Annotated in this window: 47 protein-coding genes (1 of these 47 running past the window's edge); 17 read left to right on the top strand and 30 right to left on the bottom strand. The window is 61.4% G+C overall.

The window, feature by feature from the left end; translation table 11 throughout:
- Positions 1-115: 115 nt before the first annotated feature.
- The 5 genes from HU767_RS13925 to HU767_RS13905 all read right to left on the bottom strand — a co-directional run bounded on the left by HU767_RS13925 (position 116) and on the right by HU767_RS13905 (position 4837).
- The gene (locus tag HU767_RS13925) at positions 116-886 is read right to left on the bottom strand and encodes a hypothetical protein (RefSeq protein ID WP_186729767.1); all 771 of its coding nucleotides are present in this window, start codon (positions 884-886) and stop codon (positions 116-118) included.
- 419 nt (positions 887-1305) lie between these two features.
- Entirely contained in the window at positions 1306-2067 is a 762-nt protein-coding gene (tcyN, locus tag HU767_RS13920; RefSeq protein WP_186707315.1) for an L-cystine ABC transporter ATP-binding protein TcyN, read from the bottom strand.
- A 3-nt stretch (positions 2068-2070) separates the two neighbouring features.
- Positions 2071-2736 (bottom strand): cystine ABC transporter permease, encoded by a 666-nt coding sequence (tcyL, locus tag HU767_RS13915; protein ID WP_186707314.1) that lies wholly within the window; start codon positions 2734-2736, stop codon positions 2071-2073.
- The gene (gene tcyJ / locus HU767_RS13910; RefSeq protein WP_186707313.1) at positions 2736-3536 is read right to left on the bottom strand and encodes a cystine ABC transporter substrate-binding protein; all 801 of its coding nucleotides are present in this window, start codon (positions 3534-3536) and stop codon (positions 2736-2738) included. Before tcyJ ends, tcyL begins: the two co-directional genes overlap by 1 nt.
- Before the next feature lie 302 nt (positions 3537-3838).
- Positions 3839-4837: a D-cysteine desulfhydrase gene (locus HU767_RS13905; RefSeq protein WP_186707339.1), complete on the bottom strand. Its 999-nt coding sequence runs from the start codon at positions 4835-4837 to the stop codon at positions 3839-3841.
- Between the two features lie 482 nt (positions 4838-5319).
- On the opposite strand from HU767_RS13905, the gene betT reads away from it, so the two are divergent.
- A complete protein-coding gene (betT, locus tag HU767_RS13900; RefSeq protein ID WP_186729770.1) occupies positions 5320-7281 on the top strand; it encodes a choline transporter BetT in 1962 nt (653 codons plus the stop codon).
- 166 nt (positions 7282-7447) lie between these two features.
- Here betT and HU767_RS13895 read toward each other — a convergent pair whose 3' ends face one another.
- Positions 7448-8188 (bottom strand): SDR family oxidoreductase, encoded by a 741-nt coding sequence (locus HU767_RS13895; RefSeq protein WP_186729766.1) that lies wholly within the window; start codon positions 8186-8188, stop codon positions 7448-7450.
- 129 nt (positions 8189-8317) lie between these two features.
- Between HU767_RS13895 and HU767_RS13890 the strand changes: the two genes are divergently transcribed.
- On the top strand, positions 8318-9208 hold the full coding sequence (locus tag HU767_RS13890; RefSeq protein ID WP_186707311.1) for a LysR family transcriptional regulator: 891 nt from the start codon (positions 8318-8320) through the stop codon (positions 9206-9208).
- 330 nt (positions 9209-9538) lie between these two features.
- Positions 9539-10576 carry an L-glyceraldehyde 3-phosphate reductase gene (gene mgrA / locus HU767_RS13885; protein ID WP_186707310.1) on the top strand — a complete coding sequence of 346 codons (1038 nt, stop codon included), beginning with the start codon at positions 9539-9541 and terminating at the stop codon, positions 10574-10576.
- Between the two features lie 198 nt (positions 10577-10774).
- On the opposite strand, the gene tauD is transcribed toward mgrA, so the two are convergent.
- The 7 genes from tauD to HU767_RS13850 form a co-directional block, all read right to left on the bottom strand.
- Complete coding sequence (gene tauD / locus HU767_RS13880; RefSeq protein ID WP_186729765.1) at positions 10775-11617, bottom strand: taurine dioxygenase; 843 nt, start codon at positions 11615-11617, stop codon at positions 10775-10777.
- Between the two features lie 50 nt (positions 11618-11667).
- On the bottom strand, positions 11668-12507 hold the full coding sequence (gene tauC / locus HU767_RS13875; protein ID WP_186707308.1) for a taurine ABC transporter permease TauC: 840 nt from the start codon (positions 12505-12507) through the stop codon (positions 11668-11670).
- The gene (gene tauB / locus HU767_RS13870) at positions 12504-13298 is read right to left on the bottom strand and encodes a taurine ABC transporter ATP-binding subunit (RefSeq protein WP_186729764.1); all 795 of its coding nucleotides are present in this window, start codon (positions 13296-13298) and stop codon (positions 12504-12506) included. The genes tauC and tauB overlap by 4 nt, the downstream gene beginning before the upstream one ends.
- 20 nt (positions 13299-13318) lie before the next feature.
- Positions 13319-14296 carry a taurine ABC transporter substrate-binding protein gene (gene tauA, locus HU767_RS13865; RefSeq protein ID WP_186707306.1) on the bottom strand — a complete coding sequence of 326 codons (978 nt, stop codon included), beginning with the start codon at positions 14294-14296 and terminating at the stop codon, positions 13319-13321.
- Positions 14297-14543: 247 nt separating this feature from the next.
- Positions 14544-16127, bottom strand: coding sequence for a glutamate--cysteine ligase (gene gshA / locus HU767_RS13860; protein ID WP_186729763.1), 1584 nt, complete (start codon positions 16125-16127; stop codon positions 14544-14546).
- Between the two features lie 270 nt (positions 16128-16397).
- Positions 16398-16781 carry a PaaI family thioesterase gene (locus HU767_RS13855; RefSeq protein ID WP_122565189.1) on the bottom strand — a complete coding sequence of 128 codons (384 nt, stop codon included), beginning with the start codon at positions 16779-16781 and terminating at the stop codon, positions 16398-16400.
- Entirely contained in the window at positions 16781-19105 is a 2325-nt protein-coding gene (locus tag HU767_RS13850) for a Tex family protein (protein WP_186707304.1), read from the bottom strand. The genes HU767_RS13855 and HU767_RS13850 overlap by 1 nt, the downstream gene beginning before the upstream one ends.
- 358 nt (positions 19106-19463) lie before the next feature.
- On the opposite strand from HU767_RS13850, the gene ompR reads away from it, so the two are divergent.
- Complete coding sequence (gene ompR / locus HU767_RS13845) at positions 19464-20204, top strand: two-component system response regulator OmpR (protein WP_003196691.1); 741 nt, start codon at positions 19464-19466, stop codon at positions 20202-20204.
- A 114-nt stretch (positions 20205-20318) separates the two neighbouring features.
- Positions 20319-21632, top strand: a complete 1314-nt coding sequence (locus HU767_RS13840) for an ATP-binding protein (protein ID WP_186707303.1) — start codon at positions 20319-20321, stop codon at positions 21630-21632.
- Between the two features lie 89 nt (positions 21633-21721).
- Here the strand turns inward: HU767_RS13840 and rimK are convergent, their stop codons facing one another.
- Positions 21722-22627, bottom strand: a complete 906-nt coding sequence (gene rimK / locus HU767_RS13835; RefSeq protein ID WP_053117324.1) for a 30S ribosomal protein S6--L-glutamate ligase — start codon at positions 22625-22627, stop codon at positions 21722-21724.
- Positions 22624-23088, bottom strand: coding sequence for an ATP-dependent zinc protease (locus HU767_RS13830; RefSeq protein ID WP_186707337.1), 465 nt, complete (start codon positions 23086-23088; stop codon positions 22624-22626). Before HU767_RS13830 ends, rimK begins: the two co-directional genes overlap by 4 nt.
- A gap of 254 nt (positions 23089-23342) precedes the next feature.
- On the opposite strand from HU767_RS13830, the gene HU767_RS13825 reads away from it, so the two are divergent.
- The 3 genes from HU767_RS13825 (at position 23343) to HU767_RS13815 (ending at position 26617) form a co-directional block, all read left to right on the top strand.
- Positions 23343-23747 carry a S4 domain-containing protein gene (locus HU767_RS13825; protein ID WP_060739670.1) on the top strand — a complete coding sequence of 135 codons (405 nt, stop codon included), beginning with the start codon at positions 23343-23345 and terminating at the stop codon, positions 23745-23747.
- Between the two features lie 244 nt (positions 23748-23991).
- Positions 23992-24894: an Hsp33 family molecular chaperone HslO gene (gene hslO, locus HU767_RS13820; RefSeq protein ID WP_186707302.1), complete on the top strand. Its 903-nt coding sequence runs from the start codon at positions 23992-23994 to the stop codon at positions 24892-24894.
- 178 nt (positions 24895-25072) lie between these two features.
- On the top strand, positions 25073-26617 hold the full coding sequence (locus HU767_RS13815; RefSeq protein ID WP_186707301.1) for a phosphoenolpyruvate carboxykinase: 1545 nt from the start codon (positions 25073-25075) through the stop codon (positions 26615-26617).
- A 54-nt stretch (positions 26618-26671) separates the two neighbouring features.
- Here the strand turns inward: HU767_RS13815 and HU767_RS13810 are convergent, their stop codons facing one another.
- The 3 genes from HU767_RS13810 to HU767_RS13800 form a co-directional block, all read right to left on the bottom strand.
- On the bottom strand, positions 26672-27943 hold the full coding sequence (locus tag HU767_RS13810; protein ID WP_186707336.1) for a HipA domain-containing protein: 1272 nt from the start codon (positions 27941-27943) through the stop codon (positions 26672-26674).
- Entirely contained in the window at positions 27943-28434 is a 492-nt protein-coding gene (locus HU767_RS13805; protein WP_186707300.1) for a helix-turn-helix transcriptional regulator, read from the bottom strand. The genes HU767_RS13810 and HU767_RS13805 overlap by 1 nt, the downstream gene beginning before the upstream one ends.
- A 199-nt stretch (positions 28435-28633) precedes the next feature.
- The gene (locus HU767_RS13800; RefSeq protein ID WP_186707299.1) at positions 28634-28987 is read right to left on the bottom strand and encodes a DUF1493 family protein; all 354 of its coding nucleotides are present in this window, start codon (positions 28985-28987) and stop codon (positions 28634-28636) included.
- A 191-nt stretch (positions 28988-29178) separates the two neighbouring features.
- Between HU767_RS13800 and HU767_RS13795 the strand changes: the two genes are divergently transcribed.
- From HU767_RS13795 to HU767_RS13775, 5 genes are all read left to right on the top strand, one after another.
- Positions 29179-30390: a colicin E3/pyocin S6 family cytotoxin gene (locus tag HU767_RS13795; protein WP_186729762.1), complete on the top strand. Its 1212-nt coding sequence runs from the start codon at positions 29179-29181 to the stop codon at positions 30388-30390.
- On the top strand, positions 30387-30614 hold the full coding sequence (locus HU767_RS13790; protein WP_003196709.1) for a hypothetical protein: 228 nt from the start codon (positions 30387-30389) through the stop codon (positions 30612-30614). Before HU767_RS13795 ends, HU767_RS13790 begins: the two co-directional genes overlap by 4 nt.
- Positions 30615-30795: 181 nt before the next feature.
- Complete coding sequence (locus HU767_RS13785; RefSeq protein ID WP_186729761.1) at positions 30796-32724, top strand: ATP-dependent DNA helicase RecQ; 1929 nt, start codon at positions 30796-30798, stop codon at positions 32722-32724.
- A 109-nt stretch (positions 32725-32833) separates the two neighbouring features.
- A complete protein-coding gene (locus HU767_RS13780; protein ID WP_186707295.1) occupies positions 32834-34060 on the top strand; it encodes a 3-hydroxyacyl-CoA dehydrogenase in 1227 nt (408 codons plus the stop codon).
- 42 nt (positions 34061-34102) lie between these two features.
- Positions 34103-34522, top strand: a complete 420-nt coding sequence (locus HU767_RS13775) for a thioesterase family protein (protein ID WP_186729760.1) — start codon at positions 34103-34105, stop codon at positions 34520-34522.
- Between the two features lie 84 nt (positions 34523-34606).
- Here the strand turns inward: HU767_RS13775 and HU767_RS13770 are convergent, their stop codons facing one another.
- The 4 genes from HU767_RS13770 to HU767_RS13755 form a co-directional block, all read right to left on the bottom strand.
- Positions 34607-35092 carry a glycine zipper domain-containing protein gene (locus HU767_RS13770; RefSeq protein ID WP_053181061.1) on the bottom strand — a complete coding sequence of 162 codons (486 nt, stop codon included), beginning with the start codon at positions 35090-35092 and terminating at the stop codon, positions 34607-34609.
- 344 nt (positions 35093-35436) lie between these two features.
- The gene (locus HU767_RS13765; RefSeq protein WP_186707293.1) at positions 35437-37785 is read right to left on the bottom strand and encodes an FdhF/YdeP family oxidoreductase; all 2349 of its coding nucleotides are present in this window, start codon (positions 37783-37785) and stop codon (positions 35437-35439) included.
- A complete protein-coding gene (gene fdhD, locus HU767_RS13760) occupies positions 37782-38621 on the bottom strand; it encodes a formate dehydrogenase accessory sulfurtransferase FdhD (RefSeq protein ID WP_186729759.1) in 840 nt (279 codons plus the stop codon). The genes HU767_RS13765 and fdhD overlap by 4 nt, the downstream gene beginning before the upstream one ends.
- A gap of 93 nt (positions 38622-38714) precedes the next feature.
- Positions 38715-39602: a LysR family transcriptional regulator gene (locus HU767_RS13755; RefSeq protein ID WP_186707291.1), complete on the bottom strand. Its 888-nt coding sequence runs from the start codon at positions 39600-39602 to the stop codon at positions 38715-38717.
- Positions 39603-39735: 133 nt separating this feature from the next.
- On the opposite strand from HU767_RS13755, the gene lysM reads away from it, so the two are divergent.
- Positions 39736-40176, top strand: a complete 441-nt coding sequence (gene lysM, locus HU767_RS13750; protein WP_186707290.1) for a peptidoglycan-binding protein LysM — start codon at positions 39736-39738, stop codon at positions 40174-40176.
- 106 nt (positions 40177-40282) lie between these two features.
- Here the strand turns inward: lysM and yrfG are convergent, their stop codons facing one another.
- Entirely contained in the window at positions 40283-40945 is a 663-nt protein-coding gene (gene yrfG / locus HU767_RS13745; protein ID WP_186707289.1) for a GMP/IMP nucleotidase, read from the bottom strand.
- Positions 40946-41033: 88 nt separating this feature from the next.
- On the opposite strand from yrfG, the gene nudE reads away from it, so the two are divergent.
- Both nudE and cysQ read left to right on the top strand, forming a co-directional pair.
- A complete protein-coding gene (gene nudE / locus HU767_RS13740; RefSeq protein ID WP_186729758.1) occupies positions 41034-41600 on the top strand; it encodes an ADP compounds hydrolase NudE in 567 nt (188 codons plus the stop codon).
- Positions 41597-42424, top strand: a complete 828-nt coding sequence (gene cysQ / locus HU767_RS13735; protein ID WP_186729757.1) for a 3'(2'),5'-bisphosphate nucleotidase CysQ — start codon at positions 41597-41599, stop codon at positions 42422-42424. The genes nudE and cysQ overlap by 4 nt, the downstream gene beginning before the upstream one ends.
- Positions 42425-42636: 212 nt before the next feature.
- On the opposite strand, the gene HU767_RS13730 is transcribed toward cysQ, so the two are convergent.
- The 7 genes from HU767_RS13730 to rfbB all read right to left on the bottom strand — a co-directional run bounded on the left by HU767_RS13730 (position 42637) and on the right by rfbB (position 49772).
- Positions 42637-43092, bottom strand: a complete 456-nt coding sequence (locus HU767_RS13730) for a YiiD C-terminal domain-containing protein (RefSeq protein ID WP_186707286.1) — start codon at positions 43090-43092, stop codon at positions 42637-42639.
- 37 nt (positions 43093-43129) lie between these two features.
- Entirely contained in the window at positions 43130-44521 is a 1392-nt protein-coding gene (locus tag HU767_RS13725; protein ID WP_186707285.1) for a sigma-54 dependent transcriptional regulator, read from the bottom strand.
- Positions 44518-46326, bottom strand: coding sequence for an ATP-binding protein (locus HU767_RS13720; protein WP_186729756.1), 1809 nt, complete (start codon positions 46324-46326; stop codon positions 44518-44520). The genes HU767_RS13725 and HU767_RS13720 overlap by 4 nt, the downstream gene beginning before the upstream one ends.
- A gap of 68 nt (positions 46327-46394) precedes the next feature.
- A complete protein-coding gene (gene rfbD / locus HU767_RS13715) occupies positions 46395-47279 on the bottom strand; it encodes a dTDP-4-dehydrorhamnose reductase (protein WP_186729755.1) in 885 nt (294 codons plus the stop codon).
- Positions 47276-47821 carry a dTDP-4-dehydrorhamnose 3,5-epimerase gene (gene rfbC / locus HU767_RS13710; protein ID WP_186707282.1) on the bottom strand — a complete coding sequence of 182 codons (546 nt, stop codon included), beginning with the start codon at positions 47819-47821 and terminating at the stop codon, positions 47276-47278. The genes rfbD and rfbC overlap by 4 nt, the downstream gene beginning before the upstream one ends.
- The gene (gene rfbA, locus HU767_RS13705; protein ID WP_186707281.1) at positions 47818-48693 is read right to left on the bottom strand and encodes a glucose-1-phosphate thymidylyltransferase RfbA; all 876 of its coding nucleotides are present in this window, start codon (positions 48691-48693) and stop codon (positions 47818-47820) included. Before rfbA ends, rfbC begins: the two co-directional genes overlap by 4 nt.
- The gene (gene rfbB, locus HU767_RS13700) at positions 48690-49772 is read right to left on the bottom strand and encodes a dTDP-glucose 4,6-dehydratase (protein ID WP_186707280.1); all 1083 of its coding nucleotides are present in this window, start codon (positions 49770-49772) and stop codon (positions 48690-48692) included. The genes rfbA and rfbB overlap by 4 nt, the downstream gene beginning before the upstream one ends.
- A gap of 207 nt (positions 49773-49979) precedes the next feature.
- Between rfbB and HU767_RS13695 the strand changes: the two genes are divergently transcribed.
- Positions 49980-50885: the beginning of an aminotransferase gene (locus HU767_RS13695; protein ID WP_186729754.1), read on the top strand. Its footprint extends 2007 nt past the window's final position; the window shows 906 of its 2913 coding nt (coding positions 1-906); it begins with the start codon at positions 49980-49982; the stop codon falls past the right edge of the window.

Raw genomic sequence — 50885 nt, 5'->3', positions numbered from 1 at the left:
CAGGCGCCTCGATTCTGCAAGACCGCATCGCGTCCATCGCGGGCAAGCCTTGCTCCCACATAGCGGGAGCAAGCTCCCTCGCCACAAAAGCCTGTAGGCCGCAGGAAGGGTTGCATCAGGGCTCTCGGCGGCGCGTTTCAGCGACCATGAGCGCCTGTTTCGGTGAGGTGTTCAGATACGGATTGGCACAACCAATCTTCAACGTCCGTGGCGGTGCCCAGTGGGAGTTGTTGCCCACGCGGTCGAGGACGCAATAGGTCACTTCCAGGCGCAGGTCTTCTCCCGCTTCCAGGATGATTTGCGGCGGGACCCAGATATTGATTGGCTGGCCGACTTCGCTGGCGGTGACCGCCGGCAGGTCCATGCGCACGTCGCCCCAGCGCAGGGTCACGGCGTCGCCGGCGGCCATGTTCAGGTAGGGTTCGATGGTCAGCGGTACGCCACGTTTGATCTGGTTCGGGTTCACCCCTTGGCGTCGGATGGCGGCGGGAATGCGCACCGGCGCCAGGCCCTGGTTTTCATCGCCGCTCAAGGCCGAGGGCTGGCCGCCGGGACAGTCGAGCTTGACCTGGACCCGTTGCTTGGTTGACAGCGCCGGCCCGCGACCAACCTGCATCACCCGATAATGGATGCGCGAGGTCCCGTTGACGATGAAACTCTCCGGGATGCGCATCGTGATGCCGTCCAGCACGTCGGCCTGTGAGAGCACGCGCGAGCCGACGTAGCAGTTGTCCCAGAACAATTCGATCAGGTCACCCGCGTCCATGCCGGGGTAAGGTGCGATGACAACTTCCAGGTGAGCGGCGCTGGCGATGTTGATGCCCGCAGGGTGGGCATTGGCCAGGGTCGGGGCGGCCAGTTCGGGACTCTTCGACTTACATGTCATGGTGTTCTCCTTGATGCTTGAAAACTAAGTCCGTTTCAGAAAGATCAAAGGCGACGGATAATACGGCCTATTTTATTTAGGCAGTTATATGGGCTGTCTGCGCTAAATCATTGCGCAACTAAAGTCATGTGCGTCGCCTGTCGGGCACTAGATAAGGGCTCTATAGTTTCAGTGTCAATAGAGTGGGTTGCTTAATAACTCATCATGAAAGGCTTCAGAAACGTCCTACGCTTGTCTGTTAAGAATACTCGGTGCCGCAGGTCGTTTTCCCAGGCTTTCCGGTATTTGAAACTCGATAAATAGTTGAGGGGGTGGCGAGGCAGAAGTTGCAAGTTGTGTCGTTTGAATTAAGTGAGTGGCGATGATGTGTTAGTTGTGTAATGGCATGACTTCCATCCCTGGAAGTGATGCACACTTACTTACTGATCGCCGTGTCCGGCAGAGAGGAACTTGCTGAGGAACTGTCGCGTGCGTTCTTCCTTGGGCGCTGCAAACAAGGCCTTGGCTTCGCCTTGTTCGACGATCACGCCTTTGTCGAAAAACACCACACGGTTGGCCACGTCCCGGGCAAAGCCCATTTCGTGGGTCACGATGACCATGGTGCGTTTTTCTTCGGCCAGGCCGCGAATGGTTGCCAGGACCTCGCCTACCAGTTCCGGATCGAGGGCCGAGGTTGGCTCGTCGAACAGGATCACCGCCGGTTCCATCGCCAACGCCCGGGCAATCGCCACGCGCTGTTGCTGGCCGCCGGAAAGGCGCCGTGGGTAGGCATCCTCCTTGCCGGCCAGCCCGACCTTGGCCAACAGCTTGCGCCCCAGGGCTTCGGCTTCGGCACGGGGGACTTTTTTCACCACCTGCGGGCCTTCGGTGACATTTTCCAACGCGGTGCGATGGGGGAACAGGTTGAAGTTCTGGAACACGAAGCCCACCTGCTGGCGCAAGCGGCGCACCAGGCCCTGTTGCTGGTTCAGCGGTCGGCTGCCATCGATTTCGATGTCGCCGACCTTGATCCGGCCGCTGGTAGGCTCTTCGAGGAAGTTCAGGCAGCGCAGGAACGTGGTCTTGCCCGAGCCGCTGGGGCCGATGATCGCAACCACTTCGCCTTCTTCGATCTTCAGGTCGATGCCGTTGAGCACCACCTGACCCTTGAACTGTTTTGTCAGTTTTTCCACGACAATCATGGGTCAGGACTCCTGGTCGTGCCGATTGACCCGGGCTTCCAATACGTTCTGCAGGTGCGAGAGCACGGTGGCAAGAACCCAGTAGATCAGCGCGGCGGCAAGGTACATGGTGAAGATTTCGAAGGTTCGCGCGGTGATCAACTGCGCCTGGCGAAACAGCTCCGGTACCTGGATGGTCGCCGCCAGCGCGGTGTCCTTGACCAGGGAAATGAAGCTGTTGCCCAGCGGTGGCAGGGCCGTGCGCGCGGCTTGCGGCAGGATGGCCCGGCGCAGGGTCTGCGCGCGGGTCATGCCGATACTCGCCGCGGCTTCCCACTGGCCGCGCTCGATGGAACTGATGGCGGCCCGCAGGATTTCACACGCATAGGCAGCCATGTTCAGCGAGAAACCGATAAGCGCCGCCGGCAGTGGGTCAAGTTCGAGGCCCAGTTGCGGCAGTCCGTAGTAGATCAGGAATAACTGCACCAGCAATGGCGTGCCGCGAAAGAACGACACGTACATGCGGGCGATCCAGTTGATCACCTTGAGACGCGACAGGCGCATCAGCGCCAGGCCGAACCCCAGCAGCAAGCCGAAGAACATGCCGCCGAGGCTGAGGATGACCGTGTAGTACGCGCCCTTGAGCAAGAACGGCGCGGAGTCCAGTGCGAGTTGAAGTGCTGCTTCCATTATTGGGTGACGTCAGCGTCGAAATATTTTTCCGAGAGTTTTTTCAGCGTACCGTCGGCGCGAAGTTTTTCGATGGCTTTGTTCACGGCGGCCAGCAGTTCAGGCTCGCCTTTGCGCAGGGCAATACCGGATTCCTGGCGCGAGAAGGCTTCGCCGGCGGCCGTCGTGTCCTTGGCTTTCTTGGCGTATTCCAGCGCGGCCAGGCGATCGATCAGGATGGCGTCAATGCGGCCTACGCGTAGATCCTGGAACTTGGTCGGGTCATCTTCGTAGGTGCGCACATCGGCGGTGGGTACGTTGGCTTTGACCCACTGTTCGTAATTGGTGCCCAAGCCAACGCCGACTTTTTTACCGCCTAGGTCAGCTGCCGACTTGATGTTCAGATCGGCTGCTTTCTTGGTCAGGACCAGCGCTTGAATCCCGGAAACGGTGTACGGCTCGGAGAAGTCGTACTTTTTCTTACGTTCCTCGGAGATGGTGACTTGGTTGACCACGGCGTCCAGACGCTTGGATTCCAGGGCCGCGAGAATGCCCGCCCATGGGGTGGTCTGCAGCTTGACCTTCACACCCAGCTCCTTGGCCAGGGCTTCGGAAAACTCCACTTCGAAGCCGGTCAGTTTGCCGCTTTCATCCACGAAGCTGAATGGTGGATAAGTGCCTTCCAAGCCGATCTTGATTTCACCGGCATCCTTGATTTTCTGCAGTTGCTCACCGGCAACCGCTTGCCCCAACAGACCGGCGCTCAATGCCAGGCCCAGCGAACCCACCAGCAGGTTGCGACGTAATGCGGAAAAATTCATGACAAGCCCCTGTGTTTTCTTATGAAGAGGTTATTTTGGCTGAGATAAGGCGTAGCCGCGATCCAAAAAGATTGCCACATCCTGCCTTAAAGCAGCCTGGGCGTCTCGCGGCAAATGCGCCTGCGGCGAGACTATAGAGTGGCTTTTATAGATTGGAAAATAATATTAAATCATCTACATATTCCAAATGTGATGTCGATTCTGTGGGAGCGGGCTTGCTCGCGAAAGCTATTTGTCAGTCCAGGTTATGCTGGATGTGCCGACGCCTTCGCGAGCAAGCCCGCTCCCACAAGAGCACTTCACTAAGCCTGGAACGCTGCGTCATAGGCAAACAGCGCCGGTGCGCCGCCGGTGTGCAGGAAGATGATCGGGCCTTCGTCGAAGCGGTTGCGACCCACGCCGTCAAGCAGGCCGGCCATGGCCTTGCCGGTGTAGACCGGATCGAGCAACAACCCTTCCTGGCTGGCCAGCAGCTTGATCGCCGCCAGTGTCCCGGCGTTCGGTTCGCCATAGCGGGGGGCGAAATATTCATCCCACAGGTTCACTTTGAACGCTTCTGGCAGGGCGATTTCGAGCAACGCGGCCGTGCGCTCGGCCAGGCCCTGGACCTTTGGAAACTGGTCCTCCTCGCTGCGCGAAACCGTGACGCCAATGACCGGAAGCGCCGGCAGGCTTTCGCTCAAGGCCAACGCCAGGCCACTGTGGGTCCCGGCACTGCCCGAGGCCAATACCACGGCGGCGAACTCGATCCCGGTGTCCTTGATCTGCTCGGCCAGTTCCAGGCCGGCGCGTACATAACCCAGCGCACCCAAGGCGTTCGAACCACCAATCGGCACCAGGTAGGGTTTTTTTCCATTGCTGCGCAGGCGACCGGCGAGGGCCTGCAATTGCTCATCGGCGTTGTCCAGGTTTGCCACCAATTCGACCTTGGCGTCGAACAGCTCCAGCAGCAGCCGGTTGCCATTGCCCAGGTAATTGCTGTCTTCGGTGCCGATGGGGTTTTCCAGCAAGGCCACGCAACCCAGGCCGAGCTTCGCGGCGAGGGCGGCGGTCTGGCGTACGTGGTTGGATTGGATCGCCCCGGCGGTGATGAGGGTATCGGCGCCCTGGGCGATGGCATCGGCGGCCAGGTATTCGAGCTTGCGCAGTTTGTTGCCGCCCAAGGCCAGGGGCGTCAGGTCGTCGCGCTTGATATAGAGGTCGCGGCCGAGCCAGGTGGAGAGGCGGTCGAGTTTTTCCAGCGGTGTCGGATGGCCGAGCAGGTCGAGACGATTAAAGCGAGACAGCTGTTGTTTGATCATGGGTCCGTACTGGTTGTAGGCGATGCCTGGACTATAGGCATGCGGATATTCAGGGGCAACCGGCATGTTTTTGTCCGAGCTTGAATCTGGCGACACCGTCCGATTGTCCTGTACTTGACCTGTGGGGGCGGGCTTGCTCGCGAAAGCGATCTGTCTGTACCGATGATGTTGGATATGCCGACGCCTTCGCGAGCAAGCCCGCTCCCACATTGGGATTGCCGCTAATGAACGAATGCTCTACTGGCACCGTCATACCCACCCGTAAGCTAGTGTAGGAAACATGCCGTTTAGCCCTGCGATTAGTCCTTAGCTGCCTATTCATGTTTAACTTGAACGTTCATTCAAGTTAAACCGTCGGTTTGCTGCCCGCTCACAACAGGAGGCTTGCCTTTGCCGAGTCCGTATTTCACTGCCGCCCTTTCGCTTCCCGAGGTGCTTCGTTCATGAGCGCTTCGTCTATTCCACCCAGCGGCCTGGTCCGCATGAACCCGCCGGTCTTTTACTTCGCTGCGACTTTCATTTTGCTGTTCGGCCTGGTGGTGATCGCCATGCCCGCCCAGGCCGGCGCCTGGTTGCTGGCGGCGCAGAACTGGGCGGCCAATACGGTCGGCTGGTACTACATGCTGGCGATGACGCTGTATCTGGTCTTCGTGGTGGTCACCGCCTTGTCCGGCTACGGCAAGATCAAGCTCGGTGCCGACCACGACGAGCCCGAATTCAGTTATCTGTCCTGGGCCGGCATGTTGTTCGCCGCCGGCATCAGCATCACGCTGTTTTTCTTCTGCGTGTCCGAGCCGCTGACTCACATGGTGCAGCCACCCCAGGGTGAAGCCGGTACCGCGCAGGCAGCGCGCCAGGCCATGCAGATCTTGTTCTTGCACTGGGGCCTGCATGGCTGGGGCATTTTTGCGTTCGTCGGCATGGCCCTGGCGTACTTCGCCTACCGGCACAATTTGCCCCTGGCCCTGCGCTCGGCGCTTTACCCGCTGATCGGCAAGCGCATCAACGGTCCCATCGGTTACGCCGTGGACGGCTTCGGCATTATCGCGACGGTGTTCGGCCTCGGCGCGGACATGGGCTTTGGTGTGCTGCACCTCAATTCCGGGCTCGATTATCTGTTCGGCATCGCCCACACCCAATGGATTCAGGTCGGCCTGATCGTGCTGATGATGGGGGCGGCGATCATCGTCGCCGTGGCCGGCGTCGACAAGGGCGTGCGGGTCATGTCCGACATCAACATGCTGCTGGCCTGCGCGTTGTTGCTGTTCGTGTTGTTCGCCGGCCCGACCCAGCATTTGCTCAACACCTTGATCCAGAACATCGGCGATTACCTCGGCGCCCTGCCGATGAAGAGTTTCGACCTGTACGCCTACAACGAACCCAGCGACTGGCTGGGTGGCTGGACGGTGTTCTACTGGGCCTGGTGGATCGCGTGGTCGCCGTTCGTGGGGCTGTTCATCGCCCGGATTTCCCGCGGTCGCACCATCCGTGAATTTGTCTTTGGCGTGCTGCTGATTCCCCTGGGGTTCACCCTGGCGTGGATGTCGATCTTCGGCAACAGCGCCATCGACCAGGTGTTGAACCACGGCATGAGCGCCCTGGGCATGTCCGCCCTGGAAAACCCATCGATGAGCCTTTACCTGCTGCTGGAGACCTACCCCTGGAGCAAGACCGTCATCGCGGTCACGGTGTTCATCAGCTTCGTGTTTTTCGTCACGTCCGCCGACTCAGGCACCGTCGTGCTGTCGACGCTGTCGGCCAAGGGTGGCAACCCCGACGAGGACGGGCCGAAATGGTTGCGAGTGTTCTGGGGCGCGATGACCGCCCTGGTGACCAGTGCGTTGTTGTTCTCCGGCAGCATTGATGCCTTGAAGTCGGCGGTGGTGCTGACGTCCCTGCCGTTCTCGCTGATTCTCTTGCTAATGATGTGGGGCCTGCACAAGGCGTTCTACCTGGAGTCCCAGAAGCAGATCGCACAATTGCATTCCCTGGCACCGGTCTCGGGTTCACGTCGGGGCACGGGCGGCTGGCGCCAACGCTTGAGCCAGGCGGTGCATTTCCCGTCCCGTGATGAGGTGTACCGTTTTCTCGACACCACGGTGCGCCCGGCCATTGAAGAAGTGACCGCGGTGTTTGCCGAGAAGGGCCTGACGGTGGTGACCCAGCCCGACCCGGCCAACGACAGCGTCAGCCTGGAGATTGGCCATGGCGAGCAGCATCCGTTCATCTACCAGGTGCAGATGCGCGGCTACTTCACGCCGTCCTTCGCCCGTGGCGGCATGGGGTCCAAGCAATTGAACAACCGTCGTTACTACCGCGCCGAGGTGCACTTGAGCGAAGGCAGCCAGGATTACGACCTAGTGGGCTACACCAAGGAGCAAGTCATCAACGACATCCTCGACCAGTACGAGCGGCACCTGCAGTTCTTGCATTTGGTGCGGTGACCCAAAGGGACCGCAGTGCCTGATGCCTGTCAGTTAAGTAGATGCCACAGGCAAACATACAAACCGTGGCGAGGGAGCTTGCTCCCGCTGGGCTGCGTAGCAGTCCCAAAAACAGGGCCGCTTCGCGACCCAGCGGGAGCAAGCTCCCTCGCCACAGAACTAAACCTCAGACCAGCCCGCCATTGGCCCGCAAGATCTGCCCATTCACCCAGCCCGCGGCCGGGCTCACCAGGAACGCGATGATGCTGGCAATGTCCTGCGGCTGGCCGAGGCGCTCCAGGGGCGGCATCTTGGCGTAGTGTTGCACCTGCTCCTCACTCTTGCCGTGCATGAACAACTCAGTGGCGACCGGGCCGGGAGCTACGGCATTGACCGTGATCTGGCGACCGCGCAGTTCCTTGGCAAATACCTGGGTCAAGGATTCCACCGCCGCCTTGCTGGCGATGTACACCGAGTAGCCGGGCAGGTTCAGGCCTACGGTGCTGCTGGAAAAATTCACGATCCGGCCGCCGTCGTTCAGGCGGGTCGCGGCTTCGCGCAGGGTGTTGAAGGTGCCACGGGTGTTGATGGCGAACGTCTGGTCGAACAACTCGTCGCTGTGCTGCGCCAGGGGCATCACTTGGAGGATGCCGGCGTTGTTGATCAATACATCGACCTTGCCCAACTGCGCTTCGGTCTCATCGAACAACCGACGCACATCGGCGGCAGATGACACGTCGGCCTTGACCGCTATGGCTTGGTGGCCGGCCTGGCGCAATTGCACCACCAGCTTGGACGCTTCGCTGGCGCTGTTGGCGTAATTGACGACAACGGCGAAGCCTTCGCTGGCCAGGTGCTTGGCGATTTCGGCGCCGATGCCGCGGGAGGCGCCGGTCACGATGGCAACTTTCGAGTTTTGAACAGTCATGTGAGGGTTCCCTTTGTTGTTGAGGCTTGAGTCGTTGAAGCCAGATTCACATGTTTACTCTTGGCGATAAATGCCGGAAAGTTGCCTTGACTGTTCAACATTTCCCAACAATCAGAGCGCAGGATTCAGATGGATCAGGTCAAGGCAATGAGGGTGTTTGTCCGCATCTACGAGCGCAGCAGTTTCACCCTGGCCGCTGAAGACCTGAACATGCCCCGGGCCACGCTGACCCACACACTCAACCAATTCGAAGCCTGGCTGGGCGTGCGTTTGCTGGAGCGCAGCACCCGCAAGGTGCGCCCGACCCTCGACGGCGAAGCCTATTACCCGCGCTGCGTGCAATTGCTGGCGGAGCTGGAAGAAGCCGAACTGGCGTTTCGTGGCGTGGCGCCCAAAGGCAAACTGAGAGTAGACCTGCACGGCACCCAGGCTCGGTATTTCGTCATTCCGGCGTTGCCACAATTCATGGCCCGCTACCCCGAAATAGAACTGTTCATCAGCGAAGCAGATCGTTTCGTCGACCTGATAGCCGAAGGCGTCGATTGCGTGCTGCGCTCCGGTACGTTGGCGGACTCTTCATTGATTGGTCGGCGTGTCGCCAATCTTCGGCAGATCACCTGTGCCAGTCCCGGTTACCTTCGCCAGTACGGCGAACCGAAAAGCCTCGATGACTTGAAGCATCACCGGGCAGTGAATTACGTCTCGCGGACCACCGCCAAGCTGTATCCATTCGAGTTCATGGTCGATGGCGAACTCAAGGAGGTGCCGATCGGGGGGACGTTGTCGGTGTCCGGCGCGGAAATCTACGCCGCCTCGGCCATCGCCGGCCTGGGCCTGATCCAATGCCCGCATTACCGAATGGAAGAGCCGATCCGGCAGGGCCTGATGCAGGAGGTCCTCACCCACACCCCACCACCGTCCATGCCGGTGTCGGTGCTCTATCCGCACAACCGACTCATGTCGCCGCGGGTTCGCGTGTTTGTGGATTGGGTGGCGGAGGTGTTTGCGCAGGCGCGTTAACGTGGTCCCCGATTTCCTCGCACTGCAAAACCCTGTGGGATGGGTACCAAATTCCGGCCATTGCCAAGCCCCTGTGGCGAGGGAGCTTGCTCCCGCTCGGCTGCGCAGCAGTCGTAAAATCAAACAACGCGTTCTGCCTGTCAGCATGCTGGGGCCCTGCTGCGCAGGCCAGCGGGAGCAAGCTCCCTCGCCACGGGTTCTGGGTTGTCTGGGCAGATGCGTTGGCGAGCAAGCTCGCTCCCACACCTGATTCGCGAACTTTCCGCCTGACCGAGGCGTCTGTGAAATGTTAGCTTCTGCCTCCAGCCGTCCGAACAGAGAGCCTTTTCGATGACCTACACCGCTGCGCAAAACCGCTACGAGTCCATTCCTTACCGCCGCGTCGGGCGCAGCGGGCTGGTGCTGCCGGCGTTGTCGCTGGGGTTGTGGCATAACTTTGGCGACAGCACGCCCATCGACACCCAGCGCGCCTTGCTGCGCACGGCGTTCGACCTGGGCATCAACCATTTCGACCTGGCGAACAATTACGGCCCGCCCTACGGCAGCGCCGAGATCAATTTCGGCCGCTTGCTACGCGAAGATTTCAAGCAGTACCGCGATGAGTTGATCATCTCCAGCAAGGCCGGTTGGGACATGTGGCCGGGGCCTTACGGCCAGGGCGGGGGCTCGCGCAAATACGTGCTGGCCAGCCTCGACCAGAGCCTGCAGCGCCTGGGGCTGGACTATGTGGATATCTTTTATTCCCACCGTTTCGACCCCGATACGCCCCTGGAAGAAACCGCCAGTGCGCTGGCCACTGCGGTGCAGCAGGGCAAGGCGCTGTACATCGGCATTTCCTCGTATTCCGGAGTGAAGACCCGGGAAATGGCGGCGCTGCTCAAGGAATGGAAAGTCCCCTTGCTGATTCACCAACCGGCCTACAACCTGCTCAACCGCTGGGTGGAAAAAGACCTGCTGGATGCCACCGAGGAATTGGGTACGGGTGTGATCGCCTTCACCCCCTTGGCCCAAGGCCTGCTGACCGACAAGTACCTCAAGGGCGTTCCGGCCGATGCCCGAGTGAATCGTCCGGGGGGCGGTTCGTTGCAGGCTTCGCACTTGTCGCAGGAGAACCTTGCCCACGTGCGGGCGCTCAATGAGATCGCCCAGCGACGCGGCCAGAGCCTGGCTCAGATGGCCCTGGCCTGGACTTTGCGCGACCCACGGATCACCTCCGCCCTGATCGGCGCCAGCCGGCCGGAGCAGATCATCGAGAACGTCGCGGCGTTGCAGAATTTGAGTTTCAGCGCCGACGAACTGGCCGAGATCGACCGGTTTGCCCAGGAAGGCGGGATCAATCTTTGGGAGAAGCCTTCGTCGGCTGAGTAACGCCAGTAGGGTGCACACAAATCCCTGTGGCGAGGGAGCTTGCTCCCGCTGGGCCGCGAAGCGGCCCCAAACCCATTCAACACTGCGTATCAGGAAAAGCAGTGGGGCAGGTTTTGCGACTGCTGCGCAGTCGAGCGGGAGCAAGCTCCCTCGCCACGGGGATATGCGTTACCCCGGAAAAACATTCGGGCAAGACACTCACCTGAAAAACGGCACATCCCCCAACACCGTCGCACGGTGCATCACCCTCCGGGCAGGGCGGTAGTCGTCCACGGCAAAATGCTGGGTGACGCGGTTGTCCCAGAACGCCACGTCGTTGACCTGCCAGCGCCAGCGCAGGGTGAACTCCGGGCGGGTGGCATGGGCGAAGAGCAGTTTCAGGATCACCTCGCTCTCGGTGTCCGACAGCTCGTTGATGCGCGTAGTGAAGCCTTCATTGACGAACATCGACCGTCGCCCGCTCACCGGGTGAGTGCGGATCACCGGATGGGACAGCGGCGGGTTTTTTCGCCGTGCTTCTTCCCAGCGCGCCAGGTCCTCGGCGCTATTGCCAAACCGCTCCAACGGAAACGAGCGGGTGAAATCGTGGGTCGCCGTCAGGCCTTCCAGCAAACGTTTCATGGGCGTCGACAAGGCTTCGTAGGCGGCGATGCCACTGGCCCACAACGTATCGCCACCCACCGCCGGTAGCAGCTTGGCGCTGAGCACCGCGCCCAGGGCGGGCGTCGAGAGAAAGGTCACGTCGGTGTGCCACACGGCGTTGTCGCGCACATCGGTGACGGCGGTGTCGAGTACCAATACTTCGGGCTGCTCCGGCACGTTGGGGTAGATCGGATGAATGTGCAGGTCGCCAAAATACGCGGCGAAGCGTGCCTGCTGGGGCGGCTCGATCGGCTGGTTGCGGAAAAACAATACCTGATGCTCAAGCAGCGCCTGCTCAACGGTGTCGCGATCCGCCAGGCTCAGCGGCTGGCTGATGTCGATCCCATCGATCTGCGCGCCGAGGGCGGTGCTCAAAGGCGTAATGGTCGGACGGTTCATCGCAATGTTCTCGGTCTGGGGCGCCGAATGGTCGGCGTGGTCATTGGATATCAATGGATCTGGCCGTGCCACGGCACCAGTTTGCGTTGCAGGGCGCGCAGGCCCATTTCCATGGCGAAGGCGATCAGTGCGATCACCAGGATGCCCAGCACCACCACGTCAGTAACGAGGAACTGCGCCGCCGACTGCACCATGAACCCCAGGCCACTGGTGGCGGCAATCAGTTCGGCGGCCACCAGCGTCGACCAACCCACACCCAGGCCAATGCGAATGCCGGTGAGAATGTCCGGCAGGGCACTGGGCACGATCACATGGCGAATCAACTGGGCCCGCGTGGCACCCAACGATTGCGCCGCGCGCAGTTTGGCCCGATCGACCGTGCGCACGCCGGTGGCGGTGGCAATGGCAATCGGGGCGAAGATCGCCAGGTAGATCAGCAGCACCTTCGACAGCTCGCCGATGCCGCACCAGATCACGATCAACGGCAGGTACGCCAACGGTGGAATCGGCCGGTAGAACTCGATCAACGGATCGAGCACGCCGCGCGCGATGCGGTTGGCGCCGATGGCGATGCCCACCGGCACCGCCGTCAGTACCGCGCACAACAGTCCCAGGCCAATGCGTTCAAGGCTGGCGGCCAAGTGCTGCCAGAGGGTGGAATCCATGTAGCCGCGAGTCGCCAGCAGCCAGCCTTTTTCCAGCACGGCCGACGGTGAGGGCAGGAACAGCGGTTCGATCAGGCCGCTGGCGGTGACTGCCCACCAGATCACCAGCAAGGCGATCAGGGTCAAGCCGCTGATCCAGCGCGTGCTCAGGTGGAGTCTCAAGCCACGGGCCGTGGGCTTGGTCGCCGCGTCACGGACCACCGCTGGAATTTCATAGCTGCTCATGCGCGCTCCTGTGGCCGAGTGGCGCTGCGTTGGGAGAACACTTTGGCGAGCACATGCTCGCGGGTTTCGATGAAGCGCGGGTCGGACTTGATCGAGCGCGCCGATTCCCCGGCCCCGTAGCGCTGGCCGAAATCCAGGCTCAGGCGCTCGACGATTTGCCCCGGGTTCGGTGCCAGCAGAATCAAGTCAGTGGCAAGGAACACGGCTTCTTCAATGTCATGGGTGATCAGGAACACCGGCTTGGCGGTGCGCTGCCAGACCTGCAGCAACAGTTCCTGCATCTGCTCGCGGGTGAAGGCATCCAGGGCACCGAACGGTTCGTCCATCAACAGCACGCGAGGGTTGGCCGCCAATGCCCGGGCCAGGCCAACACGTTGTTTCTGGCCGCCGGAGAGCTGCCAGACGCGGCGTTGCTCGAAGCCGGCCAGGTCCACCAGTGCCAGCATTTCCCGAGCCCGGGTTTCGCGCGTTTGCTTGGCGACCCCGGCCAGTTCCAGGCCGAACCCAACGTTTGCCAACACGTCCTGCCAAGGCAGCAGCGCATCGTCCTGGAACACCACGCCGCGCTCGGCGCCCGGGCCCTTGACGGGTGTGCCGTCGAGGGTGATCTGTCCGGCGCTGGGCTCGACGAACCCGGCAATCAGGTTCAACAGCGAGGTCTTGCCGCTGCCGGACGGGCCGAGGGCAACCAGCAATTGCTTCGGCCCCAGGGTCAGGGATATATCCGCCAGCACCGGTTCCGTCGCGCCGGGGTACTGTGCGCTGATGCGCTCCAGCTGTAGCAAGGCCATCGCGTGTCTCCCTTTTTCGATCAGCGAGTGATGTATTTGGCGCTGACGTACGGTGCGTAGTCCGGCAGCACGGCGTCGACCTTGCCTTGCTCCTTCAGGAACGCCGCGGTGTCGGTGATGGCTTGGGTAGTCGGCGCGCCGAGGCTCACGACCTGATCGGCTGCCAGGGGGAAGACGTTGCCTTGCAGCAACAGCGGGATATCGCTGGCCTTGGCGCCGGAAAGCTTCACCAGTTTGTCGACGTTGGACGCATCGGCCAGCCAGGCCTGTGGGTCCTTGCGGTACTGGGCGTAGGCATCCAGGGTCACTTTGGCGAAGGCGGTGACAATCTCGGGATGCTTCTGGGCGAAGTCCTTGCGCACGATCCAGGCGTCGAAGGTCGGTGCGCCGAACTTGGCCAGCTCCGCGGAGGTGATCAGCACCTTGCCGTTTTCCTTGGCCACGCCCAGGGCCGGGTCCCAGACATAAGTCGCGTCGATGTCGCCACGCTTCCAGGCAGCGATGATGGCCGGTGGCGCCAGGTTGAGCACGGTGACTGTCGACGGGTCGATGTTCCAGTGCTTCAACGCGGCGAGCAGGCTGTAGTGGCCCGTGGAGACGAACGGCACGGCGATTTTCTTGCCGATCAGGTCTTTTGGTGAATTGATGCCAGAGCCGTCACGCACCACCAAGGCTTCGGCGGCGCCGATCTGCGTGGCGATGAGGAAGGTTTCCACCGGGACCTGGCGGGTAATGGCCGCGGTCAACGGGCTGGAACCGAGGTAGCCGATCTGCACATCGCCCGAGGCAATGGCAGTGATGACGTCGGCGCCATTGTCGAACTTGCGCCAGTCGATCTTGGCTTGGGTGGCTTTTTCATAGGCGCCATCGGCCTGGGCGACTTTGGCCGGGTCGACGGTGGTCTGGTAAGCGACGGTCAGGTCGGCCGCCTGGGCAAAAAGACTCGTTGCAGCCAGGGAGGCGGCTGCGAGAAGGCGAAGGGGGAAGCGCAAAGACATGGGGAAGCTCCTCAACAGGCCGCCGGGAGTTCGGCGTTGGAGGAGACTAAATGATCTAAGAATTAGAAAATAAATAACTTTTTCGAATGAGCTTATTTTCGAAAAAATCTATCGAGAGCGGCTCGGAACCTTTGTGGCGAGGGAGCTTGCTCCCGCTGGATTGCGCAGCAGGCCCGTTTTTACGACTGCTGCGCAGCCGAGCGGGAGCAAGCTCCCTCGCCACAAAAGCGTTCTTGTCAGCGAGGTGTCAGTTGCTGATCGCCAGGATGCTCGCCTGATACGAGCCCACGAACACATCGAAATCCCCCACCTCGTTCTGTTCCAGCTCGGCCTGCTGGACCAATGACTTACGGGCAGTTTCCTCGAACGTCGCTTGCTCCTGGGCAGGCAACGGCTCGGCGCGGAAGAACTCGGCGTGGGCCTTGCTCTGGCGCAGGGAGAACTGGGCGAAGCTTTCCTGGTGTTCGGCCATGGCGGCGAGCACCTGGGCGGAAGGGGTCAAGGACGGGTCGCGGACTTTCGCCAGTTGCGCATCCAGGGCCTGGCGGTGGGCATCGCCACCCTGGCTCTGGTCGAGCAACGAGGCCAGCGGGGCGATTTTTTCCAGCAATTCGACGGCCCAGGTCTGCATATCCACCGCTTGGTCCTGACGCTGCAATTGCAGGCCAGGCTTGCGGCCTTCCTTGACCACGGTCAGGAAGTTGCTGGTGGCGTTGCCGCATTCGTTGTTTTCCAGCTGCGGGCTGTCGTTGAGGCCGCAATACAGCAGGAACGCATCGAGGAAGCGCGACTCGGTGAGATCGATGCCCATCGGCAGGAACGGGTTAATGTCCAGGCAACGCACTTCGACGTACTGGATACCCCGGGCCATCAAGGCCTGGATCGGCCGCTCGCCGGTGTAGGTCACGCGTTTGGGGCGGATGTTGGAGTAATACTCGTTTTCGATCTGCAGGATGTTGGTATTGAGCTGCACCCACTCGCCGTTCTGGTGCGTGCCGACTTCGACGTACGGTGCGTAGGGCGTCGCCACCGCTTTGCGCAGGCTGTCGGTGTAGCTCGCCAGGTCGTTGTAGCACGGCGTGAGGCCGGCTTGGGCGTTGCTTTGGTAACCCAGGTCGCTCATGCGCAGGCTGGTGGCGTAGGGCAGGTACAAGGTGTCCGGATCCAACTGCTCCAACTGGTGCGGACGGCCTCGCAGGAAACCGATGTCCAGGGCCGGCGAGGCACCGAACAGGTACATCAGCAACCAGCTGTAGCGGCGGAAATTGCGGATCAGCGCGATGTAGGCTGACGACTGGAAGTCACGGTCGCTCACCTCGGCGGCTTCGTCCTGCCGGAGCAGCGGCCAGAGTTTTTCCGGCAGGGAAAAGTTGTAGTGGATACCGGCAATGCACTGCATGGTCTTGCCGTAGCGCAGGGCCAGGCCCTGGCGATAGACGTACTTGAGCCGACCGATATTCGAGGTGCCGTAATACGCGATCGGGATGTCTTCTTCCGCCGGCAACGGGCACGGCATCGAGGGGCTCCACAAGTACTCGTCGCCGAGCTTGCTGTAGGCAAACCGGTGGATCTTGTCGAGGCTGCGCAGGGTATCGGCCGGGTCGGCCAGGGCCGGCGTGATGAATTCCAGCAGCGACTCGGAATAGTCGGTGGTGATCTGTTCGTTGGTCAGCGCCGAGCCCAGGGCCTTGGGATGCGGGGTCTGCGCCAGTCGCCCATCGCCAGTGACGCGCAGGCATTCGCGCTCGATGCCGTGCAGGCACTGTTCGAGCAGGGAGAGGTTGGCGCGCTCGCCGAGCAGGGCCAGGCGGCGGTTTAAAAGGTCGCTCAAGTTGAATTCCTTCACGCGTCAGTCGCCCCAATATGGGGGTGGGCAAGACGGTCTACAAGGGTGAAGTTAAAACTGGCGTTTTCGCCTGGTTTTTTGGGTCAAGGACTGATCGCCTCGATCCCCTGTGGGAGCGGGCTTGCTCGCGAATAGGGACTGTCAGTCAACATTGTAGTCGCCTGACACACCGCCTTCGCGAGCAAGCCCGCTCCCACGGAGAAATTTCGACACCGCATTCATGCGTCGAAATTAACTCAAATCGATGACAGGGAGCTATAGGACAGCGAACGTGCCTTGCGCTTTTGCGACCAGTTTGTCGCCTTGCATCACCTCGGCCTCGACCACCAGCGTGCGCCGGCCGGGGTGGATGACCCGGGCGGTGCACAACACGTCGCCGTCGGACACGGCGCGAATGTAGTTGATCTTGCATTCGATGGTCGCGCTCTGCTGGTCAAAGCCATGGACACTGGAGCAGGCCAGTCCCATGGCAATGTCCACCAGGCTGAACAGCGCGCCGCCGTGCAGCTTGCCGCCGCGGTTGCGCAGCGGCGGTTCGAGGCTCAGGGCGACTTGCGCCACCCCATCCCCAAGGCTCTGCAGACGGCAGCCGAGCAGCTTGAAGAACGCGCTCTCCACCAACCCGGCCGGTGCGTCCATCAGCGTTTCTTCAACTGCTTGGCGTTGGCGAACAACGAAGCCATGGCGCTGTTCGCCGGGGCCGCGGTGGCGGTTTCCTTGCGCGGCGCGGTGTTTTGCGACTGGCGTGGCGTCGAGCCAGGACGCGCACCACGGGCACCGTCGACTTTCTCGCCCGGCGTGTCGCTCATACGCATCGACAGGCCGACGCGTTTGCGTGGGATGTCGACTTCCATGACCTTCACTTTCACCACATCGCCGGCCTTCACCGCTTCGCGCGGGTCCTTGATGAACTTCTCGGACAAGGCCGAGATGTGTACCAGACCGTCCTGGTGCACGCCGATGTCGACGAAGGCACCGAAGTTGGTGACGTTGGTCACCACGCCTTCGAGGATCATGCCCGGTTGCAGGTCCTTGAGGTCTTCGACGCCGTCCTGGAACTCGGCGGTCTTGAACTCTGGACGTGGGTCGCGGCCCGGTTTCTCCAGTTCTTGCAGGATGTCGGTCACGGTCGGCAGGCCGAAGGTTTCGTCGGTGAATTTCTTCGGATCCAGGCGCTTGAGGAACGCGGCGTCACCGATCAGCGAGCGGATGTCGCGGTCGGTCTGGGCGGCGATACGTTGCACCAGCGGGTAGGCTTCAGGGTGGACCGCCGACGAATCGAGCGGATTGTCGCCATTCATGACTCGTAGGAAACCGGCGGCCTGTTCGAAGGTTTTCTCGCCCAGGCGTGGGACCTTCTTCAGCGCGGCGCGGGTCTTGAACGCGCCGTGTTCGTCACGGTGGGTGACGATGTTCTGCGCCAGCGTGGCGTTCAGGCCGGAAATGCGCGCCAACAGCGCCACCGAAGCGGTGTTCACGTCCACGCCCACGGCGTTCACGCAATCTTCCACCACGGCGTCCAGGCCGCGCGCCAGTTTCAGTTGGGAGACGTCGTGCTGGTACTGGCCGACACCAATGGATTTAGGGTCGATCTTCACCAGCTCTGCCAGTGGATCCTGCAGGCGACGGGCGATGGACACCGCGCCACGGATCGACACGTCCAGGTCCGGGAATTCCTTGGAAGCCAGTTCCGACGCCGAGTAAACCGAAGCGCCGGCCTCGGAGACCATGACCTTGGTCATCTTCATGGCTGGGTATTTCTTGATCAGCTCGGCGGCCAGCTTGTCGGTCTCACGGCTGGCGGTGCCGTTGCCGATGGCGATCAGGTCCACCGAATGCTTGGCGCACAGGGCGGCGAGCACGGCGAGGGTCTGGTCCCACTTGTTGTGCGGCACGTGCGGGTAGACCGTGGCGTGGTCCAGCAGTTTGCCGGTGGAATCCACCACGGCCACCTTGCAACCGGTGCGCAGGCCCGGGTCAAGGCCCAGGGTGGCGCGCGGGCCGGCCGGCGCGGCCAGCAACAAATCGTGCAGGTTGTGGGCGAACACGTTGATCGCCTCGGTTTCGGCGTTGTCACGCAACTCGCCCAGCAGGTCGGTTTCCAGATGGGTGTAGAGCTTGACCTTCCAGGTCCAGCGCACCACTTCGGCCAGCCATTTGTCGGCGGCGCGGTTCTGGTTCTGGATGCCAAACTGCTGGCCGATCATGCCTTCGCACGGGTGCATGGTGCCGGGCAATTCTTCACCGACCTTCAGTGCAGAACTGAGAATGCCTTCGTTGCGACCACGGAAAATCGCCAGGGCGCGGTGGGACGGCATGCTCTTGAGCGGTTCGTCGTGTTCGAAATAGTCGCGGAACTTGGCGCCTTCCTCTTCCTTGCCGGCGATGACCCGGGCGCTGAGGGTGGCTTCCTGCTTGAGGTAGCTGCGCAGCTTTTCCAGCAGGTTGGCGTCTTCGGCGAAACGCTCCATGAGGATGTACTTGGCGCCTTCCAGCGCCGCCTTCACGTCCGCCACGCCTTTTTCGGCATCGACGAAGCGCGCGGCTTCGGTTTCCGGGGCCAGGGTCGGGTCGTTGAACAGGCCGTCGGCCAGCTCGCCGAGGCCGGCTTCCAGGGCGATCTGGCCCTTGGTGCGGCGCTTTTGCTTGTAGGGCAGGTACAAGTCTTCGAGACGGGTCTTGGTGTCGGCCAACTTGATGTCGCGCTCGAGTTGCGGGGTCAGCTTGCCCTGCTCCTGGATGCTGGCCAGGATGCTGATACGCCGTTCGTCGAGTTCTCGCAGGTAGCGCAGGCGCTCTTCCAGATGCCGCAATTGGGTGTCATCGAGGCTGCCGGTCACTTCTTTCCGGTAACGGGCGATGAAAGGCACCGTGGAGCCTTCATCGAGTAGCGCGACGGCCGCTTCGACCTGCTGTGGGCGTACACCGAGTTCCTCGGCGATGCGGCTGTTGATGCTGTCCATAAAACCACCTGACAAATTGTGAAATCAGGCTCGCCACCGCAGAAACAGGGCTCGGCGAGACTGGTTGAGCGGCCTGGCATGCGCCGCTGCCTGGGTCAAAAGGCTGCCTGTTGACCCGCGAAATTCAAAAAGTGCTGCCTGGCCAAGATAATAAAGCGCGGCGCCGATCCGGCGATCCGGTCTGCCCTGGCACAAAGGGCCGCGCATTATAACCAGCGTTCCGCTGTTCGGGGGGCGTTGTGGAATGTGGCTTTGATGGGCGGTTTGCTGGAGATAGAGGAAAAATCTGCTAACAATGCACACGGTGCGTATAACGGCAGCTAAGCCATAATGCGCGCCAAGATCAAAGGAGCTTCCTATGAGCAGCACTGCACAAACTGCTGAAGGCGAAAAAATTCTGATTGTTGACGACGATCCAGGGCTGAGCAGCCTGCTGGAGCGTTTTTTCGTCAGCAAGGGCTACCGCGCCCGCACCGTTCCGAACACCGAGCAAATGGACCGGTTGCTGGCCCGTGAAGTGTTCAACCTGGTCGTACTCGACCTGATGCTACCCGGCGAAGACGGCCTGACTGCCTGCCGCCGCCTGCGCGGCGCCAACAACCAGATCCCGATCATCATGCTCACCGCCAAGGGCGACGAGCTGAGCCGTATCAAGGGCCTTGAACTGGGCGCCGACGATTACCTGGCCAAGCCGTTCAACCCCGACGAGCTGATGGCCCGCGTCAAGGCGGTGCTGCGTCGCCAGTCGGCACCGGTGCCGGGTGCGCCGGGCAGCGAAGACGAAAGCGTGACCTTCGGCGACTATGAACTGTCCCTGGCCACCCGCGAGCTCAAGCGCGGCGATGAGGTCCACATGCTCACCACCGGTGAGTTCGCCGTGCTCAAGGCCCTGGTGATGAACGCCCGCCAGCCGCTGACCCGCGACAAACTGATGAACCTGGCCCGTGGCCGTGAGTGGGATGCGCTGGAGCGCTCCATCGACGTACAGATTTCCCGCCTGCGCCGGATGATCGAGCCCGATCCTTCCAAGCCGCGGTACATCCAGACCGTCTGGGGCGTCGGTTATGTGTTCGTGCCGGATGGCGCCGCCAGCAAGTGATCGGCGATTTGTAGGAGCGGGTGGCCTGGCCGGTTGAAATGTCTTCTTCCAGGCGACTCGCGGTCTGTCATTGTGCGAGCATCGCTCGCTCCTGCAAGTGTGTAGCGGTTATTCATGAAAACCCCCGTGTGGTTCCCCCAGAGTTTCTTCTCCCGCACCCTCTGGCTGGTGCTGATCGTCGTGCTCTTCTCCAAGGCACTGACGTTGGTGTACCTGCTGATGAACGAAGACGTGCTCGTGGATCGGCAGTACAGCCATGGTGTTGCTCTGACCCTGCGGGCTTATTGGGCGGCGGACGAAACCAACCGGGCGAAAATCGCCGAGGCGGCGACGCTGATCCGCGTCGTCGGTGCCGGCGTGCCGGTGGGCGAGCAGCACTGGCCGTACAGCGAGATTTATCAACGCCAGATGCAGGCCGAACTGGGCGCCGACACCGAGGTGCGATTGCGCATGCATTCGCCGCCGGCGCTTTGGGTGCGAGCCCCGAGCCTGGGGGATGGCTGGCTGAAGGTGCCGCTGTATCCGCATCCGCTGCGCGGTCAGAAAATCTGGAACGTGCTCGGCTGGTTCCTGGCTATCGGCCTGCTGTCGACCGCGTCGGCGTGGATCTTCGTCAGCCAGCTCAACCAACCGTTGAAGCGCCTGGTCTACGCCGCTCGGCAACTGGGCCAGGGGCGCAGCGTGCGGCTGCCCATCAGCGATACGCCCAGCGAGATGACTGAGGTCTACCGTGCCTTCAACCAGATGGCCGAGGATGTGGAACAGGCCGGGCGCGAGCGCGAATTGATGCTTGCGGGCGTCTCCCACGACCTGCGTACGCCGCTGACCCGGCTGCGGCTGTCGTTGGAGTTGATGGGTGAGCACACCGACCTGACCGACGAGATGGTCCGCGATATTGAGGATATGGACGCGATTCTCGACCAGTTCCTGGCGTTCATTCGCGACGGACGTGATGAGTCCGTGGAAGAGGTGGACCTCAGCGAGTTGGTGCGGGAAGTGGTCGCGCCCTATAACCAGAACGACGAGAAAGTGCAGTTGCGCCTGGAACCGATCCAGCCGTTTCCATTACGCCGGGTGTCGATGAAGCGTTTGCTGAACAACCTGATCGGCAATGCCCTGAACCATGCCGGTGCTGGCGTCGAAGTCGCGGCCTATGTCTCCGGCGACACCAGCGCGCCCTACGTGGTGCTGAGCGTCATGGACCGTGGCGCCGGCATCGATCCCTCGGAGCTGGAAGCCATCTTCAACCCCTTCACCCGGGGCGATCGCGCCCGTGGGGGGAAGGGCACGGGGCTGGGCCTGGCCATCGTCAAGCGCATCGCCTCGATGCACGGCGGCAACGTCGAGCTGCGCAACCGCGCCGGTGGTGGATTGGAAGCTCGGGTGCGGTTGCCGTTGGGCTTGATGCTGCCTCGGGATGCGGTGTAGCGATCTCTCTCAAGCAAGACAGAGAAGCTGTGGGAGCGAGTCCTGTGGGGCTCCCACAAAAGCTAGCTCCCACAGGGATTTGTGTTGAATTAACCCTTGCCCTTGGTCCGGGTCATGTTCGGCCCGCCATTCTTTTCCAGGTGCTCGATGATGATTCCCGCCACGTTCTTGTTCGTGGTGGTCTCGATGCCTTCCAGGCCCGGCGAGGAATTGACCTCCATCACCAGCGGCCCATGATTGGAGCGCAGGATATCCACGCCGGCCACGGCCAGGCCCATGACCTTTGCGGCCCGCAGGGCGGTCATGCGCTCTTCCGGCGTGATCTTGATCAGGCTGGCGCTGCCGCCGCGATGCAGGTTGGAGCGGAACTCACCGGGCTTGGCCTGGCGTTTCATCGAGGCAATCACTTTGTCGCCGACCACGAAGCAGCGAATGTCTGCGCCCCCGGCTTCCTTGATGTATTCCTGGACCATGATGTTCTGCTTCAGGCCCATGAACGCTTCGATCACCGACTCCGCCGCCGTCGCGGTCTCACACAGGACCACGCCGATGCCCTGGGTGCCTTCCAACACCTTGATCACCAGCGGTGCGCCGTTGACCATCGCAATCAGGTCGGGAATATCGTCGGGGGAGTGGGCAAAACCGGTGACCGGCAGGCCGATCCCACGCCGTGACAGCAGCTGCAACGAGCGCAATTTGTCCCGGGAACGGGCGATGGCTACCGACTCGTTGAGGGGAAACACCCCCATCATTTCGAACTGGCGCAACACCGCGCAGCCATAGAACGTCACGGATGCGCCGATCCGCGGGATCACCGCGTCGAACCCTTCCAGCGGTTTGCCACGGTAATGGATCTGCGGCTTGTGGCTGGCGATGTTCATGTAGGCGCGCAGGGTATCGATCACCACCATTTCATGGCCACGTTCGGTCCCTGCTTCGACCAGGCGACGGGTGGAATACAGACGCGGATTACGCGACAGCACAGCGATCTTCATGCAACACCTGTGGCAGAGGTAGTGGACACCGGGAATGCCGGCTTGTCTTGAACGTATTTGCTACCCGGATTGACCACCAGTTGGCCGTCGATCAAGGCTTTGGAACCCAGTAACAGGCGATATCGCATGGATTTGCGGCAGGCCAGGGTGAACTCGACCCGCCAGATCCGGTCGCCCAGCGCCAACGTGGTGCTGATCACGTAGCGGACCTGAGCGTGGCCGTTGGAACTCTTGATGGTCTTGCGCGCCACCAGCGGGGCTTCGCAGCGGCGATGGCGCAACTGCACCACCGTGCCGAGGTGCGCGGTGAAGCGTACCCACTTTTCGCCATCGCGCTCGAAGGGTTCGATGTCAGTGGCATGCAGGCTGGAGGTGCTGGCCCCGGTGTCGATTTTTGCCCGCAGGCCGGCGACTCCCAGATCCGGGAGCGCCACCCACTCGCGCAGACCGACAACGGTCAAATGGTCAAAAATCTTCAATAAAAAAACCTGCGATCAGTGCATCGGATCGTGGACTCCGCGAATCGCGGTATTCACGCAGAATAATCACAAAATGGCGACAGTTATCTACGCACTTGTTTGTGCTTGTAACCGATTCCGACCCCAGCGATGCGTACGGCGTCGGTTTGACGGGCATTCTATCCGTCGGGCCGGATTCGTGCGCCCGACAAAAACGGTAGTACAGTTCCGGCTATTGGCAGAAAAGAGGAATGGCAGTGGCACAAAAAAAGGAAGAGGACGACAAGGTCCGTCTCGATAAATGGTTATGGGCGGCGCGATTCTACAAGACGCGGGCCCTGGCCAAGACCGCCATCGAAAGCGGCAAGGTCCATCACCGGGGAGAACGTTGCAAGCCGGGCAAGGAGCCACGTATCGGCGACGAGTTTGTCATCCGCACCGGGTTCGATGAAAAGACCGTGGTGGTCGAGGCCCTGTCGATCGTGCGGCGCGGCGCGCCTGAAGCACAGGCGCTGTATCGTGAAACCGAAGCCAGCATCGCCAAGCGCGAAGCCGCCGCCGCGCAACGCAAGGCCGGCGCCCTGGGGGTCAGCACCGACGGCAAACCGAGCAAGAAGCAGCGCCGGGACCTGTTCAAGTTTCATGGCAGCAACAACGAATAAAACGCCGGTCATGTCACCCGTGGCGAGGGAGCTTGCTCCCGCTGGGCTGCGCAGCGGCCCCGAAATCTTGCGGTCGCTGCGCAACCGAGCGGGAGCAAGCTCCCTCGCCACAATGTGTCAGCCTACACATTCAGATGGGCGTCAGTCCCTTCCCGTCAGGCAAACCCAAGCCTTGCTTGGAACCCACCCTGAATGCCCCTAAAATGCCTGCCATCATTTGTCATCACTTCAGATACCAGACCCTATGACTGATTTACCGGATACCGACTACACCCAGCGTTTCATCTTCGATGACAGCGACGCCCGTGGCGAGCTGGTGGCGTTGGAGCGTAGCTACGCCGAAGTCCTCGCCAAGCACCCCTATCCGGAGCCGGTCGCACAAATGCTCGGCGAGCTGATGGCGGCCGCAGCGTTGCTGGTGGGCACCTTGAAGTTCGATGGCTTGCTGATTCTCCAGGCGCGCTCCGAAGGTCCGGTCCCGCTGCTGATGATCGAATGCTCCAGCGAGCGTGAGATCCGTGGCCTGGCCCGGTATGACGCCGAACAGATCGCGCCCGACGCCACCCTGGCCGACATGATGCCCAACGGCGTGCTGGCCCTGACGGTCGATCCGACCCAAGGCCAGCGTTACCAGGGCATCGTCGATCTGGACGGGGCGACCCTGGCTGAATGCTTCACCAACTACTTCGTCATGTCCCAGCAGACCAATACCCGCTTCTGGCTCTACGCCGACGGGCGGCGCGCGCGTGGTTTGCTGCTGCAACAGCTGCCTGCCGATCGCCTGCGTGACCCGGAAGAACGTGATGCCAGCTGGCAGCACATTACCGCTCTGGCCAGCACCTTGAGCGCCGATGAGCTACTGGGCCTGGACAACGAAACGGTGCTGCATCGCCTCTACCACGAAGAGCAGGTGCGCTTGTTCGACGGCCAGCCGTTGCGCTTCCAATGCAGTTGCTCTCGTGAACGTTCCGGCAATGCGCTGGTCAGTCTGGGTCTGGAAGATGCGCAGCAACTGGTGATCGAGCATGGCGGCGCCATCGAAGTCGACTGCCAGTTCTGCAACGAACGCTACCTGTTCGACGCGGCGGACATCGCTCAATTGTTCGCCGGTGCGGGTGTCGACACACCGTCAGATACTCGACACTAAAACGGTTCAGCGCAGGTAAATCTCCTGGCAAACGCCGGATTTACGCCGTACTGACGGGAGGGCCCTACTCTTTTTGGGGTTTTCTGGCATAATCCGGCCCACTTTTTTCGGGTAGTAGTGCGCGACTTCCTACTACAAAACGTTTGGAGCACTCGGCCACGGGCCGACGGGGAATCTCATGACGCAAGCCAATAACGCCGTGTACACCGATCTGAGTGTCGATGATCTGGTCAAAGAAGCCCTGAATCGCGGTGAAGGCGAGCTTGCCGATACTGGCGCGCTGGTTGTCCGTACCGGTCATCGTACCGGTCGCTCGCCAGTCGACCGTTTCATTGTGGAAGAGCCAACCACCCAGGACGCCATCGCCTGGGGCCCGATCAACCGCAAGTTCCCGGCCGACAAGTTCGATGCCCTGTGGAGCCGCGTTGAAGCCTACCTGGGCGAGCGCGAGCGTTTTGTATCCCATGTGCATGTAGGCTCCGATCCTGCGCACTACCTGCCGGTCAAGATGACCACCGAGACGGCGTGGCACAACCTGTTCGGCCGTTGCCTGTTCATCAACCCCGAGCAGTACAACGCCGGCGGCAAGGACGAATGGCAGATCCTCAACGCGCCGAATTTCGTTTGCGAGCCTGAGCGCGACGGCACCAACTCCGACGGCACCGTGATCATCAACTTCGCGGCCAAGAAAGTGCTGATCGCCGGCATGCGCTACGCCGGTGAGATGAAAAAAGCCCTGTTCTCCGTGCAGAACTTCCTGCTGCCGGCTGTTGACGTGCTGCCGATGCACTGCGCCGCGAACATGGGCGAAGAGGGCGATGTGACCCTGTTCTTCGGCTTGTCGGGCACCGGCAAGACCACCCTGTCCGCCGATGAAAGCCGTTACCTGATCGGTGACGACGAGCACGGCTGGGGCGTGGGCGTGGTCTTCAACATCGAAGGCGGTTGCTATGCCAAGTGCATCGACCTGTCCGAGAAGAACGAGCCGGTCATCTGGAAAGCCATCCAGCACGGTGCCGTACTGGAAAACGTCGTTCTGGACCCAGTCACCAAGAAAGCCGACTACGCCGACGACAGCCTGACCCAGAACAGCCGCGCCGCCTACCCGCGTGAGCTGATCGAAAAACGCGCACCGAAAAACCTCGGTGGCGAGCCAAACGCTGTAATCTTCCTGACCTGCGACCTGACCGGCGTTTTGCCGCCGGTGTCGATCCTCAGCGAAGAACAAGCCGCCTACCACTTCCTGTCCGGCTACACCGCACTGGTGGGCTCGACCGAAATGGGTTCGGGCAGCGGCATCAAGTCGACCTTCTCCACCTGCTTCGGCGCCCCGTTCTTCCCGCGTCCAGCCGGTGAATACGCTGAGCTGCTGATCAAGCGCATCCGCGGTTTCGGCTCCAAGGTCTACCTGGTCAACACCGGTTGGACCGGTGGTGGCTACGGCGTCGGCAAGCGCTTCAACATCCCGACCACTCGTGCTGTGATCGCAGCGATCCAGAGCGGCGCGCTGATCGGTGCTGAAACCGAACACTTGGACATCATTAACCTGGACGTGCCGCTGGCAGTTCCAGGCGTCGAGACTGGCCTGTTGAACCCACGCAACACCTGGGCCGACAAAGCCGCCTACGACGAAGCCGCCAAGGCGTTGGCCGGTCTGTTCATCGAGAACTTCAAGAAGTTCGACGTGAGCGACGCGATCAAGGCGGCAGGTCCACAGCTGTAAGGCTTGGTTGGTGAATAAAAAACCGCCCTTTTTGGGCGGTTTTTTTATGGGAGGCTATTTGTGTGAAAGCTGAAATGCGGACGCCATATTGTCCTGATCTCGCCTCGATAGCCCCAAAGCACTAGCCAGTACGGGCCATTGGCTGATCACCTCTTGGAATTGCGCAATGATCTCCTGAGCATCGATCTGACTGACCCGAAAGTACTCAGCCACCTCAAGGGCGAGTTCAAGATCCAGGGCATTGTCCGCATCGGTGATGTTGAGTTTCAGCCCATCGGCGTGTGGTACCGGGTTCATGTCGTAGGCAGCGGACAAGCGCCATCCTCGGCCTGGTTCGAGGATAAAACCGTGATTGCGCAGATGGTCGTCGGTATTGGAGACCAGAATGTTGAACACAATCCGAGACCATAGCTCACGCAGGTCTGCCTTCGCTTGTGAGCCATGTTTCATCAATACTTCCGCCAGCTCCAGATAACTGGCGCCTGTCGAGGCATCATCACCGTCCACCCTGTCGGTCATGGTCATGGCTGAGGAAAAGTGCAGTCGGCCACCTCGTTCTGTACGGTCGAATCGTTTGACCATGAAGCAGTGGTGATCACTTCCGTAGCGTCGAGCAGTGCCGGTGGCGACCCGTAGACCACAATGATTGGCCAGCGCGTTCACCACCATCTCCCAACCGCCGACGTCATAGTCATCGCGAATGCTTGGAAACTTGGCGATCCATAGGTGTCCGTGCTCATCTGCGACGCTGGCCTTGGGCCTGGCTCCACCGAGTGATCCTCCTGGGGCGATCAGCATTTTCAGCCATTCGCGGCCATTGAGGGCTGTGTTATCTGGATCGTTTTCCAGTGCTCGGCTTGCTTGCTCCAAGGCGCGTAGTTCAACAAAAGGAGGGGCTGCGACACCGTCGCGGTCATCGAGAAAGTTGCCTTCGTCATTGAGTTTGTATCGGAGCGCCCCGACTCGATAGCGATCATGCACCCCTAAAAGGTAGTCGGACTCGTACAGCTTGCTGTCCTTGGGAAGCAATCCGTCCCGAATGTCTCGCTCCAGTCGCCGCTTCATCAGCAGTTGTCCCCAACGGTCAGGGCTCGAATCGGCGAACACGCCAAAGCGAGTCTGGTACTGGCCTGGAAACTGACGGCCTTCAAAGGGCCCTATGCGAGGGTCCAGAGCCGTGGCGTTCAACTCCGGATCGGACAGCGCGGCGGCGTCGTACTCAAATTCGAATACGTTGGTGGAGCGAGCTTTTCTCGCATGCAGGAAACCAAGGCGTCTCGGACCCTCTAACGACTCCCAGTCGGCATACACAGCTATCAACGTCATCATTCACCCGTCGAAGGTTTGGTTTTCTTCTTCGTTAACAAATTGGAGAGAGAGTGGGTGTTGAACGCAAAGTCCGCAGGAGCATCAGGAGTTGGACTGTTGCTCTCGATCACGTCCGTATCCTTGCCGTGAGCTGCAGGAGATATTTTCAAGGGGCGAGGCCTGCGAACGCGCAAACCTTTACCAACCGCTGTACCTGCTGAAGGAAGCAGTTGAGCATCTTGCAGTTGCCTGCCAATTTCATCGGCTGCCACTAGGTTGTCCAAATCTCTTTCCAAGCCCAGCACCTGCATCACTGACAAATAAGCGCCAATGGTCACGCCTGCCCCGCCTGACTCCAGGGATCTCAAGGTTGTGAGGGACATCCCCGCTCTCTCTGCGACCTGCTGGGCTGTCAGCCTGCGGCGCAGCCGGGCAAGCTTGAGCCGCTCACCGAAGGCGGACAGCAGCTTGGATGTGGTGGGCAAGAGAGGCGCTGTTTTTTTTGCCATATGTCAATATTCCCTCATTTTTAAGCTTTAATTGACAGAATATTAGCACTTAGCTTCGAGGCCCATCGCGCTGCCTCAAAAAATCCAGAGACTGTGCATTTTTGGAGCATGATGCTTATAAAAATTTATATTAACTAGCATTATTCCGGCATAAATTAGCTAATTTAGAGAGAATAATGGCAGTTATTCTTTCGAGCAGCTAGGCCTCTTCCACTTCCCGCGTATCCCATCGCTGTGCCTTGATCGCCTTGTAAAGCATGCCGATGGTCAATGGCAGCTTGTTCCCCCGGCCCTTGGCCCTGCGCTTTTGAAACACATCGAACCCTTCAGGCTGGAAATAGCGGTAGGCGTCGTAATCGATGAACTCGATGGCGAACCGTTCCTCCACGGCTTCCATCAGATGCCGGGCGTCCGCGCCGTCACAACCCAAGTCGAGATTGATCGCGGTGTCCAGGCGAATAGTCTTGCGTTCGGGCAGGCCGATTTCTTCGTGGAGCAGCTCCATGAGCTGGCGCATGGTGTGATCGTCGGGGAAGTCTGGGGCGAGCTGCATGGCGAGGTTTCCGGGGTGTTGGCGTGTGTTCGTCTGGAGGGAAAGTTTAGGGGGAATCGCTGGCCATTGGAAAAAGAAGAAAGATCTCACAGTGGTCTCGGAACCGTCTGCTGAGTATTTCCCTGGCCGCTCGGTAAGGTTCGCCACGCCCTTTTAATGGGGGGCCACGGCGACCGAGCAGGGATGAAAAGATGACGAAAGGAAAGGCCGGCGTTCCGCAGGTCTGGGAGCATTACGGTGCCGATCGGGGCTACAGGATCCTGCGGGACATGACCCCCAGCGAACTGGCAAAAAGAGAGGCCGATCAACAGGCCTATGAGGCCATGCTCGCCAGGCAGACGGCGTACATGAGCGAGCGTCTGACCCAGGTCCGCAAAGCATCACCTTCCGACGTGAAGGGCTGTGTATTTGCAAAGTCCTGCAAGCTGCCTGACTCGGTGATCGACTATCACAACCCGAGCGGCTACATCCCAACTGAAGCCCTGAGGGAGTACGGCCAATTTACCTTGTTGGGCGGGCGTCAAGCTGACGAGTCAGGGCGCATTCAGCTTAAGAACATCAGCGGGTCGTTGCCGGCAAGCTTCGGCACGTTTGCCTTGGGTAGGACGATGCCGGTTTCCCTTGGCGTGGCGGCGGGGGCTGCTGGCGCGGTCACTGCGCCTGTAGCGGCGGGTGTACTGATCGGCCTGGTGGGGCTGCTGATGCCCACGAGCCTGGGTGACGGTTCGTTGTACACCGAAGAGCAACTGCGCTCCATGGAGCAGGCACGTACGCGGGTGCGGTTGCACGTCGAGACCCAGGCCGATGGCACGCTCAAGGGATACGGCTACAACACCCAGGCGCGACGCGACTGGGAAATGATCCCGGTGGTGACGTTCCAGACTCGCGGTGAGCAGCAAGTAGCGGACTTTGGCGATGGGGTCGAGTTGATCTGGACGCCTGCGGTCGATCCCTCCGCGACGCTGGGCATCCCGGCGCTGGAGGCCGCCCCCCAGGCTCCGCACATCTGGATTTTTCCGCCGACACCTGCGGCGGACAGCATCATCGTCAACCCGATCTATCCGCCGGAGTACAAGGATTTCATTCTTGTGTTTCCGGCGGATTCTGGGGTTTCGCCGTTGTATATCGTGCTCAGCATTTCTGATCACAAATATCACCCGACCCCGAAAGGTGTAATTCCTGCTTTTCCTGATCTTGTTCGCGGTCGGTCAAAAACTCCCGTACAAGGAGGTGGAGGATTACGTCCACGTTGGCACGACCGGAAAGGCAATATTTATGAATGGGACCGGCAGCATGGCGCCCTTGAAAAGTACAACCCGCGTGGAAACCATTTAGGTGAGTTCAATCACATCACGGGCGAACAGACCAAAAAAGCGGATAAGACAAGGAAGGTAGAGCCATGAGTTTTGGGGTGTTGGGTTTTTATCCTGGCAAGGATGAGCTGGTATTTGAGCAGAGCATCAGCTTGTCGGTGGAGGACTTGAAGCCCGTGATGCAATGGGCAGGTAGCAATGATCATATTGGTGCGGACTTCAGGCTTTCAGCAAAGCAAGTGCTTGAAATCGAGCGGTTGGCATCGTTGGTTCTTCCTCAAGGACTGGATCTTTATTTAACGTCTTATGACTGAACACCAAGCTCAAACTGTCAGCTATCAAACGTCTCCGCGCTTGCGTTGACTCCCGAGTCGATCAGCGTCACGGCCATTCAGGCTGTATCATCCCGTATCGATTCGACCCCGACCTTTTCTCGACTCGCCGCGTTGCCGCGCTAGGCTTTGGGCATCGCAGCAGTCAAAGGAGCGACCGCGCATGCACAGCACCCTGGAACAGGTTTTCGGTTATCCACAGTTTCGTCCCGGTCAGGAGGCGGCCATCGGCGCCGTGCTGGCCGGTCGGTCGGCGGCGGCCATTTTTCCCACCGGCTCGGGCAAGTCCCTGTGTTATCAATTGTCGGCCCTGCTCTTGCCGCACCTGACGCTGGTGGTCTCACCGTTGCTGGCGTTGATGCAGGACCAGTTGGCGTTCCTCCAGCGCCACGGCATCGCGGCGGCCAGCATCGATTCGGCCCAGAGCCGTGACGAAGCCAACGACACCATGGCGCGGGCCCGTTCAGGTGAGTTGAAGATCCTGATGGTTTCCGTGGAGCGCCTGAAGAACGAGCGCTTTCGCAATTTCCTGCAGCAGGTGCCGATCTCGTTGCTGGTGGTGGACGAGGCCCACTGCATTTCGGAATGGGGGCATAACTTCCGACCTGATTACCTCAAGCTTCCCGATTACCAGCACCAGTTCAATATTCCCCAGGTATTGCTGCTGACGGCCACCGCGACACCCAAGGTCATCGCCGATATGCAGGCGAAATTCGCCATCGCTGCCGTCGATGTGGTGACGACCGGTTTCTACCGACCGAACCTCAATCTGCTGGTCGAGCCCGTGCGCGGTGCCGACAAGCGCGCGCGACTGGTGCAGTGGTTGGGCGAGCGTGCCGGGCAGCCGAGCATCGTCTACGTCACCTTGCAGCGAACCGCCGAGCAGATCGCTGAGCACTTGGGGCGGCACGGTATCCAGGCCGAGGCCTATCACGCTGGTTTGCCTCATGAACAGCGCGAAACCATCCAGCGGCGATTCATGGGCGGCCAATCCAATTGCATCGTCGCGACCATCGCCTTTGGCATGGGCATCGACAAGAGTGATATCCGCAACGTCGTGCATTTCGACTTGCCCAAGTCCATCGAAAACTACAGCCAGGAGATCGGCCGCGCCGGACGGGACGGGAAGCCCTCCGATTGCCTGGTGCTGGCCAACCGCGACAGCCTCAACGTGCTGGAAAACTTCGTGTATGGCGATACGCCGGAGCTTACCGGCATTCGTTGCGTGCTCGATGAATTGAAGGCCGCGGCAGCCGACGGGCAGTGGGAATTCTTGTTGGGACCGCTGGCGGACCAGAGCAACATCCGGCAACTGCCGCTCAAGACGCTGCTGGTCCAGTTGGAATTGCGCCGGCTGATCGCGCCGCGTTATGCCTATTTCGCGGAGTATCGCTTCAAGTTCCTGACCGAGCCGCACGAGCTGCTGGAGCGCTTCGAAGGCGAGCGACGGGACTTCGTCGCGGCCATCATCCAAACCTCCAGTCGCGCCCGGAGTTGGGCCACGGTGGATTTTGACGGGATGTACCAGCAGTATCGCGCCGAGCGTAATCGGGTGGTGAAGGCGCTGGATTATTTCCAGGAAAAGGGCTGGATCGAGCTGGAAAGCAAACAGATGACCGAGGTGTACAGCGTGCTGGAAGCGGATCTGGATGCGCAGCTCTTGAGCGCCGAGCTACACGCCTACTTCACTCGGCACGAACACGGTGAGATCGCGCGGATCCACGCCATGCTCCAATTGTTTGCCACTGACCGTTGTCTGGGGCATCGCTTGGCGGAGTACTTCGGCGACGACAATGCGCCCCGCCAGTGCGGTCATTGTTCGGTGTGCCATGGGCATGTTGCTCGCCTGCCGGAGCCGCCCGTGTTGCCGGCGCTTGTGGATAAAAATTTCGAGGCGCTGTGTGGCGATTTTATCCACACGCATGAGCAGCACAGCGGCAGCGTGCCGTCTGCCGAGCGCCTCACCCGGTTCCTGTGCGGAATCAGCGTGCCGCTGTTCACCCGTTTGAAGGCACGGAAGATCCATGGGTATGCCGCATTGGAAACCTATCCATACGCTGAAGTTCGCCAATGGGCCCAAGCGCACCTGTGAGCTGCATCCATCCGCTGAATGCCCCTCATCACACGAATAAACTTCAAAAACATTCGTTGGCTGACTAAGGTGAAGGCTGTCTTCGGATCGCCAAAACAAGAGAGCAGACATGAGCCAGACACCCTTCGATATTCAGCGCGCCGCGGTGGTCGGTGCAGGCACCATGGGTCGGGGCATCGTGATGTGCCTGGCCAATGCCGGCGTGGCGGTGCAATGGGTCGACAACAATCCGCAAATGCTCGAGCAAGCGTTGGCCGCCGTAGCCGAGACCTACGCCCATGGCGTGCGCCAGGGCCGTATCGACCAGGGTGAGGCGGATGCGCGGATCGCCCGGGTGACGCGGGCACAGGATTACGCGGCGATCCGCGACGTGGACCTGGTGATCGAGGCGGTCTACGAAAACCTGGAGCTCAAGCAGACTATCTTTCGCGAGCTGGACGGCCTGTTGAAGCCCGAGGCGATCCTGGCGAGCAATACGTCGGCACTGGACATCGATGCCATCGCCGCTGTCACTCGCAGGCCAGCCCAGGTCCTGGGCCTGCATTTCTTCAGCCCGGCGCACATCATGAAGCTGCTGGAAATCGTCCGCGGTGCGCAAACCTCCAAAGTGGTGCTGGACGCGGCCTTGGTGCTGGGCAAGCGCATGGGCAAGGTCAGCGTGATATCGGGCAACTGCCATGGTTTCATTGGCAACCGGATGCTCCACCCGTATGTGCTGGAAGCGCGCAAGATGCTGCTGGAGGGGGCGTTCCCCCATCAGGTGGATGCGGCGTTGCAAGGCTTCGGCTTCGCCATGGGGCCGTTCCGCATGTACGACGTGGTCGGCATCGACCTGGAATGGCGTGCCCGTGAGCTGGCGGGTAAAGGCCAGGACGCGCCTGAGGTGCAGGTGGACAACCGTTTGTGTGAACTGGGGCGGTTCGGCCAGAAAAGCGGCAATGGGTACTATCACTACGAGCCGGGCAGCCGACAGGCCGAGCATGACGTCGAGGTCGATGCGCTGGTGCTGCGGGTCAGCGAAGCGCTGGGGTTCCAGCGCCGCGAGGTCGGCCCGGAGGAAATCCTTGAGCGCTGCTTGCTGGCGCTGGTCAACGAGGGGGCGAAGATCCTGCAGGAAGGCATTGCCGAGTCGGCCCACGACATCGACCTGGTCTATCTCAATGGCTACGGCTTTCCCGCGGACAAGGGCGGGCCGATGGCCTGGGCCGACGGGCAGGGGCTGGAAGCTATCCACGAGCGCCTGCTGGAGCTCGAAACGAAGCAGGGCGACCAGTGGCAGCCCGCGCGCCTTATCGGCGAACTGGCGGCGCAGGGCAAGGGGTTCGCGAGCCGATAGGCCGTCATCCTGAAATCATTGAACAACCATGAAGAGCACTTGATGCCCCAACGTAGCGAATACCCTCACTTGCAAGCCATCACCACGCGTTGGCACGACAACGATGTGTACGGTCACGTCAACAACGTCACCTACTACAGCTTCTTCGATACCGCCGTGAATACCTACCTGATCGAGGTCGGTGGCCTGGATATCCATGACGGAGAGGTGGTGGGGTTCGTGGTGAGTTCGGCCTGCGACTACTTTACCTCGATCGCCTTTCCTGACCGGATTGAAATCGGCCTGCGGGTCGGCAAGTTGGGCAGCAGTTCGGTGCAGTACGAGCTGGCGGTGTTCAAGGCCGGCGAGGAAGAGGCCTGCGCGGCGGGGCGTTTTGTCCACGTGTTCGTGGATCGGGCTTCGAATCGACCGGTGGCGATTCCGGATCGGCTGCGTGGGGCGATGGAGCGTTTGGTGGTCTGAAACGAAAATCGCAGCCTTCGGTCAGGCTCTGTGAAGAGCTGCCAAAGGCTGCGATCTTTTACCGGCGGGTATCAAAGCCAGCGATCAATCGTCGTAATAACGATGTTTATGCTTGTGCTTGCGATGTCCATAGGCATGGCCGCGACCCGGATGGCCGTCACGGTAGTAGCGGCGGTCGCCACGGCGGCCGTCATAACGGCGGTCATCGTCATCGTCCTTGCCCATGTAGTTACCCAGGGCGCCACCGGCGCCACCGCCCGCTGCCGCACCGATCAGGCTGCCGGTGCTGCCACCGACGCTACGGCCGACCACGTTACCGCCGGCCGCGCCCAGCGCGCCGCCGATTGCCGCTTCGCCGCGGCTGTGTCTGTCTGCACCGACTGCACTACCGCCTGCACCGCCCAGCGCCGCGCCGATAGTGGAACCGGTATTGCCGCCCAGGGACTGGCCGACGACCGAACCCAAAACCCCGCCTAATGCGCCGCCCACACCTGCTTCGGCAGTACCACCGGCGGAAGCGATGCCACTGGCCAGGCTAAGGGACAACAAGAGAATGGAGGAGAACTTCATAGAGGAGCCTCAAAGGGATGACGGCGCGATCCTGAGGCTGGCTTCGCTTGCTTACAATCGAAATCCGACGAGTAGCACGACTTGTGCACAATTCTCTAAGTTATTGTTTTTCGGTGGGAACTTAACGTGAATTGGCCGGTCTTTAGCTACTTGAGACAGGCCGTTTTCCATGGGGAACGGCCTTTTTTGTGCCCGTTCGAAAAATAGGATTGTGAGAGCAAGGCTGTGTGGGAGCAAAGCTTGCTCGCCACACAGGCGACTCTACTTCTGAAAGACCGCAGCGCATCCATCGCGGGCGAGCCTTGCTCCCACACAACCCAATCTCCTCGCCATGGAACTGTGTATCAAGCCGACTTGGCCAGGATCAGTCCGTTCTCACTCGCCGCTTCCAGGCGGATCGCGACGAATTTCGACGTCGGCGTATGGCTGCCATCACCGGTGCTTTCCAGCGGTACCAGCGGGTTCACTTCAGGGTAGTAGGCCGCAGCCTGCCCGGCCGGAATGTCGAACGCCAGCAAGGTAAACCCCTTGACCCGACGCTCGCGACCGTCTTCCCAGAGCGAGACGATGTCAGCTTTCTGCCCCGGCTTGAAGCCCAGGCGAATGATGTCCGCTTCGTTGACGAACAACACGTCGCGCTGGCCCTTTACACCGCGATAGCGGTCGTCGAGGCCGTAAATAGTGGTGTTGTACTGATCGTGGGAACGCATGGACTGCATGATCAGGTCGGGCAACTGGCCGGTGGCACGGGTGCGCTCATGCACGAGGTCGGTCGGCAACCGGTTCGGCTTGAAGTTGGCGCGGCCCGACGGGGTGTTCCAGCGTCGCGAGCCGGCGCTGTTGCCCAGGTAGAATCCGCCGGGGTTCTTCAGCTTTTCGTTGAAGTCCTTGAAGCCGGGGACGGTCTCGGCGATCAGGTCGCGAATGCGGCTGTAGTCGGCCACCAGCCAGTTCCAATCCACCGGGCGGCTACCCAGCGTGGCGGCGGCGATGCCGGCGACGATCCACGGTTCCGAGCGCATCTGGTTCGACAGCGGCTGCAACTGACCCATGGAGGCATGCACCATGCTGAAGGAGTCCTCCACGGTCACCGCTTGCGCGCCTTCGGTCTGCAGATCGATGTCGGTGCGGCCCAGGCACGGCAGGATCAGCGCGTCCTTGCCGTGGGCCAGGTGGCTGCGGTTGAGCTTGGTGCTGATCTGCACCGTCAGATCGCAATTGGCCAGGGCCTGGAACGTGCGATGGCTGTCCGGCGTGGCTTGGGCGAAGTTGCCGCCCAGGGCGATGAACACTTTCGCTTGGCCGTCGGCCATGGCGTGGATCGCCTCGACCACGTTGTGGCCGTTCTCACGCGGAACCTTGAACTGGAAGCGCCGCTCCAGCGTGTCGAGGAACGCCACTGGCGGACGTTCGTTGATGCCCATGGTCCGGTCGCCCTGCACGTTGCTGTGGCCGCGGACCGGGCACAGGCCTGCGCCTGGCCGGCCAATGTTGCCGCGCAGCATCATCACGTTGGCGATTTCCTGGATGGTCGCCACCGAGTGACGGTGCTGGGTGATGCCCATCGCCCAGCACATGATCACGTTCTTGCTTCTGGCGTACATGCGCGCCGCCTGTTCGATTTCGACCAGGGTCAGGCCCGATTGCTCGACGATCTGCGCCCATGGCGTATCGTCGACCGCCGCCAGGTAATCCAGCACGTTGGTGCTGTGTTCGTTGAGGAACGCGTGGTCGAACACGGCCGGCGCACCGCTGTCCTGCGCCTCCCGCTCCCATTGCAGCAGGAACTTCGCCATGCCGCGCAAGATCGCCATGTCACCACCCAGGGCCGGGCGGAAGTACGCGGTGTTGGTCGGCTTATTGCCGTTGGTGAGCATTTCGATCGGGCTCTGCGGATGCTGGAAGCGCTCCAGGCCACGCTCCTTGAGCGGGTTGATGCAGATCACTTGGGCGCCGCGCTTCACCGCCTCGCGCAGTGGTTCGAGCATTCGCGGATGATTGGTGCCAGGGTTCTGGCCCCACACGAAAATCGCGTCGGCGTGCTCGAAGTCGTCGAACGTCACCGTGCCCTTGCCCACGCCCACGCTCTGGGCCAGCGCTACGCCGCTGGCCTCGTGGCACATGTTCGAGCAGTCAGGGAAATTGTTGGTGCCATAGGCGCGTACGAACAGTTGATACAAATAGGCCGCTTCGTTGCTGGCCCGGCCCGAGGTGTAGAACTCGGCCTGGTTGGGGCTGGACAGCCCCTGCAGGTGCTTGCCAACCAGGGCGAACGCCGCTTCCCAACTGATGGGCTTGTAGCGGTCGGTTTCGGCGTCGTAGCGCATTGGCTCGGTCAGGCGACCTTGGTATTCGAGCCAGTAGTCGCTCTGTTCCAGCAGCGAGGTCACGCTGTGTCTGGCGAAAAATGCGGCATCGACACGGCGCTTGGTAGCCTCCCAGTTCACGGCCTTGGCGCCGTTCTCGCAGAACTTGACCATGCCGCTTTCCGGCGAGTCGCCCCAGGCACAGCCCGGGCAGTCAAAACCACCGTTCTGGTTGGTCTTGAGCATCATGCGGATGTTTTTCAGCGCGTTGTCGCTGGTCAACCAGGCCTGAGCGACACTGATCAGCGCACCCCAACCACCGGCTGGGCCCTTGTAGGGCTTGTAGCGTGGTACGGGTTTCTGGTCGGCTTGTTGATGATTGCTCACGCTTGTTTCTCCATCGCAGGGCTGTAGACCCGCGGCGCACTTTTTTGCGGCAGGTGGATGAGGTTGAGGTTGTGTTGACGGGCCCATTGCACGGCGAGGCCCGTGGGCGACGACAGGCTGACCAGGGTCTGGATGCCGGCGCGCAGTACTTTCTGGATCAGTTCGAGGCTGCAACGGCTGGTGACGATCGCCACGCCACCGGCCACCGGGATTTGTTGCCGGATCAGCGCGCCGATCAGTTTGTCGAGGGCGTTGTGCCGACCAATGTCTTCGCGGCCCAGGAGCAACTCACCCTGGGCATTCATGAACAAGGCTGCATGCACCGCGCCGCAATGTTGGCCCAAGGGCTGGAACTGACCGATATGGTCACGCAGGCCATCGAGCCATTGCGCGGCAGGCAAGGGCGCGCCGGGCAGCACCTTGAGGTTGGGCAAGGCCTGTTCCACCGCTTCCACACCGCACAACCCGCAGCCACTGGTGCCCGCTAACTGCCGGCGTTGCTGCTTGAGGTTCCAGAAGGCGCGGTTGGCGATGGTTACCTGGGCGTAGTGCGCGGCACCGGTGCCGCTCAGTTGCAGGTCGTAGATGTCCGATGAGTCTTCAATGATGCCGCTGCCGAGGCTGAAGCCGACGATGAAGTCTTCAAGGTCGGTGGGCGTGACCAGCATGACCGCCTGGCTAATGCCGTTATAGGCAATCGCCAGCGCCACTTCCTCGGCCAGCGCGGTGCTGTCCGATTGGGCGTGGTCCAGATTGCAGTAGCGATAGCTCTGGCTGGCGGCCGGCGCGGATGTTTCCATCGCAGGCGCTGGACTGACCGGAGGCTTGTCGTTCATAGGCATCACTGAAAGTAGGAATAGTGCTAAGACTAAATGCGGCAATCTGCCACGTCTAATCGCTATTACTGATCTTCCAATAGATGACGTCGATCAAGAAGTCGTCGCTGATTTCTGATAGAGGGCAAAACAGGCCTCGGCCAACGCCGAGCGGGGGGCACCGCGCCGCATGATCAGGCCCAGCGAAACCAACGTCTGGGCGTTTTCAATGGGCTGGATGCGCAAGTCTTCGGTCAGGACATTCAGGCCGCTGTCCAGGGGCATCACCGCGCAACACAAGCCCCCATGCACAGCTTGTAACAATTGATGCACCGCGTCGGTTTGCAACAGCGGTTGGGGCGTCAGACCCCGGCTGTGGAAATTGTGATCAATGGACTGGCGAAAATGCATGCCGCTGGTGAGCATGCCCAGCGGCAGTTCGATCAACGCTTCCCAGCTCAGCGGTTGTTCACCGAAAAAGAAATACCGCTGGTCGTAAAGCAAGCCCATGCGGGTGGGGCTGAAGGGCAGGGCCTCGAAGCGTTCATTGTCCAGCCGCTCCAAGTAGGAAATGCCCAGGTCGATGCGGTTGTTCGCCAACTGTTCGAGGATGCGTTCGGAACTCAGGGACGACAATTCGAAACGCAGGCTGGGGTGTTCGGTGTGCAAGCGCTGCATCATCGCCAGCGGGTCGAAGTCCGACAACGGCACCACGCCCAGGCGCAGCGTACCCACCAGGTTGCCGCGGCAGGCCGCTGCTTCGGCCTGCAGCCCGTCATAGGCCGCCAGCACCGTGCGTGCCCAGGCCAGCACCCGTTCCCCCGGCGCGGTAAAACCTTCAAAGCGTTGGCCGCGGTTGACCAATGGCAGGTCGAGTTCTTCTTCAAGGCTGCGCAGGCGCATCGACAACGTTGGCTGGGTGATATGGCAACGTGCGGCGGCTTGGCCGAAGTGACGGGTTTCGTCCAGCGCGATGAGAAATTTCAGCTGCTTGATGTCCATCTTCGCTCCAGGGCGCGGGAAGATTCGGATTCTAGCGCTTGCGCGTGGCGGGGTCATTGGTCGGCTGGGAACCGGGTTCGTCTCGCCTGGTCTAGTCTTTGCGTCTGGACACTTAAATCAAGGAGCGTGTGCCATGAGTATCTTTAGCTTTGTGAAGGAAGCCGGTGAAAAGCTGATCGACCTGCTGACCCCCGGTAACGCCAATGCCAGCGAACAACTGAAAGAGCACATTGCAAAGGTCGGCCTGGGTAATCCGAATGTACAGGCGACCATCGAGGGCGACAAAGTCATCGTCACAGGTGAAGTGGCGAGCCAGGAAGAGAAGGAAAAAATCCTGTTGGCGGTGGGTAATATCGCCGGTGTCGGTAGCGTAGACGACCAGATCACCGTGACTGGCCCAGTGGCACAAGCGGCGCGTTTCGTGACTGTGAAGAAGGGGGACACCCTCAGCGCCATCTCCAAGGCCGAGTACGGCGACGCGAACAAGTACAACAAGATCTTCGAGGCCAACAAGCCGATGCTGTCGCATCCGGACAAGATCTATCCGGGGCAGGTGCTGCGTATCCCTGAATAGCAGCCCCTTGTGGCGAGGGAGCTTGCTCCCGCTGGGCTGCGAAGCGGCCCCAATGCGTCTGCTGCGCAGCCGAGCGGGAGCAAGCTCCCTCGCCACACCGATCCTGTCAAAGCCCTTCGATCAACTCCCGATAATCCGTCACCGCCTCGAACTCCCCCGTATCCTTCGGCCCCTTGCGACTGTCCGGCTCGCTGACCGCCAGCAGGTGCGCCACGCCGAAATCCCGGGCGCTGCGCAACACCGGGAGGGTGTCGTCGATGAACAGGCTGCGGGCCGGGTCGAAGTTCAGGTCGGCTTGCAATGCGTCCCAGAACTGCGGGTTTTCCTTGGGGAAGCCGTAGTCGTGGGAGCTGATCAAACGCTCGAAGTAGGGAGCCAGTTCGATGCGTTCCAGCTTCAGCGACAACGAATCGCGGTGAGCGTTGGTGATCATCACCACGCGTTTGCCGGCGCGCTGAATCGCGGCCAGGAACGTATCGGCGTCCGGGCGCAAGGCGATCAGGTGGGCGGTTTCCAACTTCAGTTCGCGCACCGGCAGTTTCAGCTCGGCGCTCCAGAAATCCAGGCAATACCATTGCAACTGGCCGGCGTTGCGCTCGAACAATGGCTGCAGCTCCATCTCGGCCATCGCCCGGCTCACACCATGCAGGTCGGCGTAGCGCTGGGGCAGGTGTTCGAGCCAGAAGTGGTTGTCGTAATGCAGGTCCAGCAGGGTGCCGTCCATGTCCAGCAGAACCGTATCGATCTCATGCCAGGGCAGCAAGGCCATAAAACTTCTCCAGCGGTCATCGGATATCCGACACAAACAATCAGAATAGGCCGGGTATAGTAGCCCGCTATCGCCCAGGGAGCCGTTTATGCGCCAGAAACCCACCATACTCGATCGCCGGATCGTCGCTACCAGCCGCCTGTTCTGTGTAGAAGAACTGAAATTGCGGTTTTCCAACGGTGTGGAGCGCACTTATGAGCGTCTGGCGAGCAAAGGGGTGGGCTACGGCGCGGTGATGATCGTGGCGATGCTTGACGCCGACCATGCGGTGCTGGTGGAAGAGTATTGCGGTGGCACCGATGCTTACGAGTTGTCCCTGCCCAAGGGCTTGATCGAGCCAGGGGAAGATGTACTGGCGGCGGCCGAGCGGGAGCTCAAGGAAGAGGCCGGTTTCGGGGCGCGACAGTTGGAACATCTGACCGAGTTGTCGCTGTCCCCCGGCTACATGAGCCAGAAGATCCAAGTGGTGCTGGCGACCGATTTGTATGAAGAGCGCCTGGAGGGCGACGAGCCCGAGCCGATGCGCGTGGACAAGGTCAACCTGCACGAGCTGTCGGCCCTGGCGCAAAACCCGCAATTCACCGAGGGCCGGGCCTTGGCGGCGCTGTACTTGGCCCGTGACCTGCTGGCCCAGCGTGGAGCATTCCTGTCATGACATTTCCTCATTCGCTGATGGCCCCGGTGGTCGAGCTGGCGCTCAAGGCCGGCGAGGCGATCCTGCCGTTCTGGCGCGCCAACGTGTTGGTCAACCATAAGGCCGACGAGTCGCCGGTGACCGCTGCCGACATGGCGGCTCATGATGTGATCGTGGCCGGGCTGGCGGCGCTGGCCCCGGACATTCCAATCCTTTCCGAAGAAGACGCCGATATCGCGCAAAGCGTGCGGGCCGGCTGGCAACGCTGGTGGTTGGTGGACCCGCTGGATGGCACCAAGGAATTCATTTCCGGTAGCGAAGAATTCACCGTCAACATTGCCTTGGTAGAGCAGGGGCGTGTGGTGTTCGGCGTGGTGTCGATGCCCACCAATGGTCGCTTCTACGTGGGTGGCGCTGGGCTGGGTGCCTGGCGTGGTGACAAGGCGGGCGTACCTTTGCCTATCGCGGTGCGTGACGCAGTGGCGCCGGGCGAGGCGTTCACCGTGGTCGCCAGTCGCCGGCATACCAGCCCGGAGCAGGAGCGCCTACTCAACGGTTTGAGCGCGAGCCTGGGCGAATTGCAACTGACCAGTATTGGCAGCTCGTTGAAGTTTTGCCTGGTGGCCGAAGGCGCGGCGGATTGTTATCCACGGTTGGCGCCAACCTCCCAGTGGGACACCGCCGCCGCCCAGGGGGTATTGGAAGGTGCGGGAGGCGCGGTGCTGGATTTGAGCGGCGAGCCGTTCTGTTATCCACCGCGTGAGTCGCTGTTGAATGCGTCGTTCCTGGCGTTGCCGGCGCAAGCGGCGTGGCGTGGGAAACTGTTGGAGCTGGCACGCTCCTGAGCCCTACCTGATTCTTGTGGTAAAAGTTTTTTGTCTGGCAAGAGTGCTTTTTGTGGCGAGGGAGCTTGCTCCCGCTGGGTTGCGAAGCAGCCCCTGCTTTGGCGGTTGCTGCGCAACCGAGCGGGAGCAAGCTCCCTCGCCACAGGGGCTACCCACCCTCCAATCCAGGTCACAGGGGCTACCCACCCCTACAATCCAAGCCATGTGCTGTTTCAGCGGTGCAACACGTATTGCCCCTCGAACTGTACCGCCACGTCCTCGCTCCCGCTGTTCATCACCTGGGTCTGCAAGGCCAGCCGCGCCCGTCCGTAACGCCGGTAGGTGGCCAGGAAGCGTTTCCAGAGCTTTTCCTCAGGCGCTTGGCAGACGACGGCCGCATCGCGGGTCACCGGCAACGGATAACTGATCTGCCCTTCTTGAATCACGATATGCCCGTCTTCAATGCCTTCCTCGCGCAGGGCCAGGTGCAGCCAGCCCCAGCCACCGAGTACGGCGCCGCAGTACAGGCTACCGCCGAACATGGTGCTCTTGTGGTTGACGTTGGCCGCCAGCGGCAAGGACAGGCGCAGTTGCCGGGCCTGCCAATCGAGCACCTTGAGGCCCATGTCCCGGGTCAAGGGGATATCGTGGTGCAGGATCGATTCCAGGTAACGGCTGTCGCGGTTCATTGCGGGGCCTCTTGCTTGGCAGGGTAGTGACGATAATTCAATCGGATTCATCGGCCGACCCCTGGCTGCTGTCGCCGAAGGTCAGGCCATGCTTGCGCAACTTGTCGTGCAGGGTCTTGCGGGGAATGCCCAAGGCCTCGGCCAGGCTGCGCACCGAGCTGTGGGGGCGGGCCAATTCGGCGGCGATCAGGGTTTTCTCGAAGTTTTCCACCTGCTCGCTCAAACCGCCACTGACCAGTTCCACCGGTGCCCCAGGGTTGCCGTCGGGCGCGCTGTTGTCCAGGGCCAGCTCCAGGCCCAGGGCAAAGCGTTCCGCGGCGTTCTGCAGTTCTCGCACATTGCCCGGCCAGCTGTGGCGCAGCAGCAACGCCCGGTGCGCCGGCTGCAATTCGTGGGGCGGCAGGCCATGTCGGGCACTGGCTTCGTTGGCGAAATGCTGGAACAGCATCAGCGCATCCTCGCCCCGTTCGCGCAACGGCGGTATGCGCAGCGGCGCGACGTTGAGACGGTAATACAGGTCGGCGCGAAAACGCCCCTGGTCGGCGGCCTGGCGCAGGTCTTCCTTGGTCGCGGCGATGACGCGGATATCCAGGGGGATCTGTTGATTGCCGCCCAGCCGCTCCACCACGCGCTCTTGCAGCAGACGCAGCAGTTTGACCTGGACATCCAGGCTCATGCTCTCGATTTCATCCAGGAACAGCGTGCCGCCGTTGGCGAACTCGAACTTGCCGATGCGGCGTTTCTGCGCGCCGGTAAAAGCACCGGGTTCGTGGCCGAACAGTTCGCTCTCCACCACCGACTCGGCCAGGGCACCGGCGTTGATCGCCACGAAGGGGCCGTTGCGCCGGCCGGAGAGGTCGTGCAAGGCGCGGGCGACCACCTCCTTGCCGGCGCCGGTTTCACCGAGGATCAGCACGTCGGCACGTGTGGCGGCCAGCGCACCGATCTGCTCGCGAAGGCGCAGCATCGGGGTCGATTGGCCGACCAGGCGGGCACTGAGTTCATGGCGATCGCTCAGGGCCAGGCGCAGGCTGCGGTTGTCCAGCACCAGGCGGCGCAAGGCCAGGGCGCGGCGTACGCTGTCGAGCAGGTGATCGCTGGCGAACGGTTTTTCCAGGAAGTCGTAGGCCCCGGCGCGCATCGCCTGCACCGCCAGCGGCACATCACCGTGGCCGGTAATCAGCAGCACCGGCAGTTCCGGGTCTTGCGCATGGAGTTCGCCCAGCAGTTCGAGGCCGTCCATGCCCGGCATGCGAATATCACTGACCACCACCCCCGGCCAGTCACGAGACAGTTGCCCGGCCACGCCCTTGGCTTCGGCCAGGGGCAGGATTTTCAGGCCGGCCAGGTCGAGGGTCTGGCTCAAGGCCTGACGCAGATGGGGATCGTCATCGATCAGCACCACCTCAATCCGGTTGTCGATGGTCATACACTTCGGTCCTCGGACGGTTGCAGGCTCACCCCGGGCGCACCGGCGCGCAGCTTCAGGGTAATCAGGGCGCCGCCTTCCTTGTGGTTGGCGAACGACAGTTCGCCGCCGAAGGCGCGCATCAGGGTGTCGCAGATCGCCAGCCCCAGGCCAAGGCCCTGGGTGCGCGTCTTGGTGGTGTAGAAAGGCTCGCCGGCGCGGCCCAAGGCTTCCATGCAAAACCCTGGGCCGTTATCACGGATGTACAGGTTGGCGCCGGTGTCGGTGGCCTGGGCACTGATCCAGAGTTTGCGCGGCGGGCCCTTCTCGGTGAGCGCATCGAGGGCGTTGGCCAGCAGGTTGCCGAGTACCTGGCGCAGGCGGGTTTCGCCGGCCTCGACCCACAGCGTGGCGGCCGGCAAGTCGCGGATCAGCTCCACTTCCATGCTGCGCCGGCGTTTGGCGAGCAGCGCCAGGGCATCGTCCAGCGCCGGCTGCAGGGCGACGCTTTCCGGGGCATGACGGTCGCGACGGGCGAAAGCGCGCAGGTGGGCGATGATCGATGCCATGCGCCCGGTCAGTTCGCTGATCAGTTTGAGGTTGCCGCGGGCGTCTTCGGTGCGTTGGTGGTCAAGCAGGATCTCGGCGTTTTCCGCGTAGCTGCGAATCGCCGCCAGTGGCTGGTTGAGCTCGTGGCTAATGCTCGCCGACATGGTGCCCAGGGCCGACAGCTTGCCGGCCTGCACCAGATCATCCTGGGCCCGGACCAATTCCTGCTGGGCCTGCTCGCGCTCCAGCACTTCTTGTCTCAGTCGCCGGTTCAGTCCTTCCAGGTCGCTGGTCCGTTCGGCCACCCGGCCCTCCAGCTCCTGGCGGGCCTTGGCTTCGAAGGCGATCCGATCCAGATAGTGGCGCCGGCGTTGCATCATCAACCCGAGCAACAGCATCAACACCAGCAAGGCCGCGCCACCGGTGGCAACCACGGTACGCACGGGACGGTCGATCAGCGTGCGCGGGGCGAGGATGCTCACGCTCCAGCCGGTTTCTTCGATGGATTGGGTCTGGGGCAGCCAGGCGTTGGCATCCAGGTTCAGCGGTTTGGGATCGCGGGTTGGATAAGGTTGTACCGCGCTGATGGCCTTGCGCTCGTCGTCGCTGAGCGGCCGGGTCGCGCGAAAGCGCCATTCCTGGCGCGACGTGAGAATGACCACGCCGTTGTGGTCGGTCACCAGCAATTGTTCCGGGGTCTTGCCCCATAGGCTTTCGGTGTGGTCGAGGTCGACCTTGACCACCAGCACGCCGATGACTTTTTCGCGGTCGTGCACGGCGGCCGCGAAGAAATAGCCGCGCTTGGCCGACGTCGTGCCCAAACCGAAGAAACGCCCCAGGCGCCCGGCCATGGCTTCGATGAAGTACGGCCGGAAGGCGAAATTGCGCCCAACGAAACTGTCATGTTTGTCCCAGTTCGACGCGGCCAGCGTCTTGCCGGAAGGGTCCATCAGGTACATGACTTCGGCGCCTGTCTGGGCGCTGATGTTTTTCAGCAGCCGGTTGGCGTTGCCTTGGGTGACACCGTCGTCCGGGGCCGACAAGGCGGCGCGCAAGGCCGGCAGCTCGCCGAGGATCTGTGGCAACACTTCATAGCGGTGCAGCGTGCCCAGCAGGTTGGCGACGTAAAGGTCCAGGGTCTGGCGGTTCTGGCCGGCCAGTTCACTGCGGTAATAACGCTCGGCCAGGTGCTCCAACGGCCACAGCAACGGCGCCAGGCACAGCGCGAGCAAGGCCAGGCTGCGCCAACGGGGTCTGCGAGGAAGGGTGGAATTCATGAACATGGGGCGCCTGTGGTGTCAGGCGTATTATGCCTAGTTGTCTCGCAAATACTATTTGTAAGGCCTTACCAGGCTTGTCCGGCCAGACACCGCTGCAACGCGCTTCGCCAGTCGGGCTGGCTCACCACCCATTCCGTGGACAGGCGGCTGCAATCCAGGCGCGAGTTCAACGGTCGAGGGGCCGGCGTCGGATAATCGCTGGAGGCAATGGGCTCCAGTAGCGCGCACGGCTTGTGTCGCTCGAGCAGGTTTTCGCCGATGGCCTGGGCGAAACCGAACCAGGACGTCTCCCCCCGGGCGGTCAGGTGATAGGTGCCCCAGGCTCCGGTTTGACCGCTCTGCCAGCGTTCGATCAGTTGGACGGTGCTGTCGGCAATGGTGCCCGCCCAGGTCGGTGCGCCAATCTGATCGGCAACCACCCGCAGCTGCGGTTTTTCCTGCAACAGGCGCTGCATGGTCAACAGGAAATTGCGGCCCTCGGTGGAATACACCCAACTGGTGCGCAGGATCAGGTGCTGGCCGCCAGCCTGGCGGATGGCATTTTCGCCGGCCAGTTTGCTGCGCCCGTAGACGCTCAGCGGGTTGGGCGTGTCGTCCTCGGTGTAGGGGGTGGGCTTGAGGCCATCGAAGACGTAGTCGGTGGAGTAGTGAATCAACGGTATGCCCAGTTCGGCCGCTGCCTGGGCCAGGATGCCCGGCGCCGTGGCATTGATGGCGAACGCCCGTTCCGGCTCGCTCTCAGCCTGGTCGACGGCCGTGTGGGCGGCGGCATTGATGATCACGTCGGGTCTCAGGGCCTTGATGGGGGCGCGCAAGGAATCCGCCTGCGCCAGGTCAAGCTGGTCGCTGCCGCGTACGAGCAACTCGCCCATGCCGCTCAGGCGCGACTGGAGCGCTCGGGAAACCTGGCCATTGCGGCCGATGATCAGGATGCGCAAGGGCGTACTCATGGGAACAGGTCTGCCTCGTGCAAGGGCTTGCCGTTCTGGTCCTTGGCCGAGAGGATGGGCGCGCCTTCCAGTTCCCAATCGATGGTCAGTTGCGGATCGTCCCAGCGGATGCAGCGTTCAGATGAGGGCGCGTAGTAATCGGTGGTCTTGTAGAGGAAGTCCGCCGATTCGCTGAGCACGACGAAACCGTGGGCAAACCCTGGCGGCACCCACAGCTGCCGATGGTTTTGCGCCGACAGGCGAACGCCCGCCCATTGGCCGAAGGTCGGCGAGCTGCGGCGAATGTCCACCGCGATATCCAGCACCTCCCCCGCCGTGACGCGCACGAGTTTCCCCTGGGCCTGTTCGATCTGGTAGTGCAGGCCCCGCAGCACGCCCCGGGTGGAGCGTGAGTGATTGTCCTGGACGAACGGCAGGGTGCTGCCGGTCGCCTCGGCAAATGCCCGGGCATTGAAGCTTTCGTAGAAAAAACCCCGATCATCACCGAAGACTTTCGGTTCGATGATCAAGACGTCCGGCAAACGGGTGGCGATGACGTTCAACGTGTTTCTCCGACGATCTTGAACAGGTACTGGCCGTAGCCGGTCTTGCCAAAATACTGGGCGCGCTCAAGGATGTGCTCGCGGCTGACCCAACCTTGCTGGTAGGCAATTTCTTCCAGGCATGCCACTTTCAGGCCTTGGCGATGTTCGATGGTCTGTACGTATTGCGAGGCTTCCAGCAGGCTGTCGTGGGTGCCGGTGTCCAACCAGGCGAAACCACGGCCGAAGCGCTCGACGTGCAGGTCGCCGCGTTGCAGGTACGCATTGTTGACGTCGGTGATTTCCAGTTCGCCGCGTTTGGATGGCTTGATGGCCTTGGCGATCTCGATCACATCATTGTCGTAGAAATACAGGCCGGTCACCGCGTAGCTGGATTTGGGTGCGGTAGGTTTTTCTTCGATGGACATCGCCCGCCCTTCTGCATCGAAGTCGATCACGCCAAATCGCTCAGGGTCCTTGACCCAGTACCCGAACACCGTGGCGCCACTCGGTCGGTTGATGGCGGTCCGAAGTTGCTCGCCAAAATACTGGCCGTGGAAAATGTTGTCGCCCAGGATCAGGCACACAGAATCGCTGCCAATGAACTGCTCGCCGATCAGGAACGCCTGGGCCAAACCATCGGGCGACGGCTGCTCGGCATAGTTGAAATTCACACCAAACTGTTGACCGTCGCCCAACAGGTTGCGGTATTGCGGCAGATCCTGAGGGGTGGAAATAATCAGGATGTCCTTGATGCCTGCGAGCATCAGCACCGAGATCGGGTAATAGATCATCGGTTTGTCATAAATCGGCAATAGCTGCTTGGAAACCCCGAGGGTAATCGGGTGCAGGCGGGTGCCGGAACCGCCGGCCAGAACAATTCCTTTCATCATGCAATTGCATCCTTGTTGTCGAGCGAGCCCAGGCGCTCGCCCTGGTAACTGCCGTCCTGGACCCGTTGGCACCACAGCAGGTTTTCCAGATACCACTGCACCGTCTTGCGCAGCCCGGTCTCGAAGGTTTCTTGAGGTGTCCAGCCCAGTTCCCGTTCGATCTTGCTGGCGTCGATGGCGTAACGCAGGTCATGGCCGGGGCGGTCCTGGACGAAGCTGATCAGGTCGGCATAGTGCTCGACGCCTTCGGGTTTGCGTGGCGCCAGTTCTTCGAGCAGCGCGCAGATGCTGCGCACCACGTCGATGTTTTTCTGCTCGTTGTGCCCGCCGATGTTGTACGTCTCGCCGATCGCACCTTGGGTGACGACTTTGAGCAGCGCCCGGGCATGGTCTTCGACGAACAGCCAGTCGCGCACTTGCTGGCCGTTGCCGTAGACCGGCAGCGGTTTACCGGCCAGCGCGTTGAGAATCACCAGGGGAATCAGTTTTTCGGGGAAGTGGAACGGCCCGTAGTTGTTCGAGCAGTTGGTCAACAGCACAGGCAAGCCGTAGGTGCGTTGCCAGGCGCGGACCAGATGATCGGACGCCGCCTTGCTCGCCGAATACGGGGAGCTTGGGGCATAGGCAGTGGTTTCGGTGAACAGGTCATCCACGCCGTGCAAGTCGCCATACACTTCATCGGTGGAGATGTGGTGGAAGCGAAACGCGCGCTTATGCGGTTCTGCCAAAGCCTGCCAATACGCGCGGGTGGCTTCCAGCAGGCTGTAGGTGCCCACGATGTTGGTCTGGATGAAGTCCGCCGGGCCATCGATGGAGCGGTCCACATGGGACTCGGCCGCCAGGTGCATGATGGCGTCAGGTTGGAATCGCGCCAGCACCGCACTGACAGCCGCTTGATCCACTATGTCGGCCTGGACGAACTCGTAGCGGCTGTCGTGATCGATGCTGCTCAGGGACTCGAGGTTGCCAGCGTAGGTCAGCTTGTCGAGGTTCAGGACCTGATGTTCGGTATCGAGAATCAAGTGCCGTATGAGCGCCGAGCCGATGAAGCCAGCACCGCCAGTGATGAGAATGCGCATCCGGGTAAGCCTTTTTCCGTGGTACGACAAAGCGTAGGAGCATAGCTTGTCGGCATGGCGGGAGCGGTGCAAGCGAATATCCCATGGACACAGCCTCCTATACAGCTTCCTAGGAGGGCTGTGCATATTTTTGAACAGGGGGGTTGCTTATCCCCCGACTCGGTGGCGAGATAGGCATCCGAACAAAACCACCTCAGGGGTCGTTGTATGCCACTCGCTACGTTGGTTCACCGCGCCAGTTTGCCAAGCCCACAGATCAGCGCCGAGCAAGCGCTGGTGCTGTTGCGCTCGAATTACGGACTCAGCGGCGACCTGCGACCCCTTGGCAGCAACCAGGACCTCAACTACCGCGTCGACAGCGAGCGCGGACGCTTTGTGTTGAAAATTTGCCACGGCGACTACGTTGTCCAGGAAATCCAGGCCCAACATGCCGCGCTCAAGCACTTGGCCGGACACGACGCGGTGAAAGTGCCGCGGGTCATTGCGGCGATGAATGGCCAGGACCTGCTGACCTTGGACGTCGACGGCCAAGCGATTCACATGCGTCTGCTGGAATACATCGACGGCCAGTCCCTCACGCAGCTCAAGCACCTGCCCCCCGAGCTTGTCATTGGCCTGGGCAGTCTGTGCGCGGAAATGGACCTGGCCCTGGCCACATTCGACCACCCGGGCCTGGAGCGCACCCTGCAATGGGACGCGCGCCACGCCCCGGCCCTGGTCGATTACCTGCTGCCTGTCATCAAGGATGAAACACGACGGCATCGGGTCGCCGAGGTCGCGCAACAGGCCGAGCGGCGCTTGCAGCCGCTCAAGGCCAGCCTGCCGGTGCAGGCGATCCACATGGACATCACTGATGACAACGTGGTCTGGCAGCGCGATGCCCAGCGCCAATGGCAATTGCAGGGCGTTATCGATTTCGGCGACCTGATCCGTACCTGGCGCATCACTGACTTGTCGGTGACGTGCGCAGCCCTGCTGCATCACGCCGACGGCGATCCGTTCTTTATCTTGCCGGCGATCAAGGCCTACCACGCGATCAACCCCTTGCAGCGCCAGGAACTGTTGGCGCTGTGGCCGCTGATCGTGGCGCGCGCCGCGGTGCTGGTGCTCAGC

The organism is Pseudomonas sp. SWRI179 (genome assembly GCF_014268705.1).
GTDB classification, from domain to species: domain Bacteria; phylum Pseudomonadota; class Gammaproteobacteria; order Pseudomonadales; family Pseudomonadaceae; genus Aquipseudomonas; species Aquipseudomonas zanjanensis.
This window is presented reverse-complemented; position numbering and strand designations above follow the sequence as displayed.

Excerpts from the sequence above, each read along its gene's own strand:
- HU767_RS13720 (WP_186729756.1), bottom strand. The coding sequence starts at position 46,326 with ATGAATTCCACCCTTCCTCGCAGACCCCGTTGGCGCAGCCTGGCCTTG.
- HU767_RS13805 (WP_186707300.1), bottom strand. The coding sequence starts at position 28,434 with ATGGCAAAAAAAACAGCGCCTCTCTTGCCCACCACATCCAAGCTGCTG.
- HU767_RS13890 (WP_186707311.1), top strand. The coding sequence starts at position 8,318 with ATGGATCAGGTCAAGGCAATGAGGGTGTTTGTCCGCATCTACGAGCGC.
- HU767_RS13770 (WP_053181061.1), bottom strand. The coding sequence starts at position 35,092 with ATGAAGTTCTCCTCCATTCTCTTGTTGTCCCTTAGCCTGGCCAGTGGC.
- HU767_RS13795 (WP_186729762.1), top strand. The coding sequence starts at position 29,179 with ATGACGAAAGGAAAGGCCGGCGTTCCGCAGGTCTGGGAGCATTACGGT.
- HU767_RS13755 (WP_186707291.1), bottom strand. The coding sequence starts at position 39,602 with ATGGACATCAAGCAGCTGAAATTTCTCATCGCGCTGGACGAAACCCGT.
- HU767_RS13790 (WP_003196709.1), top strand. The coding sequence starts at position 30,387 with ATGAGTTTTGGGGTGTTGGGTTTTTATCCTGGCAAGGATGAGCTGGTA.
- rfbB (WP_186707280.1), bottom strand. The coding sequence starts at position 49,772 with ATGCGCATTCTCATCACTGGCGGTGCTGGCTTCATCGGCTCGGCGCTC.
- tcyL (WP_186707314.1), bottom strand. The coding sequence starts at position 2,736 with ATGGAAGCAGCACTTCAACTCGCACTGGACTCCGCGCCGTTCTTGCTC.
- HU767_RS13895 (WP_186729766.1), bottom strand. The coding sequence starts at position 8,188 with ATGACTGTTCAAAACTCGAAAGTTGCCATCGTGACCGGCGCCTCCCGC.
- HU767_RS13800 (WP_186707299.1), bottom strand. The coding sequence starts at position 28,987 with ATGCAGCTCGCCCCAGACTTCCCCGACGATCACACCATGCGCCAGCTC.
- hslO (WP_186707302.1), top strand. The coding sequence starts at position 23,992 with ATGACTGATTTACCGGATACCGACTACACCCAGCGTTTCATCTTCGAT.
- ompR (WP_003196691.1), top strand. The coding sequence starts at position 19,464 with ATGAGCAGCACTGCACAAACTGCTGAAGGCGAAAAAATTCTGATTGTT.
- betT (WP_186729770.1), top strand. The coding sequence starts at position 5,320 with ATGAACCCGCCGGTCTTTTACTTCGCTGCGACTTTCATTTTGCTGTTC.
- cysQ (WP_186729757.1), top strand. The coding sequence starts at position 41,597 with ATGACATTTCCTCATTCGCTGATGGCCCCGGTGGTCGAGCTGGCGCTC.
- HU767_RS13840 (WP_186707303.1), top strand. The coding sequence starts at position 20,319 with ATGAAAACCCCCGTGTGGTTCCCCCAGAGTTTCTTCTCCCGCACCCTC.
- mgrA (WP_186707310.1), top strand. The coding sequence starts at position 9,539 with ATGACCTACACCGCTGCGCAAAACCGCTACGAGTCCATTCCTTACCGC.
- yrfG (WP_186707289.1), bottom strand. The coding sequence starts at position 40,945 with ATGGCCTTGCTGCCCTGGCATGAGATCGATACGGTTCTGCTGGACATG.
- HU767_RS13780 (WP_186707295.1), top strand. The coding sequence starts at position 32,834 with ATGAGCCAGACACCCTTCGATATTCAGCGCGCCGCGGTGGTCGGTGCA.
- tcyN (WP_186707315.1), bottom strand. The coding sequence starts at position 2,067 with ATGATTGTCGTGGAAAAACTGACAAAACAGTTCAAGGGTCAGGTGGTG.
- tcyJ (WP_186707313.1), bottom strand. The coding sequence starts at position 3,536 with ATGAATTTTTCCGCATTACGTCGCAACCTGCTGGTGGGTTCGCTGGGC.
- HU767_RS13855 (WP_122565189.1), bottom strand. The coding sequence starts at position 16,781 with ATGGACGCACCGGCCGGGTTGGTGGAGAGCGCGTTCTTCAAGCTGCTC.
- tauB (WP_186729764.1), bottom strand. The coding sequence starts at position 13,298 with ATGGCCTTGCTACAGCTGGAGCGCATCAGCGCACAGTACCCCGGCGCG.
- fdhD (WP_186729759.1), bottom strand. The coding sequence starts at position 38,621 with ATGAACGACAAGCCTCCGGTCAGTCCAGCGCCTGCGATGGAAACATCC.
- HU767_RS13850 (WP_186707304.1), bottom strand. The coding sequence starts at position 19,105 with ATGGACAGCATCAACAGCCGCATCGCCGAGGAACTCGGTGTACGCCCA.
- HU767_RS13785 (WP_186729761.1), top strand. The coding sequence starts at position 30,796 with ATGCACAGCACCCTGGAACAGGTTTTCGGTTATCCACAGTTTCGTCCC.
- rfbD (WP_186729755.1), bottom strand. The coding sequence starts at position 47,279 with ATGAGTACGCCCTTGCGCATCCTGATCATCGGCCGCAATGGCCAGGTT.
- HU767_RS13925 (WP_186729767.1), bottom strand. The coding sequence starts at position 886 with ATGACATGTAAGTCGAAGAGTCCCGAACTGGCCGCCCCGACCCTGGCC.
- HU767_RS13725 (WP_186707285.1), bottom strand. The coding sequence starts at position 44,521 with ATGACCATCGACAACCGGATTGAGGTGGTGCTGATCGATGACGATCCC.
- HU767_RS13775 (WP_186729760.1), top strand. The coding sequence starts at position 34,103 with ATGCCCCAACGTAGCGAATACCCTCACTTGCAAGCCATCACCACGCGT.
- HU767_RS13905 (WP_186707339.1), bottom strand. The coding sequence starts at position 4,837 with ATGATCAAACAACAGCTGTCTCGCTTTAATCGTCTCGACCTGCTCGGC.
- rimK (WP_053117324.1), bottom strand. The coding sequence starts at position 22,627 with ATGAAGATCGCTGTGCTGTCGCGTAATCCGCGTCTGTATTCCACCCGT.
- nudE (WP_186729758.1), top strand. The coding sequence starts at position 41,034 with ATGCGCCAGAAACCCACCATACTCGATCGCCGGATCGTCGCTACCAGC.
- rfbA (WP_186707281.1), bottom strand. The coding sequence starts at position 48,693 with ATGATGAAAGGAATTGTTCTGGCCGGCGGTTCCGGCACCCGCCTGCAC.
- tauD (WP_186729765.1), bottom strand. The coding sequence starts at position 11,617 with ATGAACCGTCCGACCATTACGCCTTTGAGCACCGCCCTCGGCGCGCAG.
- HU767_RS13815 (WP_186707301.1), top strand. The coding sequence starts at position 25,073 with ATGACGCAAGCCAATAACGCCGTGTACACCGATCTGAGTGTCGATGAT.
- lysM (WP_186707290.1), top strand. The coding sequence starts at position 39,736 with ATGAGTATCTTTAGCTTTGTGAAGGAAGCCGGTGAAAAGCTGATCGAC.
- tauC (WP_186707308.1), bottom strand. The coding sequence starts at position 12,507 with ATGAGCAGCTATGAAATTCCAGCGGTGGTCCGTGACGCGGCGACCAAG.
- tauA (WP_186707306.1), bottom strand. The coding sequence starts at position 14,296 with ATGTCTTTGCGCTTCCCCCTTCGCCTTCTCGCAGCCGCCTCCCTGGCT.
- HU767_RS13730 (WP_186707286.1), bottom strand. The coding sequence starts at position 43,092 with ATGAACCGCGACAGCCGTTACCTGGAATCGATCCTGCACCACGATATC.
- HU767_RS13810 (WP_186707336.1), bottom strand. The coding sequence starts at position 27,943 with ATGACGTTGATAGCTGTGTATGCCGACTGGGAGTCGTTAGAGGGTCCG.